This window comes from Bradyrhizobium sp. MI1.11 (assembly GCF_055811255.1).
The window spans coordinates 57672-110873 of the sequence record NZ_JBVVPM010000018.1 but is presented as its reverse complement, the minus strand read 5'-3'; the positions used below and the strand labels follow the sequence as shown (position 1 = coordinate 110873).

Below are 53202 nucleotides of genomic sequence, written 5' to 3'. Positions count from 1 at the left end.
CGTGGGCAAGGTCATCGATGATCTGCGCAGCCGTTTCGACTGGGTGATCTGCGACAGCCCGGCCGGCATCGAACGCGGCGCCTCCATGGCGATGCGCTTTGCCGACGAAGCCGTGATCGTCACCAATCCCGAAGTCTCCTCGGTGCGCGATTCCGATCGCATCATCGGCATGCTCGATTCGAAGACGGTGCGGGCCGAGAAGGGCGAGCGGGTCGAGAAGCACATTCTCATTACCCGCTATGATCCCTCGCGCGCGGCGCGCGGCGAGATGCTGACCATCGAGGACATTCTCGAAATTCTTGCAACACCGTTGCTCGGCATCATCCCGGAGAGCCAGGACGTGCTGCGCGCCTCCAACGTCGGCACGCCCGTGACGCTGTCGAACGCGGAAGGCGCACCGGCGCGGGCCTATATCGACGCCGCCCGCCGGCTGTGCGGCGACACCGTGCCGATGCAGGTGCCGACCGAGCGCAAGGGCTTCATGGACCGCCTGCTGCGACGGAGGGCCGCATGAGCATGGGTCTGCTTCGGCTTCTCCGCGGCAACAAGGCCTCTGCACCCGTCGCACGCGAACGGTTGCAGATCCTGCTTGCCCATGAACGCGGACTGCGCGGCCAGCCCGACCTGCTCGGTGTGCTGCGTGAGGAAATCCTCGCGGTCGTTTCCAGGCACGTCACGCTGGACCCGACCAAGGTCATCGTCCGGCTCGATCGCGGCGACGAGGTCTCGACCCTCGAGGTCGATATCGAGGTGCCCAACGATTTCGAGCGCAAGCGCGCGGCGGCCGGCTAGGGACCTCGGCCGCGACGCTTCAAATTTGGGGTGGGTGAAAAGGCGGTCCGCTGGGCATAGCGGGCCGCCTTTTGCGCGCCGACGGGAACGCTGCGGAACGAGGTCAGGGCTCAATCGTTGTGAAAACCCGCGGCGGCGCGATGCACCGCGGTTTCGTCAAACGGGAGAACGCCCATGATGACCGAGGTCCAGGTCCACACCGTCGCGCGCCAGATGCTGGAACAGCATGGTTTTGCTGCGATCGCGAAGGCCGCCGAACAGGCCAGGGCTTGTGAGGGCCGCGGCGAGGGCGATGAGGCCAAAGAGTGGCGTCACATCGCCGACGCGATGAAGATCATCCGCGGTCCGCACCAGAGCTGACACCCTCGCGCGTCAAGGTTCCCCGCCTTCAACGCTCCCCGCGGTCGGCGCCCTGCGGCGACGTGCGATGCTGCGTCTGCGGCTGTGAGCGCTCGCCGGTCTCCTTGCAGGGGAGCGGCTCCCACGAGCCGTCCGGCGCCTGCTGATAGGCGCTACACGATGAGGACGAGGTCGATTTGTCCTCGCCCTTCTGGGCGTCGGAATTCTTTGCCAGCACGGGCGCGGTCGTCACCGTTGCGAGGGCAAACGCGACGGTAAGGAGGACATGGTTGATCCGCATGGGGCTCCCCTGTTCGAATTCGAAGAGAGCCGCATGCTGGCGAGGATTGTGACGATTATTGGCCGAAGCAAAAGTTCCGGCACAGCGTGCTTAACGCCGCGCGATGAGCGCTAACCGCCCTTGCTGCGGATCAGGCCGGCGAGGTTGGTCTTCTGGGCCTCGCACCAGCTGGGCATGCCGAGGCGGCGTTGGTTGAGGTCGGTCGCCTGGGTGGCCACCGCGACCTCGGCCATCAGATCGTCGTCCTGCTTCTCGCCCAACTTGCCGCCGGTGTGCATCCAGGCGATCGCCTTGCGGACCTTCTCGGTGGTGCCTTCGGGCAGCTGCATCTGCTCCGCCTTCTGCACCAGATCCTGGTAGACGATATCGGTGCCCGGACATTCGACCTTGGCGGCGAAGGCCTGCAAGACCAAGGTGACATAGGTCGAACGTGGATGGTCGGCCGCCTGGGCCGGCGCCGCCAGCAGCAACAGGGCCGTCATCAGAAAACCAGTCCGCATCCTTGGTACCTCCCCGAATTTTCGGGAAGGCTAGCGGCTGCCGCGCCGCTCCGCAATGGGGATAGCGTGCGGCCGCGAAGACGGCCGGCGAGCTAGCGCCGCCAGGCCGGCACCGGATCAAGCGGCGTGCGATAGACCTCGTTGTGATCGCGGTCGGTGACGCGCACAGCGCAACCCTTGCTTTGCAACTCGGGCTTCACCTGCGACAGCTCGGTGGCCAGTTGGACGGCGCGATCGGAGGCGACCTCGATGTCTTCGAGGATGATACCGCCCTGGTTCTTGAACTCTTCACCAACCACGAGATCGAAGGAATAGTAAGGCATCCGAATTCCCCGGTGTGACGAATTGAGCTTCGGCTTTCAACACATGACTGATGGTACCACTGAGTCGATGTTTATCGAATGAAAGGCGCGCGCAATCTCTGTGCTTATGGCGCAGAAATGATGTGCAGCATTCAAGCGTGTTAAGATTTTATTAAATATGTCGGCGTGATCATCAGGCATGGAATTGCAGCAGAACCGGGCTCCGGGAACCGGCAGCTGCAAGAGAAGGCCGCCGGCATAGATCCCGACGGCCTTTTCTCTTGATGGAAAACTATGGAAGCATCGCTTCCCGTAGTCACCCGGACTCAACGCATCACATCGACTCGGACAGCGTCCCTGGCGCGACGCTTTCGCGTCGTCGCGTGACGATGGTTCAGCGCAGCGGCATTGGCGGGCGCACGACAGGTCCATCGTCGTCGGCAACGGCTTGCGTCGTCGTCACAGGTGCAGCTGGCGGTGGGACCGCGGCAGCCTGCGACGGCGGCGGCGGAGCGAGCGGCGCGGGCGAATAAGCCGGCATGTAGGTGTGCGACACGACCGGCTTCGGTTTGCGAACCGGCGCCGTCGCAGGCCGCGGCGGCAGCACGGACATTTGCGCGCGCGGATCGACGCGCGGCTTCGCATCGGCCACCGGCTTCGGCGCGGGCGGCTTCGTCATCTCGCGTGCCATCTGCTCCTGCCCGGCCTTCAACTCGGCGATGTTAGCCTTGAGCTGCTCGATCTGTTGCGCCATCGCGGCGAGATCGCGCGTCATCGACTGCACCGATTGTGCAGGATCGGATTGTGTTGCCGTGGGCACCGCTGCTGCAACCTGGGTTGCGGGCGGAGCCGCAGATTGATCTGTCGGTTGATCCGTTGCGGCCTGATCCGTTGCGGCCTGGTCCGCAGGTGGCGCGGCCTGCGCGGCGGCGACCGGTGCCGTCTGCGAGGTCGAAGGCAGCAGCGACGCCAATACCGGCGTCCATTCGGCGAGCATCTGTCTTGCGGTGTCGCCGTGTTTCTCCCAAGCGATAGTGGCGGCCGCACTTCCGCCCGCAAACAGCATCGTGACGAACGCGCCGCGCAGCCATTTGCCAGCCGAGGAGCGCTTCTGCCGGCTGAGACCATCACCGGCCGCGACGCGCACGGCAGTGTCGACCGAGGGCGCTGCCGCCTGCGGCTCCGCGACGGGACTGAACTTCGGCTCCGGATTCATTCTGGACTTCAGCGTGAACGCCGGATCTATTTTGGGTTCCGGGCGGGCCGTGATCTCAGGCGCGAGCGCGGGCGCGACGCTGAGAGGGCGCGAGGCCAGCACAATGTCAGGCGAAATCTGCACCGCGTCGTGCGGGTCGTTGTTCGTGACCGTGTCCTTCACGATCTCATCGACGATTTGCCGAGAGTTCAGCGTCGCGAGCATCGCAGCTCCTTTGAAGCCCGGGTGTTTTGAAGCCCGGGCGTTGAGTAGTTGAAGTGTTGGCCGTCCGCATTCGCGCGAGCAGATCCGTTGAGGTGAGCCCGTCCAATTCCCCGAGGCCCAAGCCATGACGCACGAGTCCAGCCGGGTTTGACCAAAGCAAGGCGAGGGGATGGAGACTGTGCGACGCTCTTGCGCCCTTTGTGGTGATGGAACCCGCCTCAGAAAACACGCGTACGTGTTCCACAATGCCTTGTTTTCAGCACGATTTTGGCAGCATCTGGTGTTGCTGGGGGTGCTGCTATCGCTATCGGGGCCGGCGGTGCCAAGATCCTTATTCGTTCTATTCGTTGTTGCCATGCTTCCATTGGGCGGCTGCATGCAGACAACGCTTTCGCCATCGACGGACGCGAGCATGACGCCGCGCGACCGGCAGTTACTCGCGCATACGCCGTACGCGCAAGCGAACGTGCCCGAGCAATATCTTCGTCATATCGTCGATTATCCGCGCAAGGAGCAGCCGGGCACGATTCTGGTCGATACCGATGCGCGCTATCTCTATTTCGTGCTGCCCGACGGCAAGGCGATTCGCTACGGCGTTGCGGTCGGCGAGGAAGCCATGGCGTTCTCCGGTGTCGCGCGGGTCGGTCGTCTAGCGGAGTGGCCGGACTGGGTTCCGACGGCGGACATCCAGGCGCGGCTCGGACCCTATCCGGCGCGCGTGCCCGGCGGTCCCGCCAATCCCCTGGGTGCGCGCGGCATCTATCTCTATGCCGGCAACAAGGACACGCTCTACCGCATCCACGGCACCAACCAGCCGGAATATATCGGGCAGGCGATCTCGTCCGGATGCATCCGGATGCGCAACGAGGACGTGATCGATCTCTATGACCGGGTGAAGCTCAATTCAACGGTCGTGGTGCTGCCGCCCGGACAGAACGCGCAAGTCGAAGCGCAGCCCAGCTGGCGCGGGTAGGTCGCCCTAATTCTCGGGACGGGCAATGCGCCATTGCAGCGTCGTGGCATTGCCATTGGCCTCGCCCGGCGCCTTGTCGGCCGGCGAGGTGTAGAGCGGGCGATAGCGATATGCCCACATCTTGCTGCCGTCGTTACGGTTGATCACGGTGAAGTCGCCGACCGCCTTGGCATCGGCCGTTGCGGGCAGCGGCACCCAGCTCTCGACACATTTGCCGTTGCAGTTCGACGTCTTGCCGGTGGTATCGCGCTCGTAATAGTAGAGCGTCATGCCGTTGAGGTCGACGAGCGTGGGGCCCTGCTTGGTCAGGATGACTTTCGCCGGTGAGGTCGCGGGCTTCGGCGGAGGAGGGGCATCGCCGCCGCCATGGCCATTCGCGAGCGCCGGAGCGGTCGAGAGCGCGATGGCCGCCGCCGCAATGAGGAACCTGAACATCCGAAACTCCAGACCGGCAAAGTTAATCGCGCGTTAAACGCCGAATGCGGCGGACCCTAACAGCCGAAGGTTAGTTCCAGGTTTCGCGACATTGCGACAACGACCGGTACAATTACGGGGGTTAGGCCTGCGCTTCGCGCAGCGGGGCGCGGCTGAGCTCGTTGCCGGCGGCGATGGCCTTGTGCAACAGCCGCATCAGATCCTCACTTTCTTTCGCGCTGAGGCCGCGCAGCATGATGCGTTGCGCGGATTCGACGGCCGGCGTGATCTTGCGCAGCGTGCGGCGGCCTTCGTCGGTGATCTCGAGCTCGCGGGCACGACGGTCGCGGCGCGAGGCGCGGCGCTCCGCGAGCCCCTTCTGCACGAGGCGGTCGATCACGCCGGTGATGGTGGTGCGGTCGTAGGCGATCAATCCTGCGAGCGTCACCTGGTCGAGGCCCGGGTTGGCCTTGATGGTCGCGAGCGCGGCGTATTGCACCGGCGTGAGGTCGAATCCGGCATCGCCGACCTCGGCCAAAAACACCGCCACCGCGATCTGCTGGAACCGGCGCGCCAGATGTCCGGGCATGTCGTTGTTGTCTTTCACCGAATTTCTCCGTTGGGGCAGGACGGCCGGGATCGTTGACAAGTATACTGATAGTCAGCATACTGAACAATATCCAAACAGAACGTTTCCGGGAGAGGTGCTCATGCAATTCCATCTCAATGGATTTCAGCCGGGCGACCCTGAAATCGCCGATCCCGCCGCGCGCATTCAGGCTTCGGGCGCAACGGGGGGCGTTCCTGACGAGGTCGATGTCCTCATCGTCGGCTGTGGCCCTGCGGGCCTGACGCTCGCTGCCCAGCTTGCGCAGTTTGCTGACATCAAGACCTGCATCGTCGAGCAGAAGCCGGATCGCTTGCTGGTCGGGCAGGCCGATGGCATCGCATGCCGCACCATGGAGATGTTCCACGCCTTCGGATTCAGCGAGCGCGTCCTGAAGGAAGCTTGTTGGGTGAACGAGACCACGTTCTGGAAGCCGGACGAGCGGATGCCGGAAAACATCGTCCGCAGCGGCCGGGTGCAGGACGTCGAGGACGGTTTGTCGGAATTCCCGCACGTCATTCTCAACCAGGCGCGCATCCATGACGGTTTTCTCGACGTCATGCGCAAAGCGCCGGCCAGGCTCGAGCCCCATTACAGCCGGCGCCTGCTGGACCTTCAGGTCCATCCCTCCGCGGGGCCCACCGACCATGCCGTGACGGCGCGGCTCGAACGGGTCGACCCCGAGAACGAGGGCAAGATAGAGACGATCAAGGCGCGCTACGTCGTCGGCTGCGACGGCGCCCGCAGCATGGTGCGCAAATCGATCGGTCGCGAGTTGCTCGGCGATTCCGCCAATCATGCCTGGGGCGTCATGGACGTGCTGGCGGTGACCGATTTTCCCGACATCCGCTTCAAGGCCCTGATCCAGTCGGCGAAGGACGGCAGCCTGCTGATCATTCCGCGCGAGGGCGGCTATATGGTCCGCCTCTATGTCGAGCTCGCCAAGCTCGACGTCGGCGAGCGCGTCGCCAATCGCAACATCACCGCCGATGACGTGATCGCGAAGGCGCAGCGGATCCTGAAGCCGCATATGCTCGATGTGAAGGAGATCGCGTGGTGGTCGGTCTACGAGATCGGCCAGCGCCTGACCGACAAGTTCGACGACGTGCCGGAGACCGAGATCGCAGCGCGTCTGCCGCGGATCTTCATCGCCGGAGATGCCTGCCACACCCACAGCCCGAAGGCGGGGCAGGGCATGAACGTCTCGATGCAGGACGCCTTCAATCTCGGCTGGAAGCTCGCTGCCGTTTTGCGGAAGCAGTCTGCGCCGAGCCTGCTGCATTCCTATTCGGCCGAGCGCCAGGCGGTTGCGAAAGAGCTGATCGATTTCGACCGCGAATGGGCGGGAATTCTCGCGTCCGCCGCCAAGGCCGGCGGCGCCGATGCCGCCAGGACGCAGGACTATTTCGTGAGGCACGGTCGCTACACCGCGGGCACGGCGACGCATTACCGCCCGTCGGTTCTGACCGGAGCGACGTCCCACCAGCATCTCGCGCAAGGCTTCGTCATCGGCACGCGCTTTCATTCCGCACCGGTGATCCGGCTTGCGGATGCCAAGCCGGTGCATCTCGGTCACGCCGCGCCGGCGGATGGCCGCTTCCGCATCTACGCTTTCTCCGGCGCTGAGGATCCGGCAGCAGCCGGCTCGGCCATTCGCGCCTTGTGCAGTTTTCTCTCCGACGCCCGGGAGTCGCCGGTCCGGCGTTACACGCCAGCGGCCGCCGACATCGACAGCGTGATCGACCTGCGGGCGGTCTTCCAGCAGGATCATCGCGAGCTCGCCATGGAGGCGATGCCCGCGCTGCTGCTTCCGCGCAAGGGCCGGTACGGCCTGATCGACTACGAGAAGATGTTCTGTCCGGACCTCAAGAATGGTCAAGACGTTTTCACCATGCGCGGTATCGATCGCAAGGCCGGCTGCATGGTCGTGGTGCGGCCGGATCAGTATGTCGCGACCGTGCTGCCGCTCGATGATTTTGCTGCGCTTGCTGCGTACTTCGACGGTTTTATGCAGCAAGTGAACTGACGGGACGGCAGCGCACACCCTCTCTGCGCGCGGTGTCGATGAACAGCCAATGAATATTGAACCGCGCGCGGCATCGGTCTCGATCTTTCGACGAATGAGACCTTCGTACGCGGAACGCCCGTTCCGCTGGCGCGTTCCGACTCGAAAGAGGAGGACTACGCCATGAAATTCCGAAGCGTGTTGTTAGCCGCATTGCTGCTTGCCCCGACGGCCGCGCTGGCCGCACCGGGCATGGTCACCGTCTCGACCGGCCTGCGCGCCGGGCCGGGTCCGGGCTTTCCGCTGGTCGATCGCATCCCCGAGGGCGCCCGCGTCGACATCCATGGTTGCCTGCGCGGCAACGCTTGGTGCGACGTGAGCTTCTCGGATGACCGCGGCTGGGTGTCGTCGCAATATCTCGAATATCTCTACCGCAATCACTACGTCTATCTCCCAGACTATGTCGACGAGATCGACGTGCCGATCGTCCCCTTCGTGCTGACCTCGTACTGGTCGAGCTATTATCAGGGGCGGCCCTGGTATCGGCGGCATGCCCACTGGAATAGCTACTGGACTTCGCATCAGCGCGACGCGATGCGGATGACGATCGATCCGCGCGCGGCTCGCATCGGCCGCGCGGCAACGCGCGATGCGGCAGTCGCACTCGGGCACAACGGTGCGAATGCCAAGCAAAGTGCAAGGGAAAATGCGAAGGAAAGCCTTAGAGGCGCGGCCGCGGTCTCGGGCCGTGATGCCGCGACTCCACGGCACGACGCCGCGATCGCCAGGCGCGAGACTGCGGTGACGACGGACCGGGCCCGCGCGGGACGAAGCGACCGCATCGCGCATGAGCGGACCAATCTGCAGAGCCGCAATCCGCGCGATGCACAGGCCCGCGTCATGCACGAGCAGGCCGCGAGCCGCGCAGCGGTGCGTGCGCAACCGATGGCACGCGCACACGAGGCGCCGCGTGTCTCAGCCGCTCCCGCAAGCCGGCCTGCGATGCCGCATGTGGCCCAGCCCAATGTGAGCCACGGCTCCCCGATGAACGCTCATGCCCAGATGCCGGCGCCGCGCGCGGCTGCGCCTGCGATGCCTCATGGCGGTGGCGGCGGCGCTCCTCACATCAACGCCGCGCCGCACGGCGGCGGTGCGCCGGCCGGCGGTCCCGGTGGCGGGCACCAAAAGCACTAGAGTTGCCAAAGAAAGCCCGGCCCTCGCGCCGGGCTTTCTGCTCGGGGCGGACCGGGTTCCGTGCGCGTACAATTTAAGAAGCTTCTTCGCGGGCAGATTTCATCGATCGTAATATGTCTACTCAAAGCTGTAAGCATTCCACTCGGGGCAGCGGGGCACGGGAGGATGACGACGATGAGACAGAACCAAGCGGAGGCGCGCCGCCATAATGTCGCGAAGCGGTCGATGACCAAGGAAGCCAAGCAGCTGTCCGGCCTGATTGCCGGATTGCGCCAATCTCTCGAGGTGATTCACAAGGAGCGATCGAGCACCAAACTCTCCGGCGCCGAGATGGGCCTTCTCGACGAACGCCGCAACAATTTGTTGCTGACCATCGCAGCCCTCGATGACCGCCTCTCGGCGGTGCAGGGGCTGATTGATCTCGGCCGTCCCCATATCATTCGCGTCCACTGATCGGAGCGCAGACCTGATGCTATCGGCTTCGTCGCGGCGGCGACGGAACCGGGCTCAGCTGCCGGCTCGGCGTGGCATAAGGATTGGCGTAGCACTGGGCGGACTGCCCGGAGGCGGTCGCGGCGCACTGCGCGATTGTCGCAAAACTGCAATCGATGCTGCGGCCGTCGATCGTGTAGATCTCGATGCAGACGGGATGGCGCGGATCATAGGTCTGCGCGGCTGTCGGCGTCACGCCGAGCAAGCCCGCACCAGGCCAGCCCGCTACAAGCAGAATCGCATTCATGATGCGGCGCACGATCCATCTCCATCGTTCGGCCGGAACCAGGCACAATGCTGCCTTGGATGGCATCAAATTGCCACGCTCCCGGCGAATTGCCGCCAAAGCCCGCTGCCACGACGAGAGCGGGTGCAGGGGCAACGCAAGGGGATGCGCATTGGCCTACAAGATGGTCGCAGAACGCGACAACGAGAAGTGCAGTTTTGCCCGCGAGAGCCGTTTGCTCATCGTGGCGAAGGCGAAGGTTTGGGCAAGCGAGGGGTGGAAGGTCGTCATCACCGACCAGGACGGCAAGGCCTACGCGCCGCCCGAATTCGATCAGCTATTGGCGGCCTGACCGCAAGACGGGGCAGGGGACGACATTGATTTCGCACTTTCGACCGGGGCGCGACCTGATCACGCCCCTAGTGACTCTTGCAGCCGCGGCCGTCCTGACGACGACATTTTCCGCCGCGCAAAATCTCGATGCCGGCAAGTCGCCGCAAAAGCTTTTCGCCGATGGTTGCGCGACCTGCCATCGCAGCCCCCGCGGCCTTGCCAAGGGGCGCTTCAACCTGACGCTGTCCTGGTTCCTGAAGGACCATTACGCAACCAGTTCGGACACAGCCAGGGCGCTTGCCGCCTATCTGGAATCCGTCGATACGGCGTCCCCGCGAGCTGCGGCCAAGCCTGGCACAAAGCGATCCGGGCCGCGTGCTCCCAAGCCGTCGCAAAGCCAGTAGGCGGGAGCCGGCTGCTGCAGGGCGTCGCGAAGCAAGGCCTGCCGGTGAACACCGTGCTTGCCGGCATCAATGCACCGTGCTCGCCGAGAACAGGTTGATGACCACGACTCCGGACACGATCAGCGCGATGCCGACGAAGGCCGCAGCGTCGAGCATCTGGCGAAACAGCACGAAGGAGACCGTTGCAGTCAGGATGATGCCGACCCCGCCCCAGATCGCATAGGCGATGCTCAGGGGGATGACCCGGATCGCGACCGACAGCGCGTAGAACGACGCGACATAGAACAGCACCATCGCCAGTGTCGGCCACAGCCGCGTGAATTGCACGGATTGCTGGAGGAAGGCGGACGCCGTGACCTCGAGGACGATAGCGAGGGCAAGCGCTGCGTAGGCATTGAAGGCGGAAGTCATCACGGGCTCGGGCGTGTTGTGCAAAGAAAGATACCGCGCGGTGCGGGGAATATGACGTTTGCCCGGGTCCAGCTATCACGTGTCAGTGACGAGCCTGCGACACGGCGGAGCGCGGCACGACACCGCCGCGCGATGGTTGCGCGGCGGCCCATTGGGGTCGCGCTTGCTCGATGTGGCGGGGCGTCAGTTGATCCGCACCGAGAGTTCGACGTCCTCGGCCAAGGCCGTGGACATGTAGCCGTTTCCGGGCATGCGCATGCGCGCCAGATAGTCGGGGCTGTCGTCGGCGTTGTCGGCGACGATGATCGCGCCCGGCCGGAGATGGCCTTTGACCAGATCCAGGATATCGGGGTAGAGCGCCTTGGCGCCGTCGAGCAGCACGAGATCGATCGTATCAGGCAGATCGACTTGAAGCATCTCCAGCGCGTCGCCTTCGCGGATTTCGACGAGGTCCAGCAGCCCGCCGGCCGCGAGGTTCTCGCGCGCCCGGGCCGCCTTGGACGGTTCGAATTCGGTGGTGATGAGGCGGCCGCCGCCATTGTCGCGCAAGCCCGCGGCAAGGTGCAGGGTCGAGATGCCGAACGAGGTGCCGAACTCGACGATCGCTTTGGCGCGGGAGCTGCGTGCGAGCATGTAAAGCAGGTGACCGGTCTCGCGGGAGACCGCGAGCGGTGCGTCCTTCAGCCGCCCGTAGAGGTCGCGGTAAGCGGTCTTGCTCCGCATCATCCGTGCGCGGTCGGCGTCGGTCACATCGGCGAAGGCGGCTCGCATCGCGCCGCGCGCCGCTTCGTCCTGGTCGAAAAGACGATCGAGCAGTGGCGCAAGTGATGTGATGGTCGGGATGCTCATGTGTCGTCTCCAGATGTCGCCGCGAGGCGAGTGCTTGCGTGACAATGGAAATACGACTAATTCGTCGCATTCGCTATTCGCATTGCTCGAGGGCGCCATGGCCGATCGCCGAAGCCGTTCAGTTTCCACACGAAAACAGCCGCAGCAGGCCCGCTCGAACGACCTGGTGGCGGCCATTCTGGACGCGGCTGTTCAGGTCCTGGCCAAGGAGGGGGCGCAGCGTTTCACGACGGCGCGGGTGGCCGAGCGGGCCGGGGTGAGCGTCGGGTCGCTCTATCAATATTTTCCGAACAAGGCGGCGATCCTGTTCCGCCTCCAGAGCGAGGAGTGGCGGCGCACGAGCGAACTCTTGCGCGGCATCCTGGCGGACCAGGCGAAACCGCCACTGGTGCGACTGCGCGCGCTGGTCCGCGCCTTCATCCGCTCCGAGTGCGAGGAGGCTGCGATCCGCACGGCGCTCAGCGACGCCGCGCCGCTCTATCGCGATGCGCCCGAAGCACACGACGCGCGGGCCGCCGGTAAGGGCATCGTCGCGGCCTTCATGCGGGAGGCCTTGCCCGAGGCGCCGGATGCGACGCGGGAGCTTGCCGGCGAGCTGATCAAGACGACGCTGAGCGAGGTTGGCAAGCAGTTCTCGGAGACACCGCGCAACGAGGCGGAGATCGCGCGTCATGCGAACGCAATGGCCGACATGTTTTGCGCCTATATCGATGAGCTTGCGCGGCGGCGAAGTCATTCCTGACATCCGCGTTTGCGGGCCAATATCGTTTCCGACTTGACTGGATCATGAGTTAGCCTCGGTTTGTCCTCCAGCCAGTCGACGAGCGCCCCGCCATGCATGTCCTCCGCCCCCAATTCCGCATCGAGGAGCAGCAAGCGCTGGAATTCGCAAGCCAGCGCGGCTTCGGCATGATCGTCGCGGCGGATGAGCGCGGCCCTCGCGCCTCGCATGTGCCGTTCGTGCTGGAGCAGCGCGAGGGGCGTGCGATCGTCCAGATCCATCTCACCGCCAGGAATCCGCTCGTCCCGCTCGCGGATAGCGCACGGCGCTTTCTGCTGATCGTTGCCGGCGACGACGCCTATATCTCCAACGACTGGTATTCTTCGCGCGACAACGTCTCGACCTGGCTTTACGAGGCCGTGCATTTGTCGGGCGTGGCGCATCTGCGCGGGCTCGACGTGAACCGCAGGCACGGCGATGCACTACTCGCGGTCTCGGAAGCGCGCTTGCCAAAAGCACCTTGGGACCTCGCACAGATGGAGCCCGGCAAGCGCGAGAGCATGCTGGCTGCGATCCGCGTCATCGATCTCGTGGTGGATACCGTCGAGGGGCAGGCCAAGCTCAACCAGCACAAAAGTGATGTGGATCATGTCGCGGTCGTGGACCGGCTGGCGCGGTCGGAGGAGAACGGGCATCGGCGGCTGGCGCGGAAGATGCAGGCTTTGCGGCCCGGGCTTGGGTATCACGGTTCGTGATCCGGGCTGCTCTTGCGCCCTTCGGCATTTGACCCTACGGACCTCTTTCATGCTCGTTATCTCCATTCAAAGCCAGGTGGTCCACGGCCATGTCGGCAACAGCGCCGCCGCCTATGCCATGCAGGCGGAGGGCGTGAATGTCGCGGCGGTGCCGACAACGCTGCTGTCGAACCATCCGCGCTATCCGACCCTGCGCGGGCGGGTGCTGGAGACCGAGCTCGTTGCAGATCTGCTGAGAGGTGTCGAGGAGCGCGGTCTCGTCGACGAGGCCGCGGTCCTCGTCACCGGCTATCTCGGTTCGTCCGGCAATGCCGCTGTCGTTGCCGATTTCGTCGAGCGGGCGCTGACCCGCAATTCAAAGTTGGTTTATCTCTGCGACCCCGTGATCGGCGATGATGGCCGGGTCTATGTCGCGGACGGCATCCTGGATGTGGTCCGGCACCGGCTGCTGCCGGCCGCCAATCTGACCACGCCGAACCAGTTCGAGCTCGGGCTGCTCGCAGGCCTCGACATCGCAGATGCGCAGGGCCTGCGCGCTGCGTGCGCGACGCTGGCCGGGACCGGCCGCATTGACGTGGTCGCCACCGGTTGCACGCTCACTGATACGGCGGAAGGGCAGGTGGAAACGATTCTGTGCGCCGACGGTCAGTTGTCGCGCTTTGCGACGCCGCGCCTGCCGATCCGCCCCTCAGGCACCGGCGATCTCCTCACCGGCCTGATCGCGGCGCATCTGGCCAAGGGCACTGCGACCGAGGCGGCGGTGCGGCTCGCAGTCGAAACCATCTTTGCAGTGCTGGTGCGCACGCAGGAGGCCGGCGCCGCCGAGATGCGGCTCGTGCCGCTGCCGACGCCGGGACGGTAAGCCGTCATACTCAGGTCGCGCGCTTCGCGGCCGATTGCGCTGATTTCTGCGGCTTCGCGGGGACCTTCTGCTCGCGCGTCGCCTGTGCCTTCGCCTTTGGCAGCTTTGCGCTTGCCACGGCCCGCGCTTTCCTCGGCTTGACGTTGGCTTCCTTGCGGTCCGACGTGCCTCGGCGCGAGACATATTCCGTACCGTCGACCGGGCCGACATGCGGGGGATCGCGGCCGAGATAGGGTCGGCCGATGCCGAGCGCCTTGCCATTGGCATCGACCCACTTCCACAGCACCTCGGTCGAGACCCAGCGCTGCGCGCGGTTGTCGCCCTTGGTGCTGACGATGTCGGCCGCCATGCCGTGCCCGTAGCCGCCGCGCGTGCTGCCGCCGTGATAGGAGCGGTCGGAGGCGGCCTTCAAGCCGCTCGCGATCGACTGGCGATAGTCGTCGCGGAACGCGCTGGTGATACCCGGCGAAAGCCCGGCAGCCTCAGCCGCGAGCAACGTGCGAAACAGCTTTTTCTTGAAACTCTTGTCCATGCCGCCGATGACGTATTCCATCATCGACATGCCGGCGCGGTCGGCCGCCTTCGGATCCTTCCAGCCAAAGTCCTCGTCGACCAGTTTCGTGAAGCTGCGCATCACGGTCACCATCTTGCCCTTGCGCTTGACGGTGACGGCGCGGCGATCCTCGACCTTGATCGAGTCTTCCTTGGGCGTGCGCTGGTAGAGCGCCCAGAGATAGCGGTCGATGCAGGCTTCCATGACGTAGCATTCGTCGAGCACCGCGGTCGTGTCCGCAGACGGCGAGGCCTTTCTCGCCGCGGGCGCGGGGCCGGTCGCGATCGTCGCGGGCGACAGCGCCTCGGTCGTCACGATCTCGGTGGGATCGGCGGATGCGAGCTTTACCACGGGCTCCGGCGCCGGAGCCGGAGCAACCTCGCTGGCGATTGGTGTCGGATCAGGCGAAATCTGCGGCGCGAGTGGCGCTTCGGTCGGCAAGATCAGCACTGGGTCGGCCGAGGCGAGCTTGATGGCCGGAACTGGCGCCTCGGGCGCTGCCGCTTCAGCGGTGACCGCGCTTGGTGTCGCAGCGACCGCGGCGGCGATATCCGCGGTCAGGGCGACGCCGTCCTCGATGGCCGCAGCGTGCGGGATGTCGGCGAGGTCGAGCCGACCAAGATCTTTTGCGCGCGAGACGGCAGAAGCATTGGCGCCGCTGTTTTCGATCAGGGCAGGGGCGTAGGCGGACAAAGAGAGCGCCAGCCAGCCGGCGAGAACCGCCGAGGGGCAGGAGACCGCCACCAGAAGAGACCGCCGATCATTCATGATCCCTGCCTCCAAACGGTTCTATTGAACCTCGTCTTCTCCGAACAGTCTGACCAGACAGTCTTGGCCAAACAGTCTTGCACGAAAAGGCACGCCGCGCGCCGATTGTTCGGAGGACGGTGTGGCAGCGCAATGGCGCAATTCGGCGAAAGCGGGCTTTTCGACCAGGTGTTGCGCGGCGGCAACGCGGGTTCCCATCGCAGTTCCACCGGCGCTTGCGCGCGGGCGGTGTAGAAAATTCGATAAAGGCGAATATTTTGGCACCGGCCGGCGTAAGGTGTTTCGCCCACACGTTGCGCAACCTTGTCACGGTCGGCGCGTTAGGCGCCCATGACGCACTCCTCGCTTCGTCCGATGGACGCCTTCGACCCCACCGAGCCCGCCATCCTGCACGACCAGCTCTCCGATACGATCATCACCTGGACCGCTGAGCAGGCCGATGATTTCAGGCGGGCCAGCCGGCCAGGCGGTGACGGAACCGTGATCTGGAAGGACTACGTTTTCGACGGCTGGGGCCATGTGCTCGGCGGCTGACCGCCGCTCATAACAGCGTCATGTCGCGCCGGGGCGCGCATTAAACATATTGCCATGCACTCGGCGCGTTGTTGCGTTGCAGCAGTGCATGTCGCAATGCAGCAAAATGCGCTTAGATGTGCTCCGAACGTTTCATTCAGGAGCATCACCCATGAACAAGAAGACTCTGTCGATCGCCGCCGCCATCCTGACGATCGCTGGCAGCACCGTGGCTTTCGCCGCCGAGCTGCCGACTTACGAGGCCAACGGTTTTCCGGTGTCCCCGATGCAGGTGCGCGTGCTCGGTGCCGCGCATGTCGAGCAGCAGGCCTCGGCGCCCACCACGATCGCTTCGGTCCACCAGACCCGCGTTCTGTCGCCGCGCAAGATGAAGACCGCTGATGTCACGGCGGGCAGCGCCCGCTAACCCGGGGGCGCCACTAGCCAACATCAAGTCAACGTGATGCAGGCTCGTTTTCTCCGAGCCTGCCCGGACCGCGTTCCCTCTCGGGAGCGCGGTCTTTTTTTTGGTGCAGCGAGTCGTGATCACCTGCCACTTGTGTATGGCCGTTCAAAGCGAGTGTGATCTCTTTAATAGTTGCTTTGCAGATCGCGGCGCTTGATGCGGGCGCCGCTTATTGAGCAGCCAAGAATCATTTTCATAATGGAGTAGTCATGCCCGTTGCACAGAAGGCCGTTGTTGCAAGCGTCTCGCCGCGCGCGTTCATTCTCAGGCATCTCGCCTTGTTCGCAGCCGCCGCGCTGTTCGTGTTCGTGCTCAGCCTGACATACGGGCTCGATCTCAGCCCCGGGTTTTTCTGACGGGCTACGCATGCTTCGATAAGCGCAGGCTCGACGGCGAGCGGCCGTAGAGCTCTGCGAAGGCGGCGTTGAAACGGCGTAGGCTGCCGAAGCCGGCCTGGAATGCGATGTCAGTCATCGTGTGATCGCCGGCATCGAGCAGGCGTTTTGCGCGCTGAACGCGCAGCGTCTTCGCAAGCTGCTGCGGCGTGGTGCCGACGTGACGCTCGAACAATCGCGCCAGATGACGCGAGGAGATGCCGAGCCGCATCGCGAAAGACACCACCGAATCCTCGTCGAGCGCGCCCTCATTGATGAGCTTCGCCGCGCGTGCGACCGTCGAGCGCGTGCCGTTCCAGGCCGGGCAGAACGGTGCGGTCTCGGGACGGCATCGCAGGCAAGGGCGGAAGCCTGCGGCTTCGGCCGCGGCGGCTGACGGATAGTAGGAGACGTTGCGCGTCAGCGGCTGCTTGGCCGGACAGACCGGGCGGCAATAGATGCCCGTGGTCTTCACCGCCGTGAAGAAGCGGCCGTCATAGCGGGGATCGCGGCGCAGGCGCGCTGCATTGCAGACATCAAAGCTCAGCATGGCCTGATGATAGCGCATGGCCGCGCAGGCGAAAGGGCCGCGGGATGACCGAGTCCGATTGCGGCGAGCCGCGATGGGCAGGGCGGCTTAGAAAGCCGCCCTCGACGCAAGCCCCCCTGCGATGCCAGTCTTGGAGCCCGCCGTGACCAGCCCGAAAGACATCGTCCTCAACGCCTGGAAGATTGTTTCAGTATGCGACTCGATGCGCATCGCCGCGCTGTTCACCGACGACGCTGAGTGGATCGCGCCGAAGGGCAACGCCACCGCGGTCGCGCTCGATTACACCGACCACATGATCGGCGCGCAAGCGATCGCGCGCTTCATCGCGCAGGAGATGCACAGGATGTTCTCCGGGATCGATATCGGCTTTCGCGGCGTCTATGCCGACGACGATGTCGTGATCGTGGAGGAGCGGATGCGCGCTACACTTGCCGGGGGAGCGCGTTACGAGAATGACTATAGCTTCGTGTTCACGGTGGCCGGCGACAAGATCCGCGAGGTGCGGGAATACGTGGACACGCGCAAGAGATGGCGGATGGTGTTCGGCGAGGAGGCTCGATGAGCAGGCATATTTTCCGCCGCGTGCCAGCCCTGCAACCGCATGGGTTGAGCCTCGTCGCTTGCTGACATAAGGCATGCTCCATGGATCAGCGAACGAGCGCCGACGCTCTCATTCGGAGGAACGATCAGGCGCCGGCCCTTGTCGGCGTGCTCTGCGGCCTCGCCGCGGCGGTGTTCTGGGCGCTTGGCTTCGCCGGCACGCGGCACGGCCTCAAGGTCGGCTTCACGCCGGTCGATCTGCTCGTGCATCGCTATGTCTGGTCCGGCATCGCATTCCTGCCGTTGGTGGTACGCGGCGGAATCTCCGATCTCTGCGGCATCGGTTGGGGCAGGGGCCTTGTGCTGATGGTGCTCGGCGGCCCGGTGATGTCGCTGATCTCCTACACTGGTTTTCTGTTCGTGCCGCTCGGCCATGGCAGCGTGATCCAGCCCTCCTGTGCGACGCTCGGCGGCCTGCTGCTCGCGGCCCTGTTCCTGAAGGAGCATGTTTCCGCGTCGCGCATCGCCGGCGCTGTCGTCATCGTCGGCGGGCTTGGTGTGATCGGCGCGGAATCGATCGGCCATATCGGCGTCGACGGCGTGCTCGGCGATCTGACCTTCGTGCTGACCGGATTGATGTTCGCAGGTTTCGGCGCGCTGCTGCGCCACTGGCGTGTCTCCGCCGTGTCGGCTGCGCTCGTCATCAACGTGCTGTCGCTGCTGCTGTTGCCGATCTACCTCATGACCGGCGGGCTCGCGCGGATCGCGGCGATCGGTATCGGTGAGAACGCCATTCAGGCGCTGGCGCAGGGCGTGCTTGCAGGTCCCGCTGCGCTTTATCTGTTCGCCGTCTCGGTCCAACGCCTCGGCGTGGCCCGCGCCGCCGTTGTCCCCGCCTGCGTGCCGGCGCTGACGGTGCTCACCGGCTGGCTCCTGCTCGGCGAGCCACCGACACTATTGCAGACGGCGGGATTGGTGACGGTGCTGTGCGGATTCTATCTGGCGCAGCGGCAGCGATAGATTGCGGCCTCCGCACGGCGCTTACCATTCGATGGCGGTAAACTTGACGCCGCGACAGGTCAGCTCCCGCCCGAGCCGCTCGGCGCGTTCGCTAGCGGATTTGCCCTGGCGAGTCCGGGGGCTCGGCTTACGCCTTCCTCACGAACTCCGATTTCAGATTCATCGCGCCGATGCCGTCGATCTTGCAGGCGATGTTGTGGCCGTCGGTGGCGTCCTGCAGGCGGATGTTGCGGACCTTGGTGCCGCCCTTGACGACGGAGGAGGAGCCCTTGACCTTGAGATCTTTCATCACGATGACGCTGTCGCCATCGGCGAGCGCATTGCCGTTGGCATCGCGCACGCCGGCCTCCTGCGCGGCATCCGCGGCGGCCTCCGCCGTGCCGCTCCATTCATGGCCGCATTCCGGGCAGACCCAGAGGCCGCGATCCTGATAGGCGTGCTCGGAGTTGCAGGTCGGGCATTTCATCGCGTCGGTCATCGTTCGCCTCGTCGCCCGTCACGGGCGCGCCGCACGCTTTCCGCCGGAAAAAGATGGATTGGGAGCAAATCCTTTACCATGGCTTTCAGTCCTTGGGGAACCCTTGGAAATTTAGGAGTTCAGGAAAAAATCTGCGGTATCGAGGTCCGGGATTTTTGCGGCTGCGTCGGTTCGACGTCGCTGCGCAAGGAGCGTCCAGGAGCCACGTCCCGTCATGAGCGAGCACCGCGCCGCAGTCAGACATCACATTTTGCGGACCGGCATTGTCGAGTTCGACAACGGCACCGGCAAGACCATCAGCGCACCCTGCACGATTCGCGATGTCTCCGGCACCGGCGCGCGCCTCGGCCTCAACGCCTCGCTCTGGGTGGCCGAGCAGTTCACGCTGGTCTTCAGCAGCGGACTGCGCAAGGACTGCCGGGTCGCCTGGCGCAAGGGCAGGCTGATCGGCAGCGCGTTCGTGGACGGCTATGCAAGCGCGGATGAGCAGGCCGTGATGATGACCGCGGACGAGCAGTCCCGGCACCGGCTCGGGATCGGTGCGCGCCTCAAGGCTGCGCGCGAAAAGCGCGGCTACACGCAAGGCCAGCTCGCCGAGCTCATCGGCGCCACGCCCGCCTTCGTGTCGCTGGCCGAGCAGGGCCAGGCGGACATTCCGCTCTATCAGCTGATGCACATCGCCGATCTGCTGATGGTCGGCCTCGACGGGCTCGTCGCGGGACCGGCGCCTGAGGATGTCAACGCGGCGTAGGTGACGACCTGTCAAAACAAAACGTCGAAAACAACCCCATGCACAGTAGAAATCCCGAGGGATTTCAGAATGTTGCAAATCCGAAAAATCATTGACGATGGGCCGTAGCCCGGATGGAACGAAGCGCAATCCGGGAATCCTGCGGGGGCACCGGTCCCGGATTACGCTGCGCTCCATCCGGGCTACGGCCTCAAATCCACTTCGGCGATACCGAATCGAATTTGACTCGTCGGGCAAAACAGGAGCAGTATGGCATGATGGCGCCGCTGAAGCTGGTGGCTCGCCAGCTGCGGAGCGACATGCCGAAAAAAGCAAAACCAAAAAGAAAACTGAAGACCTTCCAGACCTCGCTCGGCTTCTACGACCAGGCGATCGCCGCGCCCTCGATGAAGGCAGCGCTGGACGCCTGGGGCGCCAGGTCCAATCTGTTTCATCAGGGCGCCGCGAAGGAGACTGACGACCCCGACATCGTCGCGGCGACCATGGAGAAGCCGGGCGTGGTGCTCAGGCGTCCGGTCGGATCGGATGGGGCGTTCACCGAGCATTCCGAGTTGCCGACCGATCTCGCTGACGACGCGGCCAAGCCGAAGCGCAGGCCGAAATCCAAGCCGAAAAAGAGTCCTTCAAAGGCTGCAAAGCAACCATCCCGCAAGATCGACGATCAACAGGCGCGCAAGGCCGCCGCGGCGTTCGCGAAGGAAGAGCGCCGGCGGGAAGCCGAGCGCCGCAAGGAGGAGATCGCTCGCGCCAAGGAGCGCGCGCGCCGCGAGAAAGCGGTCGCGAGTGCACAGGCGGCGCTGGACGAGGCGAGGCGGGAGCACGAGGAGCGGGCGGAGGCGATCGACGCGGAGCGCGCTGCGCTCGATGGGCGTGCCGAGGCAGAGCAGAGCCGGTGGGACAAGCAGCGGATGAAGCTTCAGGAGGCGGTGCGACGTGCGCGGGAGTAGGGGCGCGGGGGCCGGGCGGGGCGCACAGATTAAGTGGTGCTGCAGCGGGGAACTGTAGCCCGGATGGAGCGAAGCGCAATCCGGGAATCGGGCAGCTTGTGGCAAGACACCCTGGATTTCGCTGCGCTCCATCCAGGCTACGCTCGCTCCGTCGCTCTTCGCGCGCCAAGCAACCCGACAGCGAATTGGGCTTGCCTTGCTTGGCGTCCTTTTGCACTCTTGGGGCAAGGAGACCAACGCATGAAGATCATGACTGTCGCGTGTGCACTCGGAACCGCCCTGGTGCTGTGCAATCTCGGAATATCGGATGCCGACGCCCGGACGCGGAAGGCTCGCGTGGTGGATGAACAACGGCTGAGGGTGGATGTCCCCGTGCTCAGGCCGACGCCGTGGGATTACAATATTGTTCCGCGTTATCGTTATCGCCCGGAAGATGACCGGGTCGATCCGTACGGACCGCCTTTGGTGTCGTCGTGGGTGCGGTATGAGGGTTGGCGGTGGCCGTATTGGTGGTGATCCCGTAGCCCGGATGGAGCGAAAGCGTAATCCGGACCATCCGCATCGCACGATCGCCCGCATGGCACGAATCCCGGATTTCGCTTGCGCTCATCCGGGCTACGTCCTTAATCGTCGTCGGCCGCAAGCCGCTGAAACTGCCGCTTCATCGCGTTGACCCTGGCGATATAGCTCGTGACGAGGTGATCGCCGCAACGCTCGTCGGCGATCATCGCAAACTTGCGGCGTGCGTAGGCCGTGGCGGGGCCGGCGCCGCAGAGATGGATGAAGGCGGCCAGATCCTGCCGCTCGCGCGCGCTCGCCTTCACATCACCCGCACGGGCGAGAACATCGGCGACATTGCGATCGAGATACACCGATGCGAGCTCGATGGCGTGGCTCGGAATCGCGCGGACATAGAGGAAGGGAGAGCCGCAGCCGGCTTCCGTGACCGCGTTACTGCGAATACAGAACCGCGCGGCGTCGGCATAGGCTGCGTCCAGCATCTGGAAGAGGCCGACGGCGCTGGAGGCGGGCCGGTAGATCGCGAGCGGATTGAGGCTCCATTGCCAACGCCAGTAGGTGCGCGCGAGCGGATTGCCTGAACTCTCGACCTGCGCCAGTGCGGCCAGCAATTCGGGCGTGATCGTCGCGGTGGCATGCTTGCGGAACAGCGGCCCGTATTGCCGCCAGGTCTCCGATGGCTCCTTGTCGAGCGCGTGGCCGACAAGGACGAACAGCTCGGTCGGCTTGCGCATCGTTTGATAGGCGATGTTCACGAGCGCGACGGCCGCAAGCAGCATCGCCACGGCGCCCCCGATCTGAACCATCCGCGGTGCGCGCGCGAAAGTCTTTCGCATCCATCGCGCGCTACGCCGGAGCTTGCGAAGGCGAGAGAGGAGGGGCTTGCTTCGTGCTGGCATCGGTCTTTTGGGAGTGCATTGCGGAGGCTTTGTAGCTGGTTAACGCGGTCACCAGCTCTTGAAATCCGGCTTCTTTTCTCTCTGGTCGCGTCTTTTCAAGTCGCCGCTCCGTACTCCCACGGCAGCTCGTATCCTTGATGGAAATAACCCGAGGTTGTACTGTGCGCCGCAACAGGGTTAATTTTGTGTGAATGGATCGTTGGAATGACCGTCATTGAAAGCGTGGTGTCGGCGGAAGCTGCGGAGCGGAAGATGCCGCCGGGCGTGCTGGTCGAAGGGCCGGTGGTCGACGCCAAGTTTCGCGATTCCTACATCTCCTTCGTCATCATGATCGGCGGTTCGATCGCGGCGCTGGTCTGGGCGTTCTGGCAAGGCATCGGCTGGGTGGAGGTTTCGGTCTTCGCCGGCACGTTCGCGCTGTCCACGGTCGGGATCGGCTTCATGCATCGCTACTTCGTCCACCGCAGCTTCCGCTGCGGTCCGGTGATGCGGACGTTGTTCGCGGCCATCGCCACCATGGCGGTGCAGGGCTCGATCCTGAAATGGGTGAGCAATCATCGCCGGCACCATCTTCACTCCGACAAGCCGGGCGACGTCCACAGCCCTTACTATGACGGCGACGGCAATCCCTATGTCACCTTCGCCAAGGGGATGATGCATGCGCAAGGCGGCTGGGTGTGGGATCAGGCCACCACCGATGCCGGATACTACGCCAAGGATATCCTGGCCGATCCGATCGCCATGTTCTTCACCAGGACGCGCTGGTACTGGTACGCGCTCTCGGCGGTGATCATTCCGGGCGCGATCGGCTACGCCTTTGGCGGCGTGCACACGATGACCGGCTGCATCCTGTTCTCCGGCCTGTTCCGCAGCTACCTCATGACCATGGCGACATCGCTGGTCAACTCGGTCTGCCACAGCGACGGCCGCTACGGCTACCGCCGCTTCGATCTCGACGACGGCACCACCAACGAGTTCGTGACCACGATCCTCACCTTCGGTGAAGGCCTGCACAACAACCATCACCGGTTTCCGCGCGACGCCTACATTTCGCACGCCTGGTACGAGATCGACATCAACGGCCTGATCATTCTCGGGCTCGGGAAGCTTGGCCTCGTGCACGACATTTTCGCGGCTGGGAGCAGAACGCGTCCTTCTGGCGGTTCAGACGGCGGAGAACGTTCAGTGGCAGATACCGAAGCGATCGTCTAAAGGCTGTAGGATGGGTAGAGCGGAAGCGACCCACCAATCGCCGTCATCGCACGATGGGTTTCGCAAGTGCTCTACCCATCCTTCGGGCTCGGTGCTCGACTACGCCATGGATTTGGCCACACCGATCTAGTGGTGTGCTCACTAGCGCGGGCGCTTTGATGGCCCACGGGGCACGAAGTTTAGGCCGATGAACTATCTGGATCTCATGGACGACCGACGGACACCGGCGCCCTCCAACGCCATCCGCGCGTTGGAGCAACACATCGGTGCGCCGTTGCCCGCGCCCTACAAGGAGCTGCTGGCGCAATCGGACGGCGGCGGCTTCGACCGCTGCGGCGTCGAGCTGCCTTGGCGCAACGACCGCACCGTTTTGGACGTGCTATTCACGACGCATCCGACCGACAGCTACGGCGTCATCGACAATTACGATGTGTATCGGAGCATGAATCGAATCCCCCGGCTGAGCTGCCCCTTCGCACCCGATCCCGGCGGCGATCTGTTCCTGCTGAGTCTGGAGGAGGACAGTTATGGGCAGGTCTTCTACTGGGATCACGAGCATGAACCGGTGGACGGTGGCGACATGTTCGCCGATTTCCCGAACACAAACGAACTCGCGCCCGATCTTGAAACCTTCATCCTCGGCTTGGGAGAGGGGTGAATGGATATGCAGCTAGTAGGATGGGTTGAGCCCTTGCGAAACCCATCGCTTCTGTCGATTAGCTAGCGATGGGTATCCCTTCGCTCCACCCATCCCGCGGGCTCACCAATCCGGATCGCCGTAGTAGGGATCGACCATATAAGGCGGGGGCATCCAGGGCCCGCGCGACGGCGGCCTGGGCCGCCGGGGTGCGGCCGCCTGCGCGTGCGGCCGGGCAGGCGCAGCGGTATCGTTGTTGATTGCGCTCCGCACGGCGGGTTTCGCGGGTGCGGGTGCGGATGAAGATGCGGATGACGTCGTCGGCTCCTTTTGCAGCGCCTGGACCTGTGCGGCGAGGCGTGCGTTAGCCGCCGCATCCTTCTCCTGCGCCGCCTTGAGCTGTTGAATGGTGTCGGCCTGCTCGCGCAGCGTCTGCTCGTTGCGGCTCTTCAGTTGCTCGAGCTTTCCGTTCATGCTCGCAAGCTCGCTGGTGATGGTCTTGAGCGATTGCGCGAGATCGGACGACGAGGGGGCAGGTGCTGTGGCGCCAGTTCTTGAAGCGTCGGGCCTTGGAGCGTCAAACCCTGCATTGCTCTCAGTGTCCTTGCCGACCGGCGGCGCGGGCACCGTGCCGGGCTCATCCGCGGCAGCCAGCTGCACGGCCGCCGGTTGCGCCGGACTTTCAACCGCGGACGCTTGCGGAGGCCGAGTGGCGGCCGGTGGAGCCCATCGCGCCATGATCGATTTGGTCATCGACCTGGCCTGATCGCTATATTGCGAAGCGAAGGCTGCACCGAGAATGCCGATCGCCAGCACGAGACCGACCAGAGCACGCAGCATGGGCCGATCTCCCTTCAGGCCTTGGTTGCGAACCTCGCTATCTGGCGCCGGCGCCGCGGCCTTGGGAGTCTTGTCCTCGGGAATCTTGTCCTTGGGAGCCTGGATAGTCTCCGCACCGGCGCTTGCTCGCGAGACCCGCGGGCCTTCGCTGCCGCGTTCCATTCCGGAAACCAGCCGGTCCAGCCGCGCAAGGTCTTGCTCTGCGCTCTTGATCCGGTCGTAAGCCCGCGCCAGCCCGCCATCGGCGCGCACCTCGTCCGGCTTGGGAGCGTCCGGCTTAGGGGCATCAGGCTTGTGGTCGTCAGGTTTGGGGTCGTTCGTCTCGGGCACCGATGCGCTCTCGATCCAGTCGGGCGTCAATGGGAGTGCGGCAGTCCGATCGGAACGATAGGACTCGCCGCCGTCCAACACAACGCGCGTGCGAAGGAGAAATTATGGCGGGCTCGGGGGCGGGCGTGGGCATTGCCGAACCGGCATGCGTCGGGAGCGTCAGGTACATGAGCGAAATCGGTGTGGCTCCCGCTGATGCCCTATGTAGGTCAGCGTGACAGTTTCGCTGTCTCGTTATGAACTCGGCCGCCAGATCGCAACGGCCCGCATTGTTCTAAATCAACAAAACCCGCTGATTGGAGAATTACGCTGACGCACCGTTCCAATCCAGGAAGGAGAGTGGACATGTCGCGCCGAACCATCGTTTCACTTACCGCATCCGCAATCATTGGCATCGCCTGCATCGCGACTGTTTCGACCGACGCCTTCGCGTATCGAAGAGGCGTCGGGGTTGGTCGAGTTGGTGTTCATCACGGCGGTGTCTATCGCGGTGGCGTCTATCGTGGTGCAGTCGTGCGCCGCGGAGTTGCCGTGGGCGTCGGAGCTGCTGCGGTTGGTGCGGCAGCTTACGGTGCCTACGGAGCCTACGGCGGCTATCGCCGCTGCGGCTACGAACCTTACCCGCCTTGCTACTAGCCGGTCTTGTAGCCGGTCTTGGCGCAGCGGCCAGAGCACCGATGGGTCGGCTGTGCGCGGAGCACCTCTCTCCGAGCGGGGAGAGGTGATCCGAGTTCCGGGCCCGCACACACGCGATCCGAGCTGTGCTCGCTTCACCGTGCGTATTGGCGCGTCTGTTGCTCGACAGGTCGACTTCTAGCGAGGCGTGCGTGCCATCTTCGCCGGCCGCCACCATGAGAGGTTGAACGCCGAAAAGTCAATCGCTGCGTGCATTCGCGGCGACCAGGAAAAAGCGGCAAAGCTGCGGCTGTCAAGGATACATCAGGGTAGAACGGAGCTTATCCCCGTAATAAACCCAATGCCGTTAGGGGTTCTGGGTGCGTATGGGAGGATCAATAATGGCAAACGTCGAACAATTGCGCAGGCGGGACGGAGTAAACCTGGTCCAGCTCGAGGAGGACATTGCATCGATACGCTCGGGAAGCTCTCTTGCTTCCATTGCGCTGCCTGATTACGTCGAGCACACCGCGGGCGTGACGCGCGTCGGCGCGCTCAGTGCAGAGGCGGTCGTTCGGGACTATGAGTCCGCTGCAAAAGAGATCGAGGCCATGGGCACCGAGTTGATCGACGCCGCGCAAAAATGCGAGGCGCTGACAGCCCAGGTCCATGATGCGATCGCCTTCATGCGAGAAACGGCGGCGGAGTATCGTGAAGAGGGTCGGAAGATCTTCAGGCGCATCGAAGAATGTGCGCTGTTCACCGAAGACGTCCGCAAGACATGCGAACAGGTCAAGCGCAGAATGGTCGACGTCTCGCTAGGCTCATCGTCCAACGAGGAGTTCGCATCGCAACAGCCCGAGTTGAACGGGATCGCCGCCAAGGTGTCGATGAGCGAGATACGGTGAGGCGGGCGTAGATAGCGCGTAGGGTGGGTTGAGCTCAAGGTCGTAGGATGGGTTGAGCCCTTACGAGACCCATCATCTCTCGCCGATCGAGCGGTGATGGGTATCGCTTCGCTCCACCCGAGCTGGAGCCAACAATCAATAGCGGCCGCCGTGGCCCTTTTGCTGCGTGATCCAGTCCGACAATGTTGTCGGTGTCGATCCCACGGTCCGGCCCGGTGATGCCTTCGGATTGTCGCGAACGCCTTTCGTCGGACGGGTGCGCGGCGGTTCCGTTCCGTTGACGCTCTTCGAGCCAGCCATAGATGCTTCCGCAGCTTCCTTCTCGAGGCGCAGCTGTTTCAATCGCGCCATCTTGATGCGCTCTGCCTCGACTGCGGGTCCTTCGGAGAGCAGCGGCCTGTGTTGAGCGACCTCCGCCGGGACGATGACACCGAGTATCGTCGTCTCGCCGAGCGCCTTGCAGGCTTCGAGCCGATGCAGTCCCTCGACCAGAACGAGGCGGTCTCCGTCGAGCCGGACGGAAATGGGTTCCTGTTGTCCGATGTCCAGCATACTTTCAGCGATCTCTCCGACGGTCTCGGGCTTGATGGCTTTCTTCTGCTTCGTGGGAACGAAGATCTTCTCGATCGGGAAGCTTTCCGGTTTGGGCATTACTTGACTCCGCTTCTACCGGGCCCGTCGGAACCGATGCCGGCGGTGGTCGGAGTTTAGGAGGGAAGGGCTCGACCGCAAAGGTAATTTCGGCGGCAGGGTGTTGATGAGCTCGCAGGATGGGTTGAGCCCTTGCGAAACCCATCCCTTCTGTGGATTTGGCGGCGATGGGTATCGCTTCGCTCCACCCATCCTACGTGCTGTCGCCGCAATACCGAGCACATGTCGCTGTCGTAGACCTCGGGCTTGCCTGCAGCTTCCGGGCGACGCATCCGCAGGGCGGATCGGCCACTTAGGCGGCGTGTTCCGGGGAGCGCGTGACATCGCCGCGTCCCGCGAGAAGGCCGGCAACGGAGATATCTTCGTCAAGCGCTTCCCAGTGCAGGCCGACGCGGCTGAGCTCGACCTGGTTGCGTTCGTCTGGCGTTGCATGGAGCAGGCGCGGAAACCACGCAAGCGGGATCCCGAGTGTCCTTCCATCGGACAGTTCGACCCACATCGTGTGTTCGTCGAAGCGAACGCTAGTTGCCGAAATGGTCATGCCAGGCCTTCAGGAGAAGATCGCGATTGTCTTCCACGACGCGCAGGATATTCGAAAGTTCCCGCGGATTGAACCCATAACTGTCGGCTATTGATATGCCAGGCTCAAGCCAAATCTTGGCGTCCCGGCCGCCGCCTTTGACATGAATATGGGGCAGCTCGGGTGGCTGCCCCTCATTTGAGAAGAAGTAGTAACGCAAGCCGCCCTGGCGTAATGCAACTGGCATCAATGCCTCCGGGCGGCTTGCGCTATTGGTATCAGCTGCACCCCGTCGTGCTGCCGCACGTATCGCACTTCATGCACGTGCCATTCCGCACCAGCGTGAAGTTGCCGCACTCGCTGCACATCTCGCCCTCATAGCCCTTGGCTTTGGCTTCCGCGCGGCGCTCGGCCTTGCTGGGCACTGCGACTTGCGCGCTGCCGGCCTTGCTCCATTGCAGGGCTTCCAACTTCTCGGTGGGCGAGAGGTCGTGGGCCACTTCCTGCTTCAGCGCGACCGCGCCTTCCAGGACGTCGCCGGCACGGCCCGCGCCGTGGGAGGCGAGCGAGGTGACCTTGCTGCCGCCCGCCGGTGCGCTGTCGTTGCCTTGCGCGACCGCGGTCGAGCCGCCGCGCATCACCACGAGGTTGTCGGTGCGGGAGCGGGTGAGGCCGCGCGACACCAGCTTGGAGGCGCGCTGGCCGTGATCATCAGGCTCCTTGCCTTCCTCGACGCCCTTGCCGAGCACGTCGAACCCGGTCTCACTGGGATCGACATGGGCGAGGTCGAAGCGGCTGAGATAGCTCACCGCCAGCTCGCGGAAGACGTAGTCGAGGATCGAGGTCGCATATTTGATGCTGTCGTTGCCCTGCACCGGGCCCGCCGGCTCGAAGCGGGTGAAGGTGAAGGCGTCGACATATTCGTCGAGCGGCACGCCGTACTGGAGACCCAGCGACACCGCGATGGCGAAGTTGTTGATGAAGGAGCGCAGTGCGGCGCCTTCCTTGTGCATGTCGATGAAGATCTCGCCGATACGGCCGTCGTCATACTCGCCGGTACGCAGATACACCTTGTGGCCGCCGACGACCGCCTTCTGGGTGTAGCCCTTGCGGCGATCCGGCATCTTCTCGCGCTCGCGCATCACGATGATGCGCTCGACCAGCTTCTCGACGATCTTTTCCGAGACCTGGGCGGTGCGGGCCGCCATCGGCTTGTCGTAGAGATGATCGACCGCATCGTCCTCGTCCTCATCATCGCTGATGAGCTGCGAGTTGAGCGGCTGGCTGAGCTTGGAGCCGTCGCGATAGAGCGCGTTGGCCTTCAGCGCCAGCTTCCACGACAGCATGTAGGCGGACTTGCAGTCCTCTACAGTTGCGTCGTTCGGCATGTTGATGGTCTTGGAGATCGCACCCGAGATGAAGGGCTGCGCCGCCGACATCATGCGGATGTGGCTCTCGACCGAGAGATAGCGCTTGCCGACCTTGCCGCAGGGGTTGGCGCAGTCGAACACCGGATAATGTTCGGCCTTGAGGTGCGGGGCACCTTCCACCGTCATCGCGCCGCAGATGTGGACGTTGGCCGCCTCGATCTCGCGCTTGGTGAAGCCGACGGCTTGGAGCAGGTCGAAGCCGGGGGCCGCGATCGCCTCTGCGCCGATGCCGAGCTGGTCGCGGATGAAGTCCTCGCCAAAAGTCCATTTGTTGAAGGCGAACTTGATGTCGAACGCGGTCGGCAGCGCCTTTTCGACCTTGGCGATGGCTTCGTCGGTGAAGCCCTTGGCCTTCAGCGTCGAGGCGTTGATGCCCGGCGCGTTGGAGAGCGAGCCGTGGCCGACGGCGTAGGCCTCGATCTCCGCGATCTCGCTCTCGCGATAGCCGAGCGCGCGAAGCGCTGCCGGGACCGCGCGGTTGATGATTTTGAAGTAGCCGCCGCCGGCGAGCTTCTTGAATTTCACCAGCGCAAAATCAGGCTCGATGCCGGTGGTGTCGCAATCCATCACGAGGCCGATCGTGCCGGTCGGCGCGATCACCGTGGTCTGGGCGTTGCGATAGCCGTGCTTCTCGCCGAGCTCGAGCGCCGCATCCCAGGCGGCTTGCGCATGCGTGACGAGGTCTCCTTGCGGGCAGGACACCAGGTCCATCGGCACGGGGTTGACGCTCAGCGCCTCGTAGCCGTTGGACTGGCCATGGGCGGCGCGGCGGTGATTGCGGATCACGCGCAGCATGTGCGCGGCGTTCTTTTTGTAGCCGGGGAAGGTGCCGAGCTCGGCCGCCATCTCGGCCGAAGTCTTGTAGGTGATGCCGGTCATGATCGCGGTCAGCGCGCCGGCGATCGCGCGGCCTTCTTTGCTGTCATAAGACAGACCCATGGTCATCAGGAGGCCGCCGATATTGGCGTAGCCGAGGCCGAGCGTGCGGAACTCGTAGGAGAGCTCGGCGATCGACTTCGACGGGAACTGCGCCATCATCACCGAGATTTCGAGCACGATGGTCCAGAGCCGGCAGAGGTGCTCGTAGCCTTCGACGTCGAAGCGCTTGGAGGGGACGTCGTAGAACGTCAGCAGATTGGCAGAGGCGAGGTTGCACGCCGTGTCGTCCAGGAACATGTATTCCGAGCACGGATTGGAGGCGCGGATGTCGCCGGACGCCTTGCAGGTGTGCCAGTCGTTCATGGTGGTGTTGAAGTGCAGGCCCGGGTCGGCCGACGCCCAGGCGGCGTAGCCGATCTTTTCCCAGAGGTCGCGCGCCTTCAGCGTCTTGGTGATCTTCTTGGTGGTGCGCCCGACGAGATTCCAGTCGCCGTCGGTCTCGACCGCGCGCAGGAAGTCGTCCTTCAGCGACACCGAATTGTTGGAGTTCTGGCCTGATACCGTGAGGTAGGCTTCCGAATCCCAGTCGGTGTCGTAGACGTCGAACTGGATGTCCTTGTAGCCTTGCTTCGCGAACTGGATGACGCGCTTGATGTAATTGTCAGGCACGAGGCTGCGGCGCGCGAGCTTGATCTCGCGGCGGAGCGCCGGGTTCTTCTCGGGATCGAAGCAATCGTCGCCCGAGCCTTCGCAATTGACGCAGGCCTTGAGCACCGCCTTGAGGTGCTTCTGGTTGATCTTGGAGCCGGTGACGAGAGCCGCGACCTTCTGCTCCTCCTTCACCTTCCAGTCGATATAGGTCTCGATGTCGGGGTGATCGACGTCGACGACGACCATCTTGGCGGCGCGGCGCGTGGTGCCGCCGGACTTGATCGCGCCCGCGGCGCGGTCGCCGATCTTGAGGAAGCTCATCAGGCCGGACGAGCGGCCGCCGCCAGAGAGGCGTTCGCCTTCGCCGCGCAGGCGCGAGAAGTTGGAGCCGGTGCCGGAGCCGTATTTGAACAGGCGGGCTTCGCGGACCCAGAGGTCCATGATGCCGCCCTCGTTGACGAGGTCGTCACCGACGCCCTGGATGAAGCAGGCGTGCGGCTGCGGATGCTCGTAGGAGGATTTCGACCGGGTCAGCTTGCCGGTGAAGGGGTCGACGTAATAATGGCCCTGGCCGGGGCCGTCGATGCCATAGGCCCAATGAAGCCCGGTGTTGAACCATTGCGGCGAGTTCGGCGCGACCATCTGCATGGTCAGCATGTAGCGGAGCTCGTCGTAGAAGGTCTGGGCGTCCTCGTCGGAGGAGAAGTAGTTGCCCTTCCAGCCCCAATAGGTCCAGCAGCCGGCGAGACGGTCGAACACCTGCTTGGCCGAGAGCTCGCTGACGAAGCGCTCTTTCTCGGGCAGGAGGGCGAGCGCCTCGGTGTCGGGCACGGAGCGCCACAGGAAGGAGGGAACGGATTCTTCCTCGACCTTCTTCAGGCGCGCGGCAACGCCGGCCTTGCGGAAGTACTTCTGGGCGAGGACGTCGGAGGCGACCTGCGACCACGCGGTCGGGACCTCGACATTGTCGAGCTTGAACACGACCGAGCCGTCGGGATTCCTGATCTCCGACGTGGTGAGCCGGAACTCGATGCCGGCGTAAGGTGACTGTCCCGAAGTGGTGTGGCGCCGCTCAATCCGCATGGTCTTGCCCCGTCCTATCTTTGACCGGACCGCCTCCGTTCAGGCGTACCGGGTCATCATTTCATTTCGCGGTGCTCGAGGCCGCCTGGCCCTTGGCATCGCAGTTCAGCCGGTAGACCCGGCCCATTTTCTCCCGACGCGATTCCTCGATGCGCGCACCGATCATCCGCCGGCACGTCCAGACCCATCCGCCCCAAAGGGATGAGCCCGACATGCGTTCAACGCCCCACAACGTCACGTCTTCAACCATTGCCATCCGGGCCTGTTTCCAGCCCGTTCAGGCGCCCGAAAAGTCCGCTCTCGCCGGGCAGACAAGCCCGTATCCCGCTGCCTTTGTCTGGCTTGGCGGAGTGCTGTTTTGCAGACCCTTTGGGGGAGTGCCGGCGGGACGCAAACACACTCGCGCCGAACGGATCGAAAACTAGGACTCTCCGTTACGCCCGTCAAGAACTAGTGCGAGTTCCTGAATCAAATACTAAATATGGTGGATTGTGGGGGATAACAGGGGGCAGGCCCGCGCCTGTTGTTGAGCCAAGTATCAGTGAGTCCTCAGGGATTCCCAACCGAAAAAATTTCCATCTTGGGGCGCCGCTGAGGCTTCACCCCGCTGTTCACAGGGCAGGTATATTTTTGAATGGCGGGCTTGCCTCCGGGGGACTCACGTAGGGCTACGGAAGGTGAGGGCAGGCATTCCCGCCGGGGTGGTGGTGGGAGGGGCGAATCCGCGCCAAGCTCGATCAGATTTTGCCGGACTACCCACATGCTTGATTCGACTCGGCCGGTGCTGCGAGCGCGCATCGCCCCGGCCGGCCTGATGTTCCTCGCCATCACCTCGGTGGGCTGGGGCTTCAACTGGCCGGTGACGAAATTCCTGTTGTCCGAGCTGCCGCCGCTGACCTTGCGCGGGGTGACCGGCGTGTTGGGCGCGGTGCTGCTGGCGGCGCTGGCGCTGATGCGCGCTGACAGCCTCAGGGTCCCGCGCGAGATCTGGCCGCGCCTTGTGACCGCCGCGGTCCTCAACGTCACCGGCTGGATGGTGCTGATGGGCCTGGCGCTGCTGTGGCTGCCGGCGAGCGAAGCGGCGCTGATCGCCTACACCATGCCGGTCTGGGCCTCGCTGATCGCCTGGCCGGTGCTGGGCGAGCGGCCGACCTTGTTGCGCACCATCGCGCTGGTGATGGCTTTTGCCGGCCTCGCCTCGATCATGGGCGGCAACGGCTTTGCCGCCACCGCGGACAAGCTGCCGGGCATCATCATGGCGCTGTGCGGCGCACTCGGCTTCGCACTCGGCACGGTGTTTTCGAAGAAGTACCCGATCCGTCTGCCGCCGATCACGGCCGCGGCCTGGCAGATCGGGATCGGCTGCCTGCCGATCACGATCATCGGCCTCGCCGTCGAGACCACGCATCTGGAGCTGGTGACGCCGGTCGGATGGTGGCTGCTGGTCTATTCGACCGTGGTGCAGTTCTGCATCGCCTATGTCAGCTGGTTCGCTGCCCTTGCGCGCCTGCCGGCCTCGGTCGCCGCGATCGGGACCATGGCAGTGCCTGTCATCGGCGTGGTGGCGTCCGCGATCGCGCTCCACGAGCCGTTGGGAGCAGGGGAGATCGCCGCGCTGATCTTCACGCTGGCGGCGGTGGTGCTGGCGACGCGGTAATAGGGCGCGGACTCATGAAGTTTGGCCGCCCGATGTCCGCCTTGCTGCGGCTGACGATTTCGAACATGTGAAGGCGGCGAGCTTCCAAAGTTCCGCCGCCCGTGGGATGTTCGGGCCATGAATCTGCGGCGATTGCTCAGAGTTGCGTTCGCGGTCTTGGTGACCGTCGGTTTGACGTTGGCGCCCTTGGCGGCGCCGTCGGCCGCTGCGCAAGCTCGTCTTGACGGCATGAGCGACATGTCGATGTCGGCCGACATGCCCTGTTGCCCCAACGACCAGAAGAGCAATGACTGCCTGGACTGCCCGCTGGTTGCGATGTGCGTTCTGAAGACGACCCAGGCGGGACCCTCCGAGGCCGTCGCTTTGCCGCTGCGACACGCGATCCGGACCACCCACTCGGTGGCGGACGATTTGGTCGGCGACGGTTTGGTCCGTCCACCTCCCGACCAACCCCCTCGAACCCTGGCCTGAGCGGCGCTTGACGCCGATCGCGTCCGTGCGCCTCGCGCGCGCGGATGACGCGCGCCGCCTCGGCGGCGAATTCAGGACATCGAGGATACAACATGAAGACGTCTACCTTCGCGCGCGCCGTCCAGGCCGCGTTGATCGCTGCGGCCATCGGCGGCGCAAGCTCGGCCGCATTGGCCGACATGAAGGACTATAAGTTCGAGCTCGTCGACCAATCGGTGCAGGCCGGGCCAGACAAGGTCGTCACCGTCCGGCTCGTGAACACCAAGACCGGCAAACCGGTGCCGGATGCGGTGATCTTCGCCAGCCGTTTGGACATGGCTCCGGACGGCATGCAGGAGATGGCGACCAAGGTCCCGCCCATGCCGGGAACGGAGCCGGGCACGTACCGCTTCAAGGCGACCTTCGGCATGGCGGGGCGGTGGCAGCTTTCGCTCGGAGCCAAGGTCCAGGGCGAGACCGGCACCGTCGAGAACAAGCTCGTCATCACGGCGCAGAAGTGACCCGCCCCATCTCAGCAAGCCTGGCCGCCGCGTTGATCGCGGCGGCGGGCATCGCGTTCGTCGTCGCCGGCCCGCAGCGGCCGACGGCGCGAATCGCCGCCGTGATCGGCCCCGCTGCGGCCGAGGAGAGCGGCGCCGCGATCTACTACCAGGATCCGGACGGCAAACCGTCGTACTCGCTGGTGCCGAGAAAGACCCGGGATGGCCGGGATTTCCGCGCGGTGCCCGCAGGCGCCGACGTCAGCTTCGACGACGAGCAGGTGGCAGCCCCGCCGCCGGCGACACCGGCCGGCGCCTCCGGAGAGCGCAAGATCAAATACTACCGCAATCCCATGGGCCTGCCGGACACATCGCCGACGCCGAAGAAGGATTCGATGGGAATGGACTACATCCCCGTCTACGAGGGCGACGACAGCGACGACGGGTCGATCAAACTCTCGCCCGGCAAGATCCAGCGGACCGGCGTCAAGTCGGAGCCCGCAGCGATGCGCGTGATCCGGACCGTCATCAGGGCGCCGGGCACGATCGCGCTGGACGAGCGGCGGATCTCCGTCGTCGCCATGCGGGCGGAAAGCTTCATCCTGAAGGTCGCCGACGTCACGACCGGATCTCACGTGATCAAGGGGCAGCCGCTGATGGAGGTCTACAGCCCATCCGTCTCCTCTGCTGCCGCCGAGTACCTCACCACCATCACCTCGAAGACGACCAGCGGCGACGTTCAGTATGGCCGTGGATCGCGCCAGCGCCTGATGAATCTGGACGTGCCCGATGCTGCGATATCGGCGATCGAGAAGAGCCGGACCGTGCCGACGTCGATCGGATGGACTTCGCCGCGCGACGGCATCGTGCTGGAGCGCAACGCCATCGAGGGCATGCGCGTCGAGCCGGGCGGCGTCCTGTTCCGGATCGCTGACCACTCGATGGTGTGGGCCCTGATCGACGTCGCCGAACGCGACGTCGGCATGATCGCCACGGGCCAGCCCGTCACGGTCAAGGCGCGGAGCTTTCCGGGACGGGAGTTCACGGGAAAGGTCCAGGTCATCTACCCCGAGATCAACAAGGAGACCCGGACGGCGCGCGTGCGGATCGAACTGCAGAATCCGGACCTGATCCTGCTGCACGACATGTACGTCGACGCCGACATCGACACCGGCAGCGGCGATGCCGTCCTCGCAGTGCCGGAGAGCGCGGTGATGGACACCGGCAGCCGGCAAGCCGTTTTCGTCGATAAGGGCCAGGGTCGGCTGGAGCCTCGTGAGGTCAGGCTCGGCCACCGGGGCGGCGGCTTCGTGGAGGTCCGTCAGGGTCTCGCGGAGGGCGAGGCCGTGGTGGTCTCGGCGAATTTTCTGATCGATGCCGAAAGCAACCTGAAGGCCGCGCTGAAGGGCTTTACCGAGGGGGCGCAGCAATGATCGCGCGTCTCATCGCCTGGTCCGCCCGCAACCTGCTGCTGGTCCTGTTCGGGACCGGCTTCGCCGCCGCGGCGGGGCTGTACGCGCTTCTGCATCTGCCGCTCGATGCCATCCCGGATCTCTCGGACACCCAGGTCATCGTCTACACGGAGTACCCGGGCCAAGCCCCGCAGGTGATCGAGGACCAGGTCACCTATCCGTTGACGACGGCGATGCTGACCGTGCCGAAATCGAAGGTCGTGCGCGGCTTCTCTTTCTTCGGCGTCTCCTTCGTCTACGTCATCTTCGAGGACGGCACCGACATCTACTGGGCGCGCTCGCGCGTGCTGGAATTCCTCAACGGCGCCAGCGCGCGCCTGCCTGCCGGCGTGAGCCCCACGATCGGCCCCGACGCGACCGGCGTCGGCTGGGTCTACCAGTATGCCGTGATGTCGAAGGAGCTGAATCTCGCCGACACCCGCACCATCCAGGACTGGAATCTGAAGTTCGCCCTGGCGAAGGCCGAGGGTGTCGCCGAGGTTGCGAGCGTCGGCGGCTTCGTCAAGCAGTACAACGTGATCCTCGATCCGCAACGCATGCGCGACCGCGGCATCACCATGCAGAAGATGCGCGATGCCATCCGCGCCAGCAATGCCGACGTCGGCGGCCGGACCGTCGAACTGTCCGAGTTCGAGTACGTCATCCGCGGCAAGGGCTACATCAAGTCGATCAACGACCTCGGCGACATCGTGCTGAAGACGAACAACGGGACGCCGGTGCTGCTGCGCGACGTCGCGCGTGTCGAACTGGGCCCCGACGAGCGGCGCGGCATCACGGAGCTGAACGGCGAGGGCGAGGTCGCCAGCGGCATCGTACTACAGCGCTTCGGCGTCAATGCGCTGGAGGTGATTGAGAACGTCAAGAAGCGCTTCCGGGAGATCGCCTCCAGCCTTCCGAAGTCGGTCGAGATCGTGCCGGTCTACGATCGCTCCAACCTGATCTACGCGGCCATCGACACGCTCAAGCACACGCTGTTCGAGGAAAGCGTCGTGGTCGCGCTGGTCTGCATCGTGTTCCTGCTGCACGTCCGTAGCGCCCTTGTCGCGATCCTGATGCTGCCCATCGGGGTCTTGATGGCGTTCGGCGCCATGAAGCTGCTGGGCTTAGGCTCCAACATCATGAGCCTCGGCGGGATCGCGATCGCGATCGGCGCCATGGTCGACGCGGCCATCGTCATGATCGAGAACGCCCACAAGCACCTCGAACGCGCCGAGCCGGGAAAGCCCAGGATCGACGTCCTGATCGCCGCCGCCTCGGAGGTGGGGCCTGCACTTTTCTTCAGCCTGCTGATCATCACTGTGTCCTTCATGCCGATCTTCACGCTGGAATCGCAGGAGGGGCGGTTGTTCAGCCCGCTGGCGTTCACGAAGACGTTCTCGATGGCGGCCGCTGCGCTCCTGTCGGTGACGCTGGTGCCGGCTCTGATGGTGATCTTCGTGCGCGGGCGGATCGTTCCGGAGCACAGGAATCCGATCAACCGCGTCCTGATCTGGATCTACCGCCCGGTGATCAAGGGCGTCATGCGCGCCAAGACGCTGGTGGTGGTGCTCGCGCTCGCCATTCTGGCCGTGAGCATCTGGCCGGCGCGACAACTCGGTACCGAGTTCATGCCGAACCTCAACGAAGGCACGCTGCTCTACATGCCGACGACGCTGCCGGGCATCTCGGTCACGAAGGCCGGCGAACTGATGCAGACCCAGGACCGGATCATCCGCTCGTTTCCGGAAGTGGCCTCAGTCTACGGCAAGGCAGGGCGCGCCGCGACGGCGACCGATCCGGCACCGTCCGAGATGTTTGAGACGGTGGTCAACCTCAAGCCCAAGCAGGAGTGGCGGCCCGGTGTGACCATCGATGGACTGATCGCCGAAATGGACAAGGCACTGCAGTTTCCTGGGGTCTCCAACGCCTGGACCATGCCGATCAAGGCCCGCATCGACATGCTGTCCACGGGCATACGAACGCCGATCGGCGTCAAGGTGATCGGGACCGACCTGGTCGAGATCGATAAGCTCGCCAAGCAGATCGAGCAGGTCCTCAAGGCCGTGCCGGGCACCTCATCGGCCTACGCCGAGCGCGGTATCGGCGGCTACTATCTGGAAGTCACCCCGGACCGTGCCGCGCTGGCGCGTTACGGCATCATGGTCCAGGACGTTCAGGACACGATCGCGACTGCACTCGGCGGCCAGACCGTGACCACGACCGTGGAAGGGCGGCAGCGCTTTACCGTGAACATGCGCTATCCGCGCGATCTGCGCGACAATCCGCAGGCCATCGCCAACGATGTGTTGGTGCCGATGCCCGCCGGCGGCGCGGTACCGCTCGGCGAGGTCGCGAAGGTCGCGCCGGCGCGCGGGCCGACCTCGATCCGGACCGAGAACGGCCAGCTCGCGACCTACATCTACGTCGACATCCGCGATCGCGACCTCGGGGGCTACGTCGCGGACGCTAAAGCCTCTGTGCAGGCCAGCATCAAGTTTCCGCCGGGCTACTACGTGATGTGGAGTGGTCAATACGAATATCTGGAGCGCGCAACCGCGCGGCTGAAGATCGTCGTGCCCGTGACGTTGCTGATCATCTTCCTGCTGCTGTACCTGAACTTTCGTTCGATCGCGGAGACGATGATCGTGATGCTCTCGCTGCCGTTCGCGCTGGTCGGCGGGCTTTGGCTGATGTGGTGGTTGAGCTTCAACCTTTCAGTGGCGGTCGCCGTTGGCTTCATTGCGCTCGCTGGCGTCGCCGCAGAGACCGGCGTCGTCATGCTGATCTATCTCAATCAGGCGCTGGCTGAGACCGCGGCCAGGCGTGCCGCCGAGGGGCGGGCCCTGACCCGCCGCGACCTCTATGACGCCATCATGGATGGCGCGGTGGAGCGCGTACGCCCCAAGATGATGACAGTCGTCGCGATCATGGCGGGCCTGCTACCGATCATGTGGAGCACCGGGACGGGCTCGGAGATTATGCAGCGCATTGCGGTGCCAATGATCGGCGGGATGATTTCGTCGACCCTGCTCACGCTGATCGTCATCCCGGCCATATTCGGGCTTGTAAAGGGTATTGGCTTGCCAGGTGACGAACAGGGATGTTTTGGGCTGGCCAAGGTGACCGACAAACGAACAGGAGAGCGGGGCAGATTGCAGCACTGATCTTCACGCTGGCGGCGGTGGTGCTGGCGAGGCGGTGGGGCCATTACTCCGCGGCGACAATCCGCACCAGCTTGCCAGCCGGGGCGACGTCCTGCCGCCGGCCCAGCCAGACCTGCCAGGCCTGCGCGGCCAAAGCGAGGGAGCAGATGCCCCAGAACACCGGATATTCGTATCCGCCCGTGTTCCAGGTCCAGCCAAAGCCCTTCACAGTCTGGAGCGAATAGACCGCCACGGCCATCAGCCCGACCGAACCGAGCGCGGCGAAGCGCGTGCAGATGCCAAGCGTCAGCGCAATGGCGACCGACAATTCGGCCGCGGCGGCGACGTAGACCCAGGCCTCGGGCGGCGACAAGCCAGCAGACGCGAAGAACTTGACGATGGCCGGGTTGAGAACGCCGAAGCCGACGAACTTTCCGGCGACGTGAGGAAGATAGAAGGCGCCGCACGCGATGCGAATGACGTTGTCCATTCGCATGAGGTCGAAGTTGTCTGCTTTGATCCGGAAATCGTCGGGCGCTATGAACATGGCTGCTCTCCTTTCGAACAAGCCTAAACGTCGAAGCGGCAGACGTCCTTGATGCAACTCAAGTCGAGGCTTTCGCAAATGCCTGGGACGGACGCGAAGAAATCGCCGGCCAGGAAAGCTGCGCGATTAGCCTGGCCGAGCTGCGCAAGATCCGATGCGACTGGATCAGTCGAGAAGTGTGAGCGCTGCCGGTGACGACATCGTCGGGATCTCCTGCCTGTTATCTTGCGTCACGGATATCGACCAACTGACGTATTCCGGCGAGCCAACTCCGCTGCCGCTCGATTCCGGCCCTCAATTCGCTTGCGGTTCCGGCAAGCACGTTGTGCCCGCCGGCTTCGAGCTTGCGACGAACCTCGCTGTCTGCACAGATGGCGGCAACGTCGGCCGCAATCCGCGCCTTTACGATCTCCGGCATGTTGCGGCCGCCATAGATTCCGGCGAGACCATCGATCTCGAGTTCGGGGTAGCCAAGCTCGCGCACGGTTTTCACCTCAGGCAATAGCGCAGCTCTGCTTGGATTGATCACCGCCAAGAAGTGCGCCTTGCCGGTTTGCACGGGAGATTGGGATGCCGTCAGCGAGGTGACAAGCACCTGGATTCTTCCCTCTCCCAGATCGGCTTGCGGCTGAGCTCCGTCGCGATAGCTCACATAGTTCATCGAGAGCGAGTGACGCTTGAGAAAGCCCGCAAACACGTATCTCGGCAGCGTGGGAGCCGAAGCCCAGGCATAGTTGCCGGGCTGCGCCTTGAGGACGTCGATTAATTCCGGGATGGTACCGACGCCAATGCCGTTGCTAACCGTGAGAGTGAGAACGATCGATGTAGTGGAGGCGATCGGCAGCAGATCGCGATCCACATCATAAGGAAGCTTGTCGATCAGCAGCGGCGCGACCGTCACCGAACCGATTACAGTATAGAGCAGGGTGTGATCGTCCTGCGCTGAAACGAACGCGCCGACGCCGATTGTCCCTTCGGCACCCGTTCGATCTTCGACGATCACCGGTTTGCCCCACCGTTTGGACAACGCATCCGCGAAAATACGTGCTGCCGCGTCGTTGGCGCTGCCTGGAGGAAACGTCACCACGATCTTCACAGCCCGCTCGGGCCATTCGGCCATGGCTGCCTTTGGCAGCACAGGCGTCAGGCTGCAAAGCAGCAACATCAACAAAGTCCAGCGCTGACGACGCATGACATTCTCCTCAAGACACAGGATATGAGCCGGACCGCTTTGGTTACAAAACGAGGCAGCCGTCGACTGACGACTTCGAAACGCCTAGCCCGTCGGGAGCCCGGCGACATGTCGTTAAAGCTGGCTTCCTCATCACGCTTCCTCGACAATGCAAATTCTGGGATGCAGCGTAGGCACCAGGGCCGGTCGCGTCGAGAAGCTTTGACGAACTTCAGTCGTGAGTTAATATCACGAATACGGGTACCGCCAAGCTTGTGAGGTTTCGTCTTGAATCGCGGCCGTCGCCTCGAAATGCTGATCTGCGCCGCCGACAGCGGCAGCTTTGCTGCGGCGGCACGGATCATGGAGCTGACACCGTCGGCGGTCAGTCGCGGTATCGCCGAGCTGGAGCGCGAGCTTAAGGTCCCCTTGTTCAACCGGACGACGCGTCAGCTCAAGCTCACCCAGGAAGGGATCGACGTCTATCGCAGGGCCGTGGACATTGTTGCCCGCATTACCGAGCTAACAGAAGGCTACACGAAGAGGCATGGGCGGATCAGCGGAATTGTGCGGGTAGGCGTGCAGGCGCCTCTCGCTCGCTATGTCCTGATGCCGAGGCTGGCCAATCTGAACGATCGATACCCCGAGTTGCTCGTCGAGACGCGGCTGACCCAGGATCCCCGCGACATGCAGTCTGAAAACCTCGACGTTCTGCTGCATGTCGGCGAACCTCCGCCGTCCCGGCTGGTGGCGCAGCGGCTCGGTCAGGGTAAGCCGGCCGCGTATGCCTCGCCGGACTATGTCCGTCGTTTTGGCGCACCGGAGCAGCCTGCCGACTTCGTCAATCATCGCTGTCTGCTGTTTCGTCCAGCTTGGTCGATTGGTTCCGTCGACCATTGGAAATTCGAACGCAATGGGATGCTCGAAACGATCCAAATCCGACCTTCGTTCGTCACACCGGATCGCGAAGGCCTGATCGTGGCGGCCTGTGCAGGCGTCGGCGTCATCTACATGGCCTGCTTCGATCCGACTTTCCTGACGTCGGGTCGGCTCACGCGACTGCTGCCGGAATGGTCATGCCCGCCAAGCTTCGGCATTCATCTTTTATACCGGCGTGGCAGCGCCGGCATTCCGCGCGTGGCGGCATTCTTGCGCGTCATGCGCGAGGCGTTTGCCGAGTTCGATTCTCATGAGCTCACGGTGCTTCATGCCAACACGGGGCAAAACCCCGTGCATCGCCGCGGTTGGTAAGGACCTGAACTCTGGGGCTGAACCCGATCGGCATCGATCGACGGCCAGTTCTAGCTAACTCCTGCTGTCCGAAGCCGTTGCTCAGAGAGAAGCATCATACCAGAAGGCCACTCGCGGGGAGATCTCCTATGTTGCCGGCGGGCGCAGTGGACTTTCCGCCTTCTTCCGGTCAGTCGGGTCGTGCAGCGGGCCGGCCGACCGGCTTCGCCTCGGACGGGATTGCCAACCCTGCCCAAAGGCGATCCAGTCTGCACCAGGAAGCTGAACAGGCCATAGAACATTCCCGGCATTTATTCACCGCTCCGACGCAGACCTGTACAGCGGAATGACCGCAAGGGTCCACAAGCGAGAATGCCAACGAGCAGCTCCTTGCTCGAGCCTCACAGCGCAAGGAACGGGTGGAGTTATCTCGCTTCAGGCGCTTGGCAGGCGCCGAGTAAGGAGCTGCCGGCGAGCCTTCTTCAGATCGGTCGCCAGTTTTATTTTCTCTCTCAAAACGAGGATTTCGGAATATTCCTTTTGGATCTCTGGGCGGGTGCGGAGTGCTTCAAGCTGCTGGGCGGTCAGTTTCAATATCGCGGCAATATGCGTACTCTGGATGTGGTGCATGGCAATCAAATCCGCTGTTGGAAAAACGGAACGATACAGCGAACTGCGGTGCGGCGTCGCTGGAAATAAACAGCCAGCCTTACTGTCGTTTTTTGCAGCGCGTCACTGCCCTCGTCAGGTAGGGGGCTGCCGTCTGCTGAAAATGAACTTCTTGACTGCATCAATCGTGCGAGCAAGTTGTCGCGGCCGGCGCCTAAGCGGCGGAGTGACTAGCACAACGAAGAGCACGTTCAGCAGCAGCCAGCAGCCGACCGCGATGAAAATGTACTTCATAACTCCTCAAGGGTGCCCTCGGAAGAGCACTGCAAGAAGAGCGGCAGCAACGACCGCCAGCCAGATCATCGAAACAACGAAGCTGGCGAAATGCCAATCTACGTCGCGGCGCCTGGGCTGCATTGTGTCTCCTTCCGGAGGCCGTGTGTCGTCGTCTCAGCGGCCTCTATCGTCCTTGCCGTTGGGGCTGCCGTCTCCGCCGCCGTTGCCCCAGCCGTTGTTACCGTGATGGTGATGGTCGTGGTGGACCGCGCCTGCGCCCGACTTCGCGATTGCATCCGATGTGAGGGATGTCGACAGGAGTAGGGTGATGGCTGGAGGCGTCACCGCCGCGAACCTTCCGCAGGTTTTTAAGAACTCGCGACGGTCGTCCTGATCCGGCATGCGTTTTCTCCGTCCAGAGGTAAGCCCAAAAATTAAATCACAATAACTAAATTAAATCAATTTAATTTGGTTCCAGAAGAAAGCGGCCCGCCGACTCGTCCACGCCTTCAGGGGCAGCTCGACGCGCGAGAGTCCGCTGTGGTCACAAGCCGCGGATCACGCCCAAGGTGGGAGCTTCCGCTTTGCCTTGGTAAGCCCGACGTTTACGAGGTCACGTCCTAGGCGAGAGCGGCTTCGACCGTTCGGCTCGGCGTCAGGCCAAGAGCAAGTCAGGAACTGGTCCAAGCGTTGCGGATTAGCTCTGTCGCCCGGACTGAGTGCCCCTATCGAGACGGTTATGGCGAGCGAGCGCAATACATTCCTCGGCGTCGCGGCGTGCGACCTTGCTCTGCCTGTTCCGCTGACTCTTGGCGAAGCCGACATTGTCATCTTCGGAGCTGCGGATGCCACGCCGCATTTGAAGGGCAGGACGAGCCATGCCGCGAACGGCCCAGCGGCCATTCGCAATGCGTTGCGCGTTTACCAGACCGACCTTGCCAGGTGGGATTTCGACCAGGCGGAATCCTGCTCGACCCGGAGCAAATCCGGGTCGTTGATGGCGGCGATCTTGCCACGTCACCCGATGCCCCCGAGCAAAACCGGAATGCAATCAGGACGGCCACCAAAAAGATCCTGAGGTCCGGCGCGGTACCCATGCTGCTGGGCGGAGATGATTCAGTGCCCATACCGTTCTTCGGGGCGTTCGAAGACATGGGCAAGCTGACCATCCTGCAGATCGACGCGCATCTGGATTGGAAGGACCGGCGCGACGGCTCAGCACATACTTTTTCCAGTACGATGCGGCGCGCCAGCGAGTTGCCTTGGGTCGAACGCATTGTGCAGGTTGGTTTACGGGGTATCGGCGGCTCGGGCTCGCAGGAGCTCAGTTGCGCGCGGAATTGGGGCTCCAGGATTTTTACAGCACGAGAGGTCAAAAGCCGGGGCGTTCATGTCGTCCTGAGTGCCATCGAGGAAAACGCGAATTGCCTGATCACGATCGACTGCGACGGCCTGGATCCGTCCGTCATTCCGGGTGTGCTTCTGCCGCAGCCTGGCGGCCTGTCCTATTTCGACGTCATAGACCTGATCGCGGGCGTCGCCTCGAAGGCCAGAATTGTCGGTCTCGATCTGGTCGAATTGGTGCCGGAGCGTGATCTGCAGAATATTGGGGCGATCTGCGCAGCGCGGATCATCTGCAACGCCATTGGATGTGTCGCCAAGCAGAAGCGCTAGCCGACCGGCATGTTTCCGAGCGCCTTCCGGATCATCTCGGCGAGCTGGTTGCGGCGGTAGGGTTTTGTCAGGAGCATGACGCCGTCGTCGAGCTTGCCATGGTGGACGATGGCGTTGTCGGTGTAGCCGGAGGTGTAGAGCACCTTCACGCCGGGGCGGATCGTCGCCACCTTGTCCGCGAGCGCGCGCCCGCTCATGCCGCCGGGGATGACGACGTCGGTGAACAGCAGGTCGAACGGCTGGCCGGCCTGGATCAATTCCAGCGCGGCCTTGCTGTCGGGCGCGGCGACGGTCCGGTAGCCGAGGCTCTGGAGCTGCACGGTGACGAAGTTGCGCACCAGCGGATCATCCTCGACCACGAAAATGGTCTCGGCGCCGCCTTCCGCCTGCGGAGTCGTGGTGGGGGCAACCTCGGCCATGCCTTCGCCCGGCGGCAGATAGAGCTTGATCGTGGTGCCGTGGCCTTCCTCGCTGTAGATCTTGATGTGGCCGCCGGACTGCTTGACGAAGCCGTAGACCATGGAGAGGCCGAGGCCGCTTCCCTTGCCGACCTCCTTGGTGGTGAAGAACGGCTCGAACGCCTGCTGCTGCACCTCGGCCGGCATGCCGGTGCCGGTGTCGCTGACGGCGAGCATCACGTAAGGGCCGGGCCGCACGTCGGGATTGTTTTGCGCATAGGCCTGGTCGAGCACGACGCGGTGGGCCTCGAGTAGCAGCTTGCCGCCGTTCGGCATGGCGTCGCGGGCGTTGATTGCCATGTTGAGCAGAGCATTGGTGAGGCGGGACGGATCGATGTGCGCGGTCATCTGCCCCTGTTCGAGCACGGTCTCGATCTCGATCTGCTCGCCGAGAGTGGGGCGCAGCAGTTTCGCGATATCCGCGACCGCGCCGTTGATCTCGACGTTGCGCGGCTGCAGCGGCTGCCTGCGCGCAAAGGCGAGCAGATGCTGGATCAGCTCGGCGCAGCGTTCGGCGGCCTCGTCGATCAGGCGCGCCACGCGCTGGAGCTCGGGCTGCTGCTTCAGGCTTGCCACCAGCGTCTCGGTATTGCCGGAGATCACGGTCAGCATGTTGTTGAAGTCGTGCGCGACGCCGCCGGTGAGCTTGCCGATCGCATCCAGCTTCTGTGACTGGTACAATTGCCGCTCGGTCTCGCGCGACGTGGTCGCGTCGTGATAAACCAGCACCGCGCCGGAGACGTTGCCTTGCCCGTCCAGCATCGGCCGGCCGCTGATCATGAGATGGCGGGAAGGATTGCCGCTGTGCGGGCGGACGATCATCTCCATATTCTCGAACGGCTCGCCGCGCAGCACGCGTGCCGACGGCAGCTCGTCGGGCTTGAGCGGGGTGACGCCGTCGCCGTGAAACACGCTGGACAGCGCGCGCAGATTGCGCAGGTTCATGCCGGTCCGGTGCAGCAGCATGCGCTCCGCGGCGGGATTGGACAGAAGGACATTGCCTTCGGCATCGATGACCAGCACCGCCTCCGCCATGCTGTGAAACGTGCTCTGGAGTACGTTGACCGACAAGCGCAGCTCGTCATGCGCGGTGACCAGATGCTCGGTGCGCTCGGCCACTGCGGCCTCGAGCTGCTGCTTGGCGGCCGTAGTCTCCAATAGCGTGCTCTTGAGTGCGCCCTCGGTGCGCCGGCTCTCACGCATCATCATCACGACCAGCAGCAGGATCACCAGCGCGCCGGCGACGTCGATGCCGAGCAGCACGATGCCGGTGCGGCGCGAATCCTGGGAGCGCGCCGCGAGCAGTCGTTCTTCCTCTGCGCTCAAATGATCGAAATTGCCCATCACCGTGTCCATGAGGCCACGGCCCTCGCCCTTGCCCTGGACCGCGGCAATCCCGGCCTGATCGTTTCCGGCGCGCAGGCGCATCACTTCGGCGGCGATCTCAATCCGGCGCAGCGCCAGCGGCTCGGTGCCCTCGAGCAGCGCGACATGTTCGGGAGTGTCGCGCACGCTGCGCTTGAGATCGGCGAGTGCCGGTGCGATCCGGGCGTGCACCGCCTGGAATTCTTCGCTGAAGCTCGAGTTGCGATAGATCTCGTAGCCGCGTGCGGCGCTCTCGGCACTGCGCATCAGCACGCGCAGGTCGGAGATCTTCTTCAGCACCTCGACTGTATGATTGACCCAGGCCGCATCGGACCGTGACTTGACGTCGAGGCCGATCGAGGCTGCGGTGATGATCAGGAGGATGGCAAGTCCAGCACCGAGAATGACGCGCTGCGTTGGGATCAAGGGGCTTCTTTCTTGTCCTTCGGCTGTGAGCCATCGCCCGGCTCGGCGATGCATTCCCGGATCGTGGTCAGCAGCGCGTCCGGCGTGAACGGCTTGCGCAGGCAGCGGGTCGCGCCGAGCTCCAGCGCCATCCGGAGGAAGTCGGGAGAGGGCGAGGCGGACGACGCGAAGGCGTAGCCGGACATCGCGATCAGCGGAACCGCCGGCGCGCGCTCGTGAAAGATGCGAATGGACTCGAAGCCGCGCATGTGCGGCATGAAGATGTCGACCAGCATCACGTCGAAATTCTGAGTTTCGAGCGCAGCCAAACCCGTTTCTCCGCCGTCAGTCAACGTGACGTCGAAGCCCTGACGTTGGAGGAGGACCTCGATGGTCGCGCCGACCATCGGATCGTCATCAACCACGAGAATGCGCGGCATGACACTTCCCAGTCATCGAAGTCCCCACAGCCAAGTTGATACAGGTGAATCGCGCGTCGGGTCAATTTGGGATTGGATAAGGGTGGATATGCACGGTGCGGTGAATAGAGGTCCACTCGCATCGATTGTGCGCGGCATCGCCGATGACGAATACGAGGCGAGCGACACAGGTGACGTGCCTGAATGAAAAAAGCGCCGCATCGCTGCGACGCCTTCTTCTTCAAGTGCTGCAGGTCGTGTTACGGGCAGGGATGACGCTGGCCGTCATAGCCGAGATAGGTGCCCGACGCCGGATCGTAGGACTTGTAGCGCTGCGCGCAGTAGCCCGCGGAATCGCCACCGCTATCGGGCACGACTGCCACTGACGGTTCGTCATAGTAGCTGTCGCCATAGTAGTAGGGATCGTCATAATACCCGCCGCCGTAATAGGCGTAGGAGCCGAGTCCGCCGATCGCAGCACCCGTTGCGAAGCCGGGCCAGAAGCCGCCGCCGTGACGGTGATGCCAGTGACGACCACTCCAATTGCCGCTACCGCCCTGCCAGTTGCCCGCAGTCGCGACGCTGCGTGTCCCGCTGTAGGACGGCGAGAAGGCCTGTCGGCTAGCCATGCCGCCTACGAAGCTGCCACCGCCGGGACGTACCGCTGCGCCGGCGGCGAAATTGCCACCGCCGCCGCCGATCCGCGCGCCGCCGAAATTGCCGCCGCCCATGCGGGCGCCGCCACCACCAAAGTGAGCCCCGCCACCACCGAAGTGAGCGCCGCCGCCGCCGAAGTGGGCACCGCCACCTCCGCCGCCGCCGCCAAAGTGTGCTCCGCCTCCAACCGCTGCGGCCCGACTTTGGGCAAAGCTCGGCGTCGCCAACGGGAGAACCAGCGCCACTGCCGCAGCCGCGCTCAAGACTTTCAGACTTTTCATGATCAAAACTCCTTTTCCCGGAAGCAAACCCCATGAAAGGGCCGGAGTTCCTGGGATCACGGGGGTTTGCGTGCGACGAAAAGTTTTCATGGCGACGCTGTATCCGGCATGAACGGATCGCGTCCGATTTGCGGCAGCGTTCCGTGCCGGTAGACCGCATCTACAGCGGGGCACCGCCGCCCGCGCCGAACTGGACATTTCGCCGTCCGGATGGCATCAGGACCCGACGAAGCAGGGCCCTTGCCGCATGAAACAGTTCTTCCTCAAGTTTTTCACCTGGTGGAATGGCCAGACGTTTGGCACCCAACTCTGGACCAAGCGCTACGGCGAGCTGGTCGGCCAGGACGAGCAGGGCAACCTCTATTATCGCACCCGTGGCGGGGTGATCGACCCGACGCTCGGCTTCGAGCGGCGCTGGGTGGTCTATAACGGCTATGCCGAGGCCAGCCGTATCCCGCCGTCCTGGCACGGCTGGATGCATCACACCGTCGACGTGCCGCCGACACAGGACAATTACCAGCCGCGCGAGTGGGAAAAGCCGCACCAGCCCAACCTCACCGGCACGGCGAACGCCTATCGTCCCTCGGGCTCGACGCTCGCCAGCGGCAAGCGGCCGAAGGCGACCGGCGACTATCAGCCCTGGACGCCCAGCTAGGCGTCTGATCCCGGTCTCAATTCTTGTCGTGGAAGTGGATGCGCCCGCATCCGCCTCGCTTTGCTGTGGACAACGGGAACAGCGGGGATGAGTCCCGCGCGCTGATTGCAGCCACGCGAGCGATGCGGCTCAATGATCGCATCTTACGGAGATGGGAGACCATCGCGTTCGGTTCGGGCAACAGTTCGCGACTGTCCCGAAATGCAGCGGCCGCCGACCAGGACTCGATCGGGAGATAGGCCCCCGGTCTGGAAGCTCCGAAATCGCCCGATGAAATGTGCAGCCGCCGTAAGACAGGAAAGGCCGCTCGGGAAACCGGGCGGCCTTTTTCTGTTGGGGCTTGTGGATGTCTCGTGCCCCGGACGCAGCGCAGCGCTTCTCCAGCGATGCGCTGCAGAGCCGGGGCCCATGCATCAGCACCCGCGTGGCTTCCTGGGTCCCGGCTCTGCGGAGCGTCACTGCGTGCCGCGCCGCGTCCGGGACACGCGAGCAACTACATCACCCGTTCCGCCGCCCGTTGGACGGCTTCGAGACGGCGGACCTGGTTCGGCGCGATCCGTTGCTTGACCTGCTCCAGCACGTCGGCTGACGCAGTATCCGGCGAACCGGAATTGAACGGAGGCGCCGGATTGTATTCGATCCCGAGTTGGATCGCTTCCGCCGTCGTGCGGTCGACCAGGATCGACACCAGCGTCAGCGCGAAATCGATTCCGGCGGTGACACCGCCGCCCGTAACGCGATTGCGGTCGATGCAGACGCGCGTCTTGGTCGGCGTCGCGCCGAACTGGCCCAGCATCTCCATCGCGCTCCAATGCGTGGCGGCGCGGTAGCCCTTCAGGAGGCCGGCAGCGCCGAGCGCCAGCGATCCCGTGCAGACTGAGGTGACATACTTGGCGCCTTCGGCCTGCCTGCGCAGGAAATTGAGCACCTCCTCGTCATTGAGCAGATCGTCGGTGCCGCGGCCGCCGGGCACGCAGATCACATCGAGCTGCGGGCAACCGGCGAACGTCATGGTCGGTGTCAGCGTCAGCACGGTATCGCTCGGCACCGGCTCGATCCGTTTCCAGATCAGATGCAGCTTCGCGCCCGGCAGAGACGAGAACACCTGCAACGGGCCGGTGAAGTCGAGCTGGGTGACGCGCGGAAACACCAAGAGACCGATCTGGAGCGGGGACGACATGCGAGCCTCCAATTATGAGCTTGACGGAAGCAGCCTCTCATGATGCCCTTCCATCCAAAATGGCGTATTTCCCTCGCTTTCGGACATGACCATGATCGGCATCCTGATCTTCCCGGACTTCCAGTTGCTCGATGCGGCCGGCCCGATCTCGGTGTTCGAGATCGCGGCGCGCTGCACGGGCAAGACGACGACCGGAATCCGGGTGCTGGCGGTGAACGCGGGGCCCGTGCGCAGCTCGTCCGGCGTGGAGATGATGGCGCGCGATTTCAAGTCGGCGAATGCGATCACGACGCTGGTCGTGGCGGGAGGCGCGGGGGTGACGGATGCCGCGCGCTGCGAGGTCACGCGTGCCTTCGTGCAGCGGCTGGCGCGGCGCGGCGTGCGGGTCGCCAGCGTCTGCTCGGGCGCCTATGTGCTGGCCGAAGCGGGTCTGCTCGACGGCCGTCGCGCCACCACGCATTGGGGACGCACGCGGGATTTCGTCGCGCGCTATCCCAAGGTGAAGTTCGAGCCGGACCAGATTTTCACGCGCGATGGCAATGTGTGGACGTCGGCAGGCATCACCGCCGGCATCGACCTCGCACTCGCGATGGTGACCGAGGACGATGGCGAAGAGATCGCGCAACAGGTCGCGCGGCAGCTCGTGCTCTACCACCGCCGCAGCGGCGGCCAGTCGCAGTTCTCGTCACTTCTGGAACTGAAGACGCCGAACGGCCGCTTCGGTGCGCTGCTGTCCTGGGCGCGCGAGAACCTCGACGCCCGCTTGACGGTGGAAGATCTCGCCGACCGCGCCGGCATGAGCGCGCGGCATTTTGCCCGCGCCTTTGCCGCCGAGACCGGCACGACGCCCTCGAAGGCCATCGAGCGCTTGCGCATCGAGGTCGCGCGCGAGCGCGTGCAGTCCTCGCGCGAGGCGATCGAGCTCGTCGCGGAGGCGACCGGCTTCCGCGATCCCGAGCGCATGCGTCGTGCCTTTATCCGCGCCTTCGGTCAGCCGCCGCAAGCGCTGCGGCGCGCGGCAAGGGCCGGGTAGGGAGAATTGATCGAGTTGGAGAGCCCGCTCTAGCGGGTGAGCAGACTTGCATATTGCGCGGCATTCCGCCTTTTGGCCCGGAACGGACCTCGTCAAGCGAATGCACCCGTTGTAGACGATGTCTACAACACGTACCGTCGCCGATACCGATGCAAGGAACTCCAATGACTGATCGAGAAAAGATTCTGATTGCCCTTCGCGAAAAGCCCCTGAAGACTTTCGAAGTCATGAAGCGCGTGAACATCAAGAACCAGGACGACTGTCAATCGCTCCTGTTGAAGATGCGTGACGAAGGCGCCGTGAAGTTCGACATTCACAAGGGACATTGGCGTCCTGCGTGACGACATTCGCCTGGTCACCAGCGGTTCGCGACGGCAGAGCGGGCATGACTTGCGTGTTGGCAAGACTTGCGTGTTGATTCAGCCCGATGCGGCCTTGCCGCCGGTTGCCGCGGCGCCCGAGGCCTGTGCGCGCGCCGTCAAGCGCCGCGCGATCGGCATCAGCATGTAGGGCGCCAGGTGAATGGGAAACTGCGTCATCGCGAAATAGAGCCAGGTGGTGGGCGGCAGCGCGCCGGCGGTCGCGGCGAGCATCAGGCCCAGATTGCGCTGTGACACCATCAGCCCGAGCGCCAGCGCGCGCTCGTAGCCGATGCGGCGGAACAGCAGCGTGGTGACGGCGAGCAGCGTGAAATAAATCGCGAAGGCGAGCGCGGCGAAGCCGATGGTGGAGACCGGCCGGGCGACGAGATCGCTCGCGACGTCGCCCATGATCGCGGTCGCGAAGACCAGCAGGATGACGATGTTGAAGCCGTCGATCGGCTGCCTGTGACGCTGGATCGCGGCCGCGCCGAAGACCTGCCGGATCACGGTCGCCGCGAGCAGCGATGCTGCGAGGATGCCGAGCAGCTTCAAGCCCAGCGCAGGCGGCGAGATGCTGAGCATGCCGTCGAGGAACAGGCTTGCGAACAGCGATGCCGTGAACGGCACCAGCGCGGTCGCGCTCACCAGCGTGACCAGCACCAGCGTGGCGTCGAGGCCCATCAGCGCGGCCAGCGCCGGCGCGGCCATCATCGGCGAGGCCATGCTCTGCAGCATCAATGCCAGGGCAAGGTCGGGCGCGCGCGCCGTGAGCCCGGTGACATGGACGATCAATCCGACGATCACAGGCACGCCGATCATGGTCCAGGCGCTCGCGGTCGCGACCAGCGCCGGCCGACGCAGATGACTGTAGAGTGCGGCGAGATCGACCCGCATGAAGGAGATGCAGAGCAGAACGAAGATCGCCTCGGTGACGAAGGGGCGCAGCAACGCCCCGAGCGGCGGCACCGCGAGCGCAATGAACACGACGGCCGCCACCGCGCGGGTGCCCTGGCCGCCAAGCCATGTCAGCCCGCGCAGGGGGAGGGCGAATATGCTTTGAAGAACGGGCGGCATGGGAGCGGCGTCTCAGCCCAATCCTTTCAGCCACGTGCCGATCTCGCTCACGGCGACATTGGCCTCTCGCAGCAATTTTCCCATGGTGAAGAAGCCGTGGAACTGGCCGGGATAATACTTGGTAGCCACGGGCACGCCCGCTTGCCTCAGCCGCTCGGCATATTCGTTGCCTTCGTCGCGCAGGGGATCGGCACCGGCGGTGAGCACATAGGCCGGCGGCAGGCCGGCCAGGTTCGTCGCCCGTGCCGGCGAGGCGCGCCAGTCGTGGATATCGGCGGCGCCGTTGAGATAATGGTCGCGGAACCAGCGGATCACCGAATGCGTCAGCAGCACGCTGGTCTCGGGCTCGCTGTGGGAGCCGTGCGTCATCGCGAAATCGGTCGCCGGGTAGATCAGCAACTGGCCCGCGATGGCGGGACCGTTGCCATCGCGCGCGGCGAGCGCGACGACTGCGGCGAGATTGCCGCCGGCGCTGTCGCCACCGATCGAAAGCCGGGAGGCGTCGATGCCGAGTTCGCGCGCGTTGGCGGCGACCCATTTGGTCGCGGCGATCGCGTCATCGATGGCGGCG

General features: G+C 64.2%; 64 protein-coding genes (2 of these 64 running past the window's edge). 35 read left to right on the top strand and 29 right to left on the bottom strand.

Annotated elements, in window-relative coordinates; all coding sequences use genetic code 11:
• The 3 genes from minD to AC0L30_RS19430 form a co-directional block, all read left to right on the top strand.
• Positions 1–514: the 3' portion of a septum site-determining protein MinD gene (minD, locus tag AC0L30_RS19440; RefSeq protein WP_007591740.1), read on the top strand. The gene continues 302 nt to the left of window position 1, outside the view; the window shows 514 of its 816 coding nt (coding positions 303–816); the start codon falls outside the window, past its left edge; its stop codon occupies positions 512–514.
• The gene (gene minE, locus AC0L30_RS19435; protein WP_007591739.1) at positions 511–792 is read left to right on the top strand and encodes a cell division topological specificity factor MinE; all 282 of its coding nucleotides are present in this window, start codon (positions 511–513) and stop codon (positions 790–792) included. The genes minD and minE overlap by 4 nt, the downstream gene beginning before the upstream one ends.
• 174 nt (positions 793–966) lie before the next feature.
• A complete protein-coding gene (locus tag AC0L30_RS19430) occupies positions 967–1152 on the top strand; it encodes a hypothetical protein (protein WP_219683905.1) in 186 nt (61 codons plus the stop codon).
• A gap of 28 nt (positions 1153–1180) precedes the next feature.
• On the opposite strand, the gene AC0L30_RS19425 is transcribed toward AC0L30_RS19430, so the two are convergent.
• From AC0L30_RS19425 to AC0L30_RS19410, 4 genes are all read right to left on the bottom strand, one after another.
• On the bottom strand, positions 1181–1432 hold the full coding sequence (locus tag AC0L30_RS19425; RefSeq protein ID WP_007591737.1) for a hypothetical protein: 252 nt from the start codon (positions 1430–1432) through the stop codon (positions 1181–1183).
• 110 nt (positions 1433–1542) lie between these two features.
• Positions 1543–1932, bottom strand: coding sequence for a hypothetical protein (locus AC0L30_RS19420; protein ID WP_007591729.1), 390 nt, complete (start codon positions 1930–1932; stop codon positions 1543–1545).
• Positions 1933–2024: 92 nt separating this feature from the next.
• Complete coding sequence (locus tag AC0L30_RS19415) at positions 2025–2255, bottom strand: DUF6894 family protein (protein WP_354167448.1); 231 nt, start codon at positions 2253–2255, stop codon at positions 2025–2027.
• A 373-nt stretch (positions 2256–2628) separates the two neighbouring features.
• Positions 2629–3654 carry a hypothetical protein gene (locus AC0L30_RS19410; protein WP_007591726.1) on the bottom strand — a complete coding sequence of 342 codons (1026 nt, stop codon included), beginning with the start codon at positions 3652–3654 and terminating at the stop codon, positions 2629–2631.
• A gap of 355 nt (positions 3655–4009) precedes the next feature.
• Between AC0L30_RS19410 and AC0L30_RS19405 the strand changes: the two genes are divergently transcribed.
• Positions 4010–4627: a L,D-transpeptidase gene (locus AC0L30_RS19405; RefSeq protein ID WP_198288227.1), complete on the top strand. Its 618-nt coding sequence runs from the start codon at positions 4010–4012 to the stop codon at positions 4625–4627.
• A 6-nt stretch (positions 4628–4633) separates the two neighbouring features.
• On the opposite strand, the gene AC0L30_RS19400 is transcribed toward AC0L30_RS19405, so the two are convergent.
• Both AC0L30_RS19400 and AC0L30_RS19395 read right to left on the bottom strand, forming a co-directional pair.
• The gene (locus tag AC0L30_RS19400) at positions 4634–5062 is read right to left on the bottom strand and encodes a COG4315 family predicted lipoprotein (protein ID WP_007591722.1); all 429 of its coding nucleotides are present in this window, start codon (positions 5060–5062) and stop codon (positions 4634–4636) included.
• A gap of 121 nt (positions 5063–5183) precedes the next feature.
• A complete protein-coding gene (locus AC0L30_RS19395; protein ID WP_007591720.1) occupies positions 5184–5648 on the bottom strand; it encodes a MarR family winged helix-turn-helix transcriptional regulator in 465 nt (154 codons plus the stop codon).
• A gap of 103 nt (positions 5649–5751) precedes the next feature.
• Between AC0L30_RS19395 and AC0L30_RS19390 the strand changes: the two genes are divergently transcribed.
• The 3 genes from AC0L30_RS19390 to AC0L30_RS19380 all read left to right on the top strand — a co-directional run bounded on the left by AC0L30_RS19390 (position 5752) and on the right by AC0L30_RS19380 (position 9300).
• Positions 5752–7674 (top strand): FAD-binding monooxygenase, encoded by a 1923-nt coding sequence (locus AC0L30_RS19390; protein WP_473365783.1) that lies wholly within the window; start codon positions 5752–5754, stop codon positions 7672–7674.
• Positions 7675–7836: 162 nt separating this feature from the next.
• Positions 7837–8847 (top strand): SH3 domain-containing protein, encoded by a 1011-nt coding sequence (locus AC0L30_RS19385; RefSeq protein WP_219683907.1) that lies wholly within the window; start codon positions 7837–7839, stop codon positions 8845–8847.
• A 174-nt stretch (positions 8848–9021) separates the two neighbouring features.
• The gene (locus AC0L30_RS19380; RefSeq protein WP_007591715.1) at positions 9022–9300 is read left to right on the top strand and encodes a hypothetical protein; all 279 of its coding nucleotides are present in this window, start codon (positions 9022–9024) and stop codon (positions 9298–9300) included.
• A 19-nt stretch (positions 9301–9319) separates the two neighbouring features.
• On the opposite strand, the gene AC0L30_RS19375 is transcribed toward AC0L30_RS19380, so the two are convergent.
• Positions 9320–9598: a DUF3551 domain-containing protein gene (locus tag AC0L30_RS19375; protein ID WP_007591714.1), complete on the bottom strand. Its 279-nt coding sequence runs from the start codon at positions 9596–9598 to the stop codon at positions 9320–9322.
• A gap of 139 nt (positions 9599–9737) precedes the next feature.
• On the opposite strand from AC0L30_RS19375, the gene AC0L30_RS19370 reads away from it, so the two are divergent.
• On the top strand, positions 9738–9917 hold the full coding sequence (locus AC0L30_RS19370; RefSeq protein WP_035992796.1) for a hypothetical protein: 180 nt from the start codon (positions 9738–9740) through the stop codon (positions 9915–9917).
• A gap of 25 nt (positions 9918–9942) precedes the next feature.
• Positions 9943–10302: a hypothetical protein gene (locus AC0L30_RS19365; protein WP_245285862.1), complete on the top strand. Its 360-nt coding sequence runs from the start codon at positions 9943–9945 to the stop codon at positions 10300–10302.
• A gap of 66 nt (positions 10303–10368) precedes the next feature.
• On the opposite strand, the gene AC0L30_RS19360 is transcribed toward AC0L30_RS19365, so the two are convergent.
• Together AC0L30_RS19360 and AC0L30_RS19355 are read right to left on the bottom strand one after the other, a co-directional pair.
• Entirely contained in the window at positions 10369–10713 is a 345-nt protein-coding gene (locus tag AC0L30_RS19360; RefSeq protein WP_007591712.1) for a DMT family transporter, read from the bottom strand.
• Between the two features lie 183 nt (positions 10714–10896).
• A complete protein-coding gene (locus AC0L30_RS19355; RefSeq protein ID WP_219683908.1) occupies positions 10897–11562 on the bottom strand; it encodes an O-methyltransferase in 666 nt (221 codons plus the stop codon).
• A 97-nt stretch (positions 11563–11659) separates the two neighbouring features.
• On the opposite strand from AC0L30_RS19355, the gene AC0L30_RS19350 reads away from it, so the two are divergent.
• From AC0L30_RS19350 to pdxY, 3 genes are all read left to right on the top strand, one after another.
• The gene (locus tag AC0L30_RS19350; RefSeq protein ID WP_219683934.1) at positions 11660–12304 is read left to right on the top strand and encodes a TetR/AcrR family transcriptional regulator; all 645 of its coding nucleotides are present in this window, start codon (positions 11660–11662) and stop codon (positions 12302–12304) included.
• 92 nt (positions 12305–12396) lie between these two features.
• The gene (locus AC0L30_RS19345; protein ID WP_219683909.1) at positions 12397–13038 is read left to right on the top strand and encodes an FMN-binding negative transcriptional regulator; all 642 of its coding nucleotides are present in this window, start codon (positions 12397–12399) and stop codon (positions 13036–13038) included.
• A gap of 49 nt (positions 13039–13087) precedes the next feature.
• Positions 13088–13900: a pyridoxal kinase gene (gene pdxY, locus AC0L30_RS19340; protein ID WP_473365781.1), complete on the top strand. Its 813-nt coding sequence runs from the start codon at positions 13088–13090 to the stop codon at positions 13898–13900.
• A 10-nt stretch (positions 13901–13910) separates the two neighbouring features.
• Here pdxY and AC0L30_RS19335 read toward each other — a convergent pair whose 3' ends face one another.
• The gene (locus AC0L30_RS19335) at positions 13911–15221 is read right to left on the bottom strand and encodes a M15 family metallopeptidase domain-containing protein (protein WP_473404974.1); all 1311 of its coding nucleotides are present in this window, start codon (positions 15219–15221) and stop codon (positions 13911–13913) included.
• 330 nt (positions 15222–15551) lie between these two features.
• On the opposite strand from AC0L30_RS19335, the gene AC0L30_RS19330 reads away from it, so the two are divergent.
• The 3 genes from AC0L30_RS19330 (at position 15552) to AC0L30_RS19320 (ending at position 16556) form a co-directional block, all read left to right on the top strand.
• The gene (locus tag AC0L30_RS19330) at positions 15552–15755 is read left to right on the top strand and encodes a hypothetical protein (RefSeq protein ID WP_219683912.1); all 204 of its coding nucleotides are present in this window, start codon (positions 15552–15554) and stop codon (positions 15753–15755) included.
• A 151-nt stretch (positions 15756–15906) separates the two neighbouring features.
• Positions 15907–16161 (top strand): hypothetical protein, encoded by a 255-nt coding sequence (locus tag AC0L30_RS19325; protein ID WP_219683913.1) that lies wholly within the window; start codon positions 15907–15909, stop codon positions 16159–16161.
• 248 nt (positions 16162–16409) lie between these two features.
• Entirely contained in the window at positions 16410–16556 is a 147-nt protein-coding gene (locus tag AC0L30_RS19320) for a hypothetical protein (protein ID WP_167552239.1), read from the top strand.
• 4 nt (positions 16557–16560) lie between these two features.
• On the opposite strand, the gene AC0L30_RS19315 is transcribed toward AC0L30_RS19320, so the two are convergent.
• Positions 16561–17142, bottom strand: coding sequence for a bifunctional transcriptional activator/DNA repair enzyme AdaA (locus AC0L30_RS19315; protein ID WP_473404973.1), 582 nt, complete (start codon positions 17140–17142; stop codon positions 16561–16563).
• Between the two features lie 124 nt (positions 17143–17266).
• Between AC0L30_RS19315 and AC0L30_RS19310 the strand changes: the two genes are divergently transcribed.
• Both AC0L30_RS19310 and AC0L30_RS19305 read left to right on the top strand, forming a co-directional pair.
• Entirely contained in the window at positions 17267–17686 is a 420-nt protein-coding gene (locus tag AC0L30_RS19310; protein ID WP_311985914.1) for a nuclear transport factor 2 family protein, read from the top strand.
• Positions 17687–17766: 80 nt separating this feature from the next.
• On the top strand, positions 17767–18684 hold the full coding sequence (locus tag AC0L30_RS19305) for a DMT family transporter (protein ID WP_219683915.1): 918 nt from the start codon (positions 17767–17769) through the stop codon (positions 18682–18684).
• Between the two features lie 127 nt (positions 18685–18811).
• Here the strand turns inward: AC0L30_RS19305 and AC0L30_RS19300 are convergent, their stop codons facing one another.
• Positions 18812–19162 carry a zinc ribbon domain-containing protein YjdM gene (locus AC0L30_RS19300; RefSeq protein ID WP_007591698.1) on the bottom strand — a complete coding sequence of 117 codons (351 nt, stop codon included), beginning with the start codon at positions 19160–19162 and terminating at the stop codon, positions 18812–18814.
• Between the two features lie 214 nt (positions 19163–19376).
• On the opposite strand from AC0L30_RS19300, the gene AC0L30_RS19295 reads away from it, so the two are divergent.
• The 3 genes from AC0L30_RS19295 to AC0L30_RS19285 all read left to right on the top strand — a co-directional run bounded on the left by AC0L30_RS19295 (position 19377) and on the right by AC0L30_RS19285 (position 21376).
• Positions 19377–19913 carry a helix-turn-helix domain-containing protein gene (locus AC0L30_RS19295; RefSeq protein ID WP_219683916.1) on the top strand — a complete coding sequence of 179 codons (537 nt, stop codon included), beginning with the start codon at positions 19377–19379 and terminating at the stop codon, positions 19911–19913.
• Positions 19914–20212: 299 nt separating this feature from the next.
• Positions 20213–20860 (top strand): cell envelope biogenesis protein TolA, encoded by a 648-nt coding sequence (locus tag AC0L30_RS19290; protein WP_473404979.1) that lies wholly within the window; start codon positions 20213–20215, stop codon positions 20858–20860.
• A gap of 240 nt (positions 20861–21100) precedes the next feature.
• Entirely contained in the window at positions 21101–21376 is a 276-nt protein-coding gene (locus AC0L30_RS19285; protein WP_083869795.1) for a hypothetical protein, read from the top strand.
• A 107-nt stretch (positions 21377–21483) separates the two neighbouring features.
• Here AC0L30_RS19285 and AC0L30_RS19280 read toward each other — a convergent pair whose 3' ends face one another.
• A complete protein-coding gene (locus tag AC0L30_RS19280) occupies positions 21484–22215 on the bottom strand; it encodes a transglycosylase SLT domain-containing protein (RefSeq protein WP_376707513.1) in 732 nt (243 codons plus the stop codon).
• A gap of 267 nt (positions 22216–22482) precedes the next feature.
• On the opposite strand from AC0L30_RS19280, the gene AC0L30_RS19275 reads away from it, so the two are divergent.
• Together AC0L30_RS19275 and AC0L30_RS19270 are read left to right on the top strand one after the other, a co-directional pair.
• Complete coding sequence (locus AC0L30_RS19275) at positions 22483–23490, top strand: acyl-CoA desaturase (protein WP_219683919.1); 1008 nt, start codon at positions 22483–22485, stop codon at positions 23488–23490.
• A gap of 187 nt (positions 23491–23677) precedes the next feature.
• Positions 23678–24148, top strand: coding sequence for an SMI1/KNR4 family protein (locus AC0L30_RS19270; RefSeq protein ID WP_007591679.1), 471 nt, complete (start codon positions 23678–23680; stop codon positions 24146–24148).
• 102 nt (positions 24149–24250) lie between these two features.
• On the opposite strand, the gene AC0L30_RS19265 is transcribed toward AC0L30_RS19270, so the two are convergent.
• Positions 24251–25297, bottom strand: a complete 1047-nt coding sequence (locus AC0L30_RS19265) for a hypothetical protein (protein ID WP_219683920.1) — start codon at positions 25295–25297, stop codon at positions 24251–24253.
• Positions 25298–25642: 345 nt separating this feature from the next.
• On the opposite strand from AC0L30_RS19265, the gene AC0L30_RS19260 reads away from it, so the two are divergent.
• Together AC0L30_RS19260 and AC0L30_RS19255 are read left to right on the top strand one after the other, a co-directional pair.
• A complete protein-coding gene (locus AC0L30_RS19260) occupies positions 25643–25933 on the top strand; it encodes a hypothetical protein (protein WP_219683921.1) in 291 nt (96 codons plus the stop codon).
• Positions 25934–26313: 380 nt separating this feature from the next.
• Entirely contained in the window at positions 26314–26820 is a 507-nt protein-coding gene (locus tag AC0L30_RS19255; RefSeq protein ID WP_007591674.1) for a hypothetical protein, read from the top strand.
• Between the two features lie 135 nt (positions 26821–26955).
• On the opposite strand, the gene AC0L30_RS19250 is transcribed toward AC0L30_RS19255, so the two are convergent.
• The 5 genes from AC0L30_RS19250 to AC0L30_RS19230 all read right to left on the bottom strand — a co-directional run bounded on the left by AC0L30_RS19250 (position 26956) and on the right by AC0L30_RS19230 (position 32284).
• Positions 26956–27471 (bottom strand): ParB N-terminal domain-containing protein, encoded by a 516-nt coding sequence (locus AC0L30_RS19250; protein ID WP_219683922.1) that lies wholly within the window; start codon positions 27469–27471, stop codon positions 26956–26958.
• Between the two features lie 292 nt (positions 27472–27763).
• Positions 27764–28012: a DUF2442 domain-containing protein gene (locus AC0L30_RS19245; protein WP_007591670.1), complete on the bottom strand. Its 249-nt coding sequence runs from the start codon at positions 28010–28012 to the stop codon at positions 27764–27766.
• Entirely contained in the window at positions 27993–28238 is a 246-nt protein-coding gene (locus AC0L30_RS19240) for a DUF4160 domain-containing protein (RefSeq protein WP_007591667.1), read from the bottom strand. The genes AC0L30_RS19245 and AC0L30_RS19240 overlap by 20 nt, the downstream gene beginning before the upstream one ends.
• Positions 28239–28269: 31 nt before the next feature.
• On the bottom strand, positions 28270–32034 hold the full coding sequence (locus AC0L30_RS19235; RefSeq protein WP_473365777.1) for a vitamin B12-dependent ribonucleotide reductase: 3765 nt from the start codon (positions 32032–32034) through the stop codon (positions 28270–28272).
• Positions 32035–32095: 61 nt separating this feature from the next.
• Positions 32096–32284 (bottom strand): hypothetical protein, encoded by a 189-nt coding sequence (locus AC0L30_RS19230; protein WP_473365776.1) that lies wholly within the window; start codon positions 32282–32284, stop codon positions 32096–32098.
• A gap of 510 nt (positions 32285–32794) precedes the next feature.
• On the opposite strand from AC0L30_RS19230, the gene AC0L30_RS19225 reads away from it, so the two are divergent.
• The 5 genes from AC0L30_RS19225 to AC0L30_RS19205 all read left to right on the top strand — a co-directional run bounded on the left by AC0L30_RS19225 (position 32795) and on the right by AC0L30_RS19205 (position 39256).
• Positions 32795–33691, top strand: a complete 897-nt coding sequence (locus AC0L30_RS19225; RefSeq protein ID WP_473404972.1) for a DMT family transporter — start codon at positions 32795–32797, stop codon at positions 33689–33691.
• Positions 33692–33808: 117 nt separating this feature from the next.
• The gene (locus AC0L30_RS19220; protein WP_219683926.1) at positions 33809–34162 is read left to right on the top strand and encodes a hypothetical protein; all 354 of its coding nucleotides are present in this window, start codon (positions 33809–33811) and stop codon (positions 34160–34162) included.
• A gap of 92 nt (positions 34163–34254) precedes the next feature.
• Positions 34255–34662, top strand: coding sequence for a FixH family protein (locus tag AC0L30_RS19215; RefSeq protein ID WP_473404971.1), 408 nt, complete (start codon positions 34255–34257; stop codon positions 34660–34662).
• The gene (locus AC0L30_RS19210; RefSeq protein WP_219683928.1) at positions 34659–36074 is read left to right on the top strand and encodes an efflux RND transporter periplasmic adaptor subunit; all 1416 of its coding nucleotides are present in this window, start codon (positions 34659–34661) and stop codon (positions 36072–36074) included. The genes AC0L30_RS19215 and AC0L30_RS19210 overlap by 4 nt, the downstream gene beginning before the upstream one ends.
• A complete protein-coding gene (locus AC0L30_RS19205) occupies positions 36071–39256 on the top strand; it encodes an efflux RND transporter permease subunit (protein WP_473365774.1) in 3186 nt (1061 codons plus the stop codon). The genes AC0L30_RS19210 and AC0L30_RS19205 overlap by 4 nt, the downstream gene beginning before the upstream one ends.
• A 43-nt stretch (positions 39257–39299) precedes the next feature.
• On the opposite strand, the gene AC0L30_RS19200 is transcribed toward AC0L30_RS19205, so the two are convergent.
• Together AC0L30_RS19200 and AC0L30_RS19195 are read right to left on the bottom strand one after the other, a co-directional pair.
• Positions 39300–39782, bottom strand: coding sequence for a DoxX family protein (locus tag AC0L30_RS19200; RefSeq protein ID WP_007591652.1), 483 nt, complete (start codon positions 39780–39782; stop codon positions 39300–39302).
• Positions 39783–40002: 220 nt separating this feature from the next.
• The gene (locus tag AC0L30_RS19195; protein WP_007591650.1) at positions 40003–40974 is read right to left on the bottom strand and encodes a Bug family tripartite tricarboxylate transporter substrate binding protein; all 972 of its coding nucleotides are present in this window, start codon (positions 40972–40974) and stop codon (positions 40003–40005) included.
• 267 nt (positions 40975–41241) lie between these two features.
• Between AC0L30_RS19195 and AC0L30_RS19190 the strand changes: the two genes are divergently transcribed.
• Positions 41242–42204, top strand: coding sequence for a LysR family transcriptional regulator (locus tag AC0L30_RS19190; RefSeq protein WP_473404970.1), 963 nt, complete (start codon positions 41242–41244; stop codon positions 42202–42204).
• 414 nt (positions 42205–42618) lie between these two features.
• Here AC0L30_RS19190 and AC0L30_RS19185 read toward each other — a convergent pair whose 3' ends face one another.
• Together AC0L30_RS19185 and AC0L30_RS19180 are read right to left on the bottom strand one after the other, a co-directional pair.
• A complete protein-coding gene (locus tag AC0L30_RS19185) occupies positions 42619–42813 on the bottom strand; it encodes a hypothetical protein (protein WP_219683931.1) in 195 nt (64 codons plus the stop codon).
• Between the two features lie 429 nt (positions 42814–43242).
• Positions 43243–43470, bottom strand: a complete 228-nt coding sequence (locus tag AC0L30_RS19180) for a hypothetical protein (protein WP_007591641.1) — start codon at positions 43468–43470, stop codon at positions 43243–43245.
• 337 nt (positions 43471–43807) lie between these two features.
• Between AC0L30_RS19180 and AC0L30_RS19175 the strand changes: the two genes are divergently transcribed.
• Entirely contained in the window at positions 43808–44146 is a 339-nt protein-coding gene (locus AC0L30_RS19175) for a hypothetical protein (protein WP_473404980.1), read from the top strand.
• Entirely contained in the window at positions 44032–44742 is a 711-nt protein-coding gene (locus AC0L30_RS19170) for an arginase family protein (RefSeq protein ID WP_473404978.1), read from the top strand. The genes AC0L30_RS19175 and AC0L30_RS19170 overlap by 115 nt, the downstream gene beginning before the upstream one ends.
• On the opposite strand, the gene AC0L30_RS19165 is transcribed toward AC0L30_RS19170, so the two are convergent.
• The 3 genes from AC0L30_RS19165 to AC0L30_RS19155 form a co-directional block, all read right to left on the bottom strand.
• Positions 44739–46991: a CHASE3 domain-containing protein gene (locus tag AC0L30_RS19165; protein WP_473365773.1), complete on the bottom strand. Its 2253-nt coding sequence runs from the start codon at positions 46989–46991 to the stop codon at positions 44739–44741. The two genes, AC0L30_RS19170 and AC0L30_RS19165, sit on opposite strands and share 4 nt — an antisense overlap.
• Complete coding sequence (locus tag AC0L30_RS19160) at positions 46988–47410, bottom strand: response regulator (RefSeq protein ID WP_007591637.1); 423 nt, start codon at positions 47408–47410, stop codon at positions 46988–46990. The genes AC0L30_RS19165 and AC0L30_RS19160 overlap by 4 nt, the downstream gene beginning before the upstream one ends.
• A 239-nt stretch (positions 47411–47649) precedes the next feature.
• The gene (locus AC0L30_RS19155) at positions 47650–48327 is read right to left on the bottom strand and encodes a BA14K family protein (RefSeq protein WP_219682588.1); all 678 of its coding nucleotides are present in this window, start codon (positions 48325–48327) and stop codon (positions 47650–47652) included.
• Positions 48328–48574: 247 nt separating this feature from the next.
• Between AC0L30_RS19155 and AC0L30_RS19150 the strand changes: the two genes are divergently transcribed.
• Positions 48575–48982, top strand: a complete 408-nt coding sequence (locus tag AC0L30_RS19150) for an NADH:ubiquinone oxidoreductase subunit NDUFA12 (protein ID WP_007591635.1) — start codon at positions 48575–48577, stop codon at positions 48980–48982.
• 493 nt (positions 48983–49475) lie between these two features.
• Here the strand turns inward: AC0L30_RS19150 and AC0L30_RS19145 are convergent, their stop codons facing one another.
• A complete protein-coding gene (locus AC0L30_RS19145; protein ID WP_219682589.1) occupies positions 49476–50162 on the bottom strand; it encodes a DJ-1/PfpI family protein in 687 nt (228 codons plus the stop codon).
• Positions 50163–50253: 91 nt separating this feature from the next.
• On the opposite strand from AC0L30_RS19145, the gene AC0L30_RS19140 reads away from it, so the two are divergent.
• Positions 50254–51195, top strand: coding sequence for a GlxA family transcriptional regulator (locus AC0L30_RS19140; RefSeq protein ID WP_473404969.1), 942 nt, complete (start codon positions 50254–50256; stop codon positions 51193–51195).
• Positions 51196–51359: 164 nt separating this feature from the next.
• Positions 51360–51536 carry a hypothetical protein gene (locus tag AC0L30_RS19135; protein WP_007591624.1) on the top strand — a complete coding sequence of 59 codons (177 nt, stop codon included), beginning with the start codon at positions 51360–51362 and terminating at the stop codon, positions 51534–51536.
• Between the two features lie 78 nt (positions 51537–51614).
• On the opposite strand, the gene AC0L30_RS19130 is transcribed toward AC0L30_RS19135, so the two are convergent.
• Positions 51615–52631 (bottom strand): bile acid:sodium symporter family protein, encoded by a 1017-nt coding sequence (locus AC0L30_RS19130; RefSeq protein WP_219682591.1) that lies wholly within the window; start codon positions 52629–52631, stop codon positions 51615–51617.
• 12 nt (positions 52632–52643) lie between these two features.
• Positions 52644–53202: the 3' portion of an alpha/beta hydrolase gene (locus AC0L30_RS19125; protein ID WP_219682592.1), read on the bottom strand. The gene runs 389 nt beyond the window's last position; only the last 559 of its 948 coding nucleotides appear in the window; its start codon lies off the right edge, out of view; the stop codon is at positions 52644–52646.

Coding starts and splice junctions, on each gene's coding strand:
- AC0L30_RS19215 (WP_473404971.1), top strand. CDS start 34,255: ATGAAGACGTCTACCTTCGCGCGCGCCGTCCAGGCCGCGTTGATCGCT.
- AC0L30_RS19175 (WP_473404980.1), top strand. CDS start 43,808: ATGGCGAGCGAGCGCAATACATTCCTCGGCGTCGCGGCGTGCGACCTT.
- AC0L30_RS19290 (WP_473404979.1), top strand. CDS start 20,213: ATGCCGAAAAAAGCAAAACCAAAAAGAAAACTGAAGACCTTCCAGACC.
- AC0L30_RS19280 (WP_376707513.1), bottom strand. CDS start 22,215: ATGCGAAAGACTTTCGCGCGCGCACCGCGGATGGTTCAGATCGGGGGC.
- AC0L30_RS19415 (WP_354167448.1), bottom strand. CDS start 2,255: ATGCCTTACTATTCCTTCGATCTCGTGGTTGGTGAAGAGTTCAAGAAC.
- AC0L30_RS19200 (WP_007591652.1), bottom strand. CDS start 39,782: ATGTTCATAGCGCCCGACGATTTCCGGATCAAAGCAGACAACTTCGAC.
- AC0L30_RS19195 (WP_007591650.1), bottom strand. CDS start 40,974: ATGCGTCGTCAGCGCTGGACTTTGTTGATGTTGCTGCTTTGCAGCCTG.
- AC0L30_RS19405 (WP_198288227.1), top strand. CDS start 4,010: ATGCTTCCATTGGGCGGCTGCATGCAGACAACGCTTTCGCCATCGACG.
- AC0L30_RS19420 (WP_007591729.1), bottom strand. CDS start 1,932: ATGCGGACTGGTTTTCTGATGACGGCCCTGTTGCTGCTGGCGGCGCCG.
- AC0L30_RS19225 (WP_473404972.1), top strand. CDS start 32,795: ATGCTTGATTCGACTCGGCCGGTGCTGCGAGCGCGCATCGCCCCGGCC.
- AC0L30_RS19345 (WP_219683909.1), top strand. CDS start 12,397: ATGCATGTCCTCCGCCCCCAATTCCGCATCGAGGAGCAGCAAGCGCTG.
- AC0L30_RS19220 (WP_219683926.1), top strand. CDS start 33,809: ATGAATCTGCGGCGATTGCTCAGAGTTGCGTTCGCGGTCTTGGTGACC.
- AC0L30_RS19410 (WP_007591726.1), bottom strand. CDS start 3,654: ATGCTCGCGACGCTGAACTCTCGGCAAATCGTCGATGAGATCGTGAAG.
- AC0L30_RS19255 (WP_007591674.1), top strand. CDS start 26,314: ATGGCAAACGTCGAACAATTGCGCAGGCGGGACGGAGTAAACCTGGTC.
- AC0L30_RS19180 (WP_007591641.1), bottom strand. CDS start 43,470: ATGCCGGATCAGGACGACCGTCGCGAGTTCTTAAAAACCTGCGGAAGG.
- AC0L30_RS19230 (WP_473365776.1), bottom strand. CDS start 32,284: ATGGTTGAAGACGTGACGTTGTGGGGCGTTGAACGCATGTCGGGCTCA.
- AC0L30_RS19135 (WP_007591624.1), top strand. CDS start 51,360: ATGACTGATCGAGAAAAGATTCTGATTGCCCTTCGCGAAAAGCCCCTG.
- AC0L30_RS19355 (WP_219683908.1), bottom strand. CDS start 11,562: ATGAGCATCCCGACCATCACATCACTTGCGCCACTGCTCGATCGTCTT.
- AC0L30_RS19380 (WP_007591715.1), top strand. CDS start 9,022: ATGAGACAGAACCAAGCGGAGGCGCGCCGCCATAATGTCGCGAAGCGG.
- AC0L30_RS19295 (WP_219683916.1), top strand. CDS start 19,377: ATGAGCGAGCACCGCGCCGCAGTCAGACATCACATTTTGCGGACCGGC.
- AC0L30_RS19275 (WP_219683919.1), top strand. CDS start 22,483: ATGACCGTCATTGAAAGCGTGGTGTCGGCGGAAGCTGCGGAGCGGAAG.
- AC0L30_RS19315 (WP_473404973.1), bottom strand. CDS start 17,142: ATGCGCTATCATCAGGCCATGCTGAGCTTTGATGTCTGCAATGCAGCG.
- AC0L30_RS19285 (WP_083869795.1), top strand. CDS start 21,101: ATGAAGATCATGACTGTCGCGTGTGCACTCGGAACCGCCCTGGTGCTG.
- AC0L30_RS19335 (WP_473404974.1), bottom strand. CDS start 15,221: ATGAATGATCGGCGGTCTCTTCTGGTGGCGGTCTCCTGCCCCTCGGCG.
- AC0L30_RS19305 (WP_219683915.1), top strand. CDS start 17,767: ATGGATCAGCGAACGAGCGCCGACGCTCTCATTCGGAGGAACGATCAG.
- AC0L30_RS19205 (WP_473365774.1), top strand. CDS start 36,071: ATGATCGCGCGTCTCATCGCCTGGTCCGCCCGCAACCTGCTGCTGGTC.
- AC0L30_RS19150 (WP_007591635.1), top strand. CDS start 48,575: ATGAAACAGTTCTTCCTCAAGTTTTTCACCTGGTGGAATGGCCAGACG.
- AC0L30_RS19145 (WP_219682589.1), bottom strand. CDS start 50,162: ATGTCGTCCCCGCTCCAGATCGGTCTCTTGGTGTTTCCGCGCGTCACC.
- AC0L30_RS19245 (WP_007591670.1), bottom strand. CDS start 28,012: ATGACCATTTCGGCAACTAGCGTTCGCTTCGACGAACACACGATGTGG.
- AC0L30_RS19330 (WP_219683912.1), top strand. CDS start 15,552: ATGACGCACTCCTCGCTTCGTCCGATGGACGCCTTCGACCCCACCGAG.
- minE (WP_007591739.1), top strand. CDS start 511: ATGAGCATGGGTCTGCTTCGGCTTCTCCGCGGCAACAAGGCCTCTGCA.
- AC0L30_RS19185 (WP_219683931.1), bottom strand. CDS start 42,813: ATGCACCACATCCAGAGTACGCATATTGCCGCGATATTGAAACTGACC.
- AC0L30_RS19300 (WP_007591698.1), bottom strand. CDS start 19,162: ATGACCGACGCGATGAAATGCCCGACCTGCAACTCCGAGCACGCCTAT.
- AC0L30_RS19425 (WP_007591737.1), bottom strand. CDS start 1,432: ATGCGGATCAACCATGTCCTCCTTACCGTCGCGTTTGCCCTCGCAACG.
- AC0L30_RS19250 (WP_219683922.1), bottom strand. CDS start 27,471: ATGCCCAAACCGGAAAGCTTCCCGATCGAGAAGATCTTCGTTCCCACG.
- pdxY (WP_473365781.1), top strand. CDS start 13,088: ATGCTCGTTATCTCCATTCAAAGCCAGGTGGTCCACGGCCATGTCGGC.
- AC0L30_RS19325 (WP_219683913.1), top strand. CDS start 15,907: ATGAACAAGAAGACTCTGTCGATCGCCGCCGCCATCCTGACGATCGCT.
- AC0L30_RS19385 (WP_219683907.1), top strand. CDS start 7,837: ATGAAATTCCGAAGCGTGTTGTTAGCCGCATTGCTGCTTGCCCCGACG.
- AC0L30_RS19140 (WP_473404969.1), top strand. CDS start 50,254: ATGATCGGCATCCTGATCTTCCCGGACTTCCAGTTGCTCGATGCGGCC.
- AC0L30_RS19360 (WP_007591712.1), bottom strand. CDS start 10,713: ATGACTTCCGCCTTCAATGCCTACGCAGCGCTTGCCCTCGCTATCGTC.
- AC0L30_RS19390 (WP_473365783.1), top strand. CDS start 5,752: ATGCAATTCCATCTCAATGGATTTCAGCCGGGCGACCCTGAAATCGCC.
- AC0L30_RS19320 (WP_167552239.1), top strand. CDS start 16,410: ATGCCCGTTGCACAGAAGGCCGTTGTTGCAAGCGTCTCGCCGCGCGCG.
- AC0L30_RS19430 (WP_219683905.1), top strand. CDS start 967: ATGATGACCGAGGTCCAGGTCCACACCGTCGCGCGCCAGATGCTGGAA.
- AC0L30_RS19260 (WP_219683921.1), top strand. CDS start 25,643: ATGTCGCGCCGAACCATCGTTTCACTTACCGCATCCGCAATCATTGGC.
- AC0L30_RS19160 (WP_007591637.1), bottom strand. CDS start 47,410: ATGCCGCGCATTCTCGTGGTTGATGACGATCCGATGGTCGGCGCGACC.
- AC0L30_RS19155 (WP_219682588.1), bottom strand. CDS start 48,327: ATGAAAAGTCTGAAAGTCTTGAGCGCGGCTGCGGCAGTGGCGCTGGTT.
- AC0L30_RS19235 (WP_473365777.1), bottom strand. CDS start 32,034: ATGCGGATTGAGCGGCGCCACACCACTTCGGGACAGTCACCTTACGCC.
- AC0L30_RS19130 (WP_219682591.1), bottom strand. CDS start 52,631: ATGCCGCCCGTTCTTCAAAGCATATTCGCCCTCCCCCTGCGCGGGCTG.
- AC0L30_RS19400 (WP_007591722.1), bottom strand. CDS start 5,062: ATGTTCAGGTTCCTCATTGCGGCGGCGGCCATCGCGCTCTCGACCGCT.
- AC0L30_RS19350 (WP_219683934.1), top strand. CDS start 11,660: ATGGCCGATCGCCGAAGCCGTTCAGTTTCCACACGAAAACAGCCGCAG.
- AC0L30_RS19240 (WP_007591667.1), bottom strand. CDS start 28,238: ATGCCAGTTGCATTACGCCAGGGCGGCTTGCGTTACTACTTCTTCTCA.
- AC0L30_RS19270 (WP_007591679.1), top strand. CDS start 23,678: ATGAACTATCTGGATCTCATGGACGACCGACGGACACCGGCGCCCTCC.